The following is a 57,671-nucleotide window of genomic DNA, read 5'->3' as shown; positions in this document are numbered from 1 at the left end:
AGGCTCGAACGGCGCGGCATGCCGCCCCTTCCGCTGCGGGAGGTCGGATCCACTGAGGATACGCAACCCCGGTGACCGGGCGCTGTCGGACATTCACCCGCTGGCAGCACCCGGGGTGGTCAGTAGCCGATCCGGAAGGTGGCGTCCTGCCGGTCGGTGGCCGGTGAGCTGCCGGTGAGCGGGTCGATGCGCAGCAGGTAGGCGTAGTGGCGCAGGTACCGGTCGGGGAAGTTGTACGAGCGGAACGACGTCCACGAGGAGTCGGCGAGGCCGGCCGTGCGGTAGAACGTGGCGTCGCCCCGGAACGCGCTGGTGCCGTCGTTGGCCGCCAGCCGGATTGTGTAGTCGTAGTGGCGCAGGTAGCGGTCGGGGTAGTTCACCGAGCGGAACGACACCCCGGCCGGGTCGGCCAGGCCGGGCACCAGGGTCCACAGTTGGTCCTGGTACGGCTCGAACGGGTACGTGTCGATGCGTCCGACGTTGTCGGCGTGCCGCAGGTAGCGGTCCGGGAAGTTGTACGACTTGATCCGGTTCCAGGTGGGCAGCCCCCAGGCGGCGGTGAGCGCGGTGAGCTCGGCCGCGGTGACCGGGGTGATCCCGGGATGCTTGGAGTTCAACGGCTGGGTGTACGCCCGGTCGTTGAGCAGGCTCCACGTGCCACCCGCCACGTTGCCGGTCTGCCAGCAGAAGAACCGCCCGTTCGGGCTCCACGTGTCGCCCCACAGGTACCAGGTGTTCGCGGTGTGGGACTTGACGATCTGCGGGGCCTCGACGCCCCGGCCGGGGCCGATGGCGGCGGTGTGGACGCTGAAGCTGCCCGGGTCGAGGGTGGTGGAACGGGTGCCGAGCAGGGTGCTGTTGGTGTTGTTCTTGAAGTACATGTAGTTGACCCCGTTGACGCTGACGAAGCTGCCGTCGATGGCGTCGTAGCCGGGGTCGAAGAATGTCTGCGGGGCGGACGCGGTCACGAAGTCGGCGGTGTAGTTGACCATCAGCACGTTACGGCCGCCGGTGACGGCGGAGTAGACCACCGCGTACTGCCCGCGCCCGGGGTCCCAGTACGCCTCGGGCGCCCAGGCGTGGGTGGCCAGGGAGTGCACCTTGAGCAGCCGGTAGCCGGTGAAGGTGCGCAGGTCGACCGAGTCCCAGACGTGCAGGTACTGGCTCTGGTAGTTCCAGTCGGTGCCGTTGAGGTCGGTGGCGAGCACCACGAAGCCGCCGTTCTGCCTGCGCAGGACGAACGGGTCGCGCAGGCCCCGGCTGCCCAGCGTCGGGGTGGCGACGGGGCGGTTCTGGTTCAGCGGGGTCCAGTTCAGGCCGTCGGTGCTGACGGCGAGGTGCAGGCCGTAGTTGGCGGCGGTCATGTTCGGCGACTCGGTGAAGTAGGCCATGACATAGCCGTCGCCGGGGGCGGCAGACGCGGCGGTGGGGCGCAGCAGGGTCGCGCCGGCGAGGGCGGCACCGGTGGCGGACAGCAGGGTACGACGCTTCAACGGGTCACCTCGGGGTGGTGGAGGCGGGGTGGCGGTGGTCCCCGTACGGTATCGCTGACATCGATGACGTCAAGTGTCTCGGTGGGCCCGGTCCCCCCTGCCCCGCAGGTCGGACGCATCGCGCCCCGGGCCGGTCGACTCCCGCTCAGCCGTCCAGGGCGCGCAACAGGTTGCCGCCGAACACGTCGGCCGTCTCGGCGGCGGAGAGCCCGTCGAGGCCGACCGGGTGCAGGGTCTGGGCGAACGACACGTGGTCGAGGCTGGGGGCGAAGTCGGAACCCCAGTAGAGCCGGCGCGTGCCGAAGTGGTGCAGCAGCGTCGCGACGAAGGGTCGGGCGGCGGGGTGCGGGTAGCCCTCGGCGGGGTCGCTGACGGCGTACAGGCCGGAGACCTTGACCCCGACGTGGGGCAGCCGGGCCAGGTCGGTCAGCGGGGCGAGCCGGTCGGCGGCGGCCGGGAGGTCCGGGACGGCCGACTGCCGGCCGGGCAGGCCGAGGTGGCTGAACAGCACCGGGCAGCCGTCGAGGGCGGCCAGCGCCCGGCCGAGGCGTCCGGCGGCCTCGGGTGGGGCGTTGAAGCTGAGGACCGTTGCCGCGTCGGTGAGCGCCCCGGCGACCTGCGTCAGCCACCCGGCGAAGGCGTCGGCGGCGGCCGGGTCCGGCAGGTACGCGGCGAGGCCGGCGAACCCCGCCGACCGGAGGCGGTCCAGTCCGGCCGGGTCGACGCCGGTGACCGGAACGTACGCCAGCGGGGCGATCCAGGCGTGCACGGCGGCGAGCCGGGCGAGGTGCCGGTTGTTGCCGGTGAACTCCGGGCCGCCCTCGTAGCCGACCACGAGGGCCCGGGAGATGCCGTGTTCGTGGCGCAACGTCCGGTAGACGGCGAGTTCGTCACCCCCGGCCGGTGACCTTCCGTACCGGCCGGGATAACCGTCGGCGAACAGGTGCAGGTGGGCGTCGGCGCGTTCCATGGGGCGGACCCTAACCGATTCTGAGCTGCCCATTGACGCGGGAGGACCCCTCGCTTAGGTTCTTGTCTCAATTAGGTCCGGATTATCGGACGTAGGCGAGGAGTGAACCGCGTGGTGCAGGCGCACGAGGACGTTGACGATCTGGTACGGCTGCGTCGGCAGCTTCACCAGCACCCCGAGCTGCGGTTCACTGAACAGCAGACCGCCACCGTGCTCGCCGGGCGGCTCGCGCCGATCGCCCGGGTGCGCACCGGCGTCGCCGGCACCGGCCTGCTCGCGGAGATCGAAGGACATGCCGAAGGACCGTCGGTGTTACTTCGGGCCGATATGGACGCCTATCCGGTGCAGGACGCCAAGCAGGTGGGATGGGCGTCGACCAACCCGGGGGTCTGTCACGCCTGCGGGCACGACGTGCACATGACCGTGATGGCCGGCGTCGCCGCCCGGCTCGCCGCCGACCCGCCCGCCCGGGGTTCGGTGACCGTGCTGTTCCAGCCGGCCGAGGAGATCCCGTTCGGCGCGACCTCCGGCGCCGCCGCGGTGCTCGCCGACGAGGCCCTGCGCGACCGGCGCTTCGACGCCGTCCTCGGCCTGCACTGCTGGCCGGACCTGCCGGTGGGGACGATCGGGGTGGACCGGGTGACCGCGATGGCGGCCAAGGACGCGTTCCGGTTCGAGGTGACCGGCCGGGCCGCGCACGCCGCCACCCCGGCCCTGGGCCGCGACGCGATCCTCGGTCTCGCCGGCATCGTCAACCTGCTGCACGCCGGGGTGGCCCGCTCCCGCAACCCGCATGAGCTGGTGGCGTTCAACATCGGCACGATCGCCGGCGGGGCCAGCCAGAGCCAGGTCGCCGAACGGGCCGAGGCCACCGGCACGCTGCGCACCCACGACGAGGCCGTCCGCGCCCGGCTCAAGGAGGTCATCGAACGGATCGCCAGGCAGCAGGCCGCGGCGCTCGACCTCGGGCTGCGGTTCACCTGGGCCAACGAGATGCCCCCGGTCCGCAACGCGGCGGCCCTGGTGGCGCTCGCCCGCGCCGAGCTGCCCGGGGTGGTCGAGGTCGCCGACCTGACCGAACCCCCACTGACCACCGACGACTTCGCGCTGCTCGCCGCGCTCGGCCCCAGCCTGTACGTCAAGCTCGGCGTCACCGGCGAGCAGGGCGGCGCGCCGCTGCACTCCGGCGCGTTCGACGTCGACGAACGCTGCCTGCACGTCGGGGTGACCGCCCTGGAGCGGCTCACCCGGGCGGTGCTCGACGGCCGGCTGGCCGCTCCCGACGGTCACGGGGACGCCGGGGCCGGCCGGCCCGGCCCGGGTGACCGGGCCGACGCCGTCGAGGCGGTCCGGGCGTGAGCCGCCCGTCGGTGGCCGTGATCGGGGCCGGGGCGTTCGGGGTCCGGCACCTGGCCGCGTACCGGTCGCTCGGCGTGCCGGTGACCGCCCTGGTCGAGCCGGACCCCACGACCCGCGCCCGGGTGGCCGCCCAGTACCAGGTGCCGCAGGCGTACGCCGACGTCGCCGCCCTGCTCGCCGACGCGACGCCGGACGCCGCCTCGGTCTGCGTGCCCGGCCCGGCGCACCGGACGGTGGCCGTGGCGCTGCTCGACGCCGGGGTGCCGGTGCTGGTGGAGAAGCCGCTCGCCACCACCGTCACCGACGCCGCCGCCATCGTCGCCACCGCCGGCCGCACCGGCGTGCTCTGCCAGCCGGGGCACATTCTGCGGCACAGCCCGCCGCACCGGGCCCTGCACGACGCGATCCGCGCCGGCCGGCTGGGCGACGTGCTCGCCGTGTCGTCCCGCCGCGACCGGCCCCGCACCCTGAGCCGGCTCTTCCCGCGCGAACACCCCGCGCTGCTCACCGCCGTCCACGACATCGACCTGGCCCTCTGGTACGCCGGAGCGCCGGTGGTCGAGGTCCGCGCGGCGGCCCGGACCCGACCCGGATCGGCCACCCCGGTCCTGGTGTGGGCGGAGCTGCGACACGCCAACGACGTCGTGTCGTCGATCCGCAACAGCTACCTGCTTCCCGAGAACACTCCCCACCACACCTCGGACCTGGTCGAGGTGTACGGCACCGACGGGGTCGCCCACGTCGACCTCGGCCACCCCACGCTGCTCGTCCAGGGCGAGCCGACCGAGGCGCCGGACTGGCTGTTGTCCCCGGTCGACGGCGGCGGCGCGCTCGCCGCCGAGCTGCGGCACTTCCTGAGCCGGATCGACGGCACCGCACCGACGGCGGTCGTCCCGCTCGCCGACGGACTGCACGTGGTGCAGGTCGCCGAGGCCGTGGCCGGCAGCGCCGACAGCGGCGGCGCGGTCCGCCGACTCCCCTGAGCCCCCCACTTGTGACAGGAGCTAACCGATGTTTCGACGGAGATTGGCCGGCGCCCTCGCCGCCGGCATGGCCGCCGCCGCCCTGCTGACCGGATGCGGTGGCGACGACGCCGCCGACGGCCCGGTCACCCTCAAGGTGCTGACCTGGGAGCCGGGTGGGGCCGAGTACTGGAAGCAGGTCAAGACCAGCTTCGAGGGCAGCCACCCGGACATCAGGCTGGAGATGCAGTCCGTCCCGTTCGACAAGTACCCCGAGGTGCAGGGCCCGTACATCACCTCGCAGTCGGGGCCGGACGTGATGGCCAACAACGCCGGGCTGGAGCTGTTCGACAGGCGTGGCGCGTACGTGCCGCTGGGCGACAAGGCCGCCGAGATCACCAAGGACCTGGTCACCTACAGCGGGGCCTGCGAGGGCTTCGACACGAGCAAGACCTGCTACGGGGTGCCGTTCTCCTACCAGGGCAACGTCCTGTACTACAACAAGGCCGTCCTGACCGCCGCCGGGTTGAACCCGGAGCAGCCGCCGGCCACCTGGGACGAGTTCGGGGCCGCCTGCGAGGCGGTGAAGAAGGCCGGCAAGACCTGCCTGGCGCTGGGACTGTCCGGCACCTTCCCCGCGTACTGGGACTTCCCGGAGATCGCCCGCAACTACCTGACCGAGGACGACATCCGGGCGCTGCTCGCCGGGAAGCTGTCCTGGAAGGACCCGAAGCTGGTGTCGGTGCTCGGCAAGCTGGCCGAGATCACCACCAAGGGCTGGGCCAACAAGAACGCCCCGTCGATCACGATGCTGCCCGACGGCGCGGACATCTTCCAGCGCGGTGACGCCGCGTTCGCCGGGACCATCATCTCCGACGCGGTGAACTGGGAGGCGTTCGGCAAGGCGTTGGGCGACGACAAGCTCGGCGTCACCCGCTGGCCGGCGATCGACCCGGCCGCGCCGCTGGCCGGCAAGTTCTCCGGCATCGAGGGTGCGGTCTACGGGGTCACCCAGTGGAGCGAGAAGAAGCAGGCCGGGCTGGAGTTCATCAGCTGGCTCGCCGGTAAGGAGAACGGCGAGCTCTGGGTGAAGTACGGCAAGGGCCAGCCGCTGAACAGGACCGTCGACAAGGCGCTGCTGCCGTCGTCGCCGGCCTTCCTCAAGATCCAGGAGCTGGTCGCCCAGCCGACCCTGCACGCGGGCGTGATGCTCTCCGGCCCGGAGGCCGACGCCCTGGCCCGGGGCTGGCAGCAGGTCACCCTCGGCCAGCTCACCGTGGACAAGTGGGCCGACCAGATGCAGCAGGCGCTGGAGCGCAGTCCCACGAAGAAGCAGGGCAAGTGACCACCGGCGGGCGGGGCGACGTGGTGTCGCCCCGCCCGCCCGACCCGGGGAGAGGAACCCTGATGACGATCTCCACCGCGCCGGTGTCGGACCCGGTGGCCGCCGACGGCCGACCCGCGCCGACCCGCCGACGGCGTCCCGGGCACGCCCGGGAGTGGTGGCTGGGCGCCGCCCTGGTGCTCCCCGCCGTGGTGCTGGCCGTGCTGTTCAAGCTGGTGCCGCTGGTCCGGGGGGTGGTCACCAGCTTCGAGTCGTCAAGCGGCTTCGGTAGCAGCGAGTTCGCCGGGGCGGACAACTACACCCGGATGTTCGACGACCCGATGGTGCTCACCAGCTTCCGCAACGCGCTGCTGGTGGTGGCCACCCTGCCGGTGTGGATCGTCCTCCCGTTGATCCTGGCGCTGCTGATCCACCAACGGTCGCCCGGGTGGAAGTTCTTCCGGGCGGTGTACTTCGTGCCGTACACCATCGCGCCGATCGTGGTCGGCATCATGTTCCGGCAGATCCTCGCCCCCGACGGACCGCTGAACGCCCTGCTGCGGTTCGTCGGCCTGCAACCGCTGGCGATCGAGTGGCTCAACGGCCGCTACAGCGCGCTGTTCTCGCTGGTGGCGGTCGCCCTGTGGAGCTTCTTCGGGCTCGGCGTGATGACCTACCTCGCCGGCCTGGCCACCATCCCCGAGGAGACCCTGGAGGCGGCCTACCTGGACGGGGCCGGGTTCTTCCGGCGGCTGTGGTCGGTGGTCGTGCCGATGCTGCGCCCGACCGTGGCGTACTGGAGCGTGCTGTGCGCCTCGGGCGTGCTGATCTGGCTGTTCCCGCTGATCTACGCGCTGACCCAGGGTGGGCCGGGCGACGCCACCATGCTCCCCGAGTACCTGGTCTTCCTCACCACCTTCCAGTTCCTGGACCGCGGCTACGGCTCGGCCATCGGCATCGCCCTGTTCGTCTTCGTCGCCGTGCTGTCGATCTTCAGCGTCCGGCACATGTTCACCGAGGGGACGCGTAAGCCGCGATGAACCCGCGACACTTCGCCCGGATCGGGCGCTACCTGTTGACCTTCGCGCTGGTCGTCGTCGCCGTCGCGGCGATCTACCCGCTGCTGTTCACCGTGGTCAGCTCGGTGAAGACGCAGTCCGGTTTCGCCGACGACCCGCTGGGCCTGCCGGCCGGGATCACCTTCGAGAACTACCTGGAGGCGTTCCGCCGGATGGACATGCCCCGGCTGCTGCTCAACTCGCTGGTCACCACGCTCGGCGGGTTGGTGCTGTCGGTGCTCGCCGCCCTGCTGGTCGCGTACGCGGTGACCAAGCTGCGGTTCCGGGGCGGCAAGGTGGTCTTCCTGCTGATCATCGTGACGCTGACCATCCCCAGCCAGGCGATCATCTACCCGCTGTACCAGACGGTGCTCGACCTGGGCATGTCCGGCCAGTACCAGGGCCTGATCCTGGCGTACGCGGCGTTCGGGCTGCCGCTGGGCACCTACCAGCTCGCCGGCTACTTCCAGCAGGTGCCCGACGAGCTGATCGAGGCGGCCCGGGTCGACGGCGCGGGGCACCTGACCATCCTGTTCCGGCTGCTCGCCCCGATCGCCACCCCGGCCATCGCGGCGCTGGCCATCTTCAACTTCGTCTGGATGTGGAACGACCTGCTGCTGCCGCTGGTCATCATGGGCGGCTCGGACAGCAAGACGCTGATGGTCGGAGTCTCCCTGCTCAGCGGCCAGTACGACGTGTCGGTGCCGCTGGTCAGCGCCGGCCTGATCGTGGCGCTGCTGCCGGTGCTGATCGTCTACCTGGTCTTCCAGCGGCAACTCGTCTCCGGCGCGCTCGCCGGCTCCGGCAAGTGACGCCGACGGCCGGGCCGGGTGGGCAGGTGTGCCACCTGTACCGGCTGCGCCCCGGCGCGCAGGCCGAGTACGAGCGGCGGCATGCCCGGTTGTGGCCGGAGCTGTCCGCGCTGCTCGACGAGGCGGGCGTCTACGACTACCACATCTACCGGCACGACCTGCTGCTGATCTGCGTGCTGCGGACCCGTCACGGGTTCGCGCACGCCCGCGCGGTGACCGCCGCCTCGCCGGTGCAGGCCCGCTGGACGGCGTCGCTGTCCGAGCTGTTCGCCGAGATCGCCGACGCCGACGGCGAGCCGCTGTGGGCGTACCCGGTGTTCCACCACCCGGGGCAGCCGCCGCCGTGAGCGGCGCGACCACGTCACGACGGCCCGGCGGGGAGATCCCGGCCGGGCCGTCGCGGTGCCCGCCGTCAGACCGCGTACGCCACCGAACCGTCGGCGCGCAGCGGGATGCGGGTCAGCGGCCGACCGGTCAGGTCCAGCGGGCGGGTGTCGGTCAGGTCGAGGGTCACGCCCAGGCCGGGTTCCTGCGGCACCGGCAGGAACCCGCCCTCACGGCGGACGCAGGCCCGCGCCGGGCCGTCGGCGAGCTGGTCGTCCAGCGGCGAGTACTCCTGGGTGACGAAGTTCGGGATGACCGTGTCGAGCTGCACCGAGGCCATGGTGAGCAGCGGACCCAGGCAGTTGTGGGTGACCACTGCCGCGTGGTGCGCCTCGGCCAGCGCGGCGATCTTGCGGGCGTGGCTGAGCCCACCGGCCAGCCCGACGTCGGGCCGGACGTACTGGGCACCGGCCTGGGCCAGCAGCTCCTTGAACTCCCAGATGGTGTGCAGCCGTTCCCCGTTGGCCATCGGCACGCCCGACGCCCGCCGGCCCACCTCGGCCTGGCTGCTCACGCTGTCGATCTGGATCGGGTCCTCGACCAGCAGCGGCAGGTGCCGGGCCAGCGCCGGCACCACCGCCTGCGCCTGCAACGGGGTGAGCTTGCGGTGCAGCTCGATGAGCAGGTCGACGTCCGGGCCGACGGTGTCGCGGACGGCGGCGGTGGTGGCCTCGGTCTCGGCCACCAGCCGGGCTTGCGACAGGTCGCCGTAGGCGGCCGGCAGCGGGTCGAACTTCACGGCGGTGAAGCCGTCGGCGACCGCGGCGGCGGCCTGTTCGGCCAGCGCCTGCGCGCCGGTGCCGGGCAGCAGCAGGTGCAGCCGGATGCGGTCGCGGACCCGGCCGCCGAGCAACTGCCACACCGGCACCCCGAGCCGCTTGCCCAGCAGGTCCCACAGCGCCAGGTCGACGGCGGAGACGGCGGCGGTGAGCACCGAGCCGCGGAACGGGCCCATCCGGTAGAGGTGGTGCCAGTGGTGCTCGATCGGGTCCGGGTCGGCCCCGAGCAGGTACGGCCGGAACGTCTGCACCACGGCGTGCACCGCGTCGGGGTATCCCCAGCACGCGGACTGGCCCACCCCGGTCCGCCCGTCGGACGTGCGTACCTGGACGAAGTGCGCGTCTCCGCGTACCGCCGACTCCACCTCGACGATCTCCATGCCGACTCCCCCAATTAGAGACCAATAACGGCCACAAACTTGCTTGTGCACTCTTCCATAGCCCTGGACTGCTGGTCTAGGCTCCTCAACCAACGAGCCGGAATAGGGCTCAATTATCTCTGGGGGTGTGATGGGGCAGCTCGACGACTATCGGCTGATGGCCCGGATCCGCCGGTTCGAGGAGCGGCTGACCGCCCTCAAGGACGCCGGTGAGATCCCGGGCTCGATCCACCTGTGCAACGGCCAGGAGGCCATCCCGGTCGGCGCGTGCCGGGCGCTGCGCGACGGCGACCACGTCACCGCCACCTACCGCGGCCACGGCTGGGCGATCGCCCGCGGCGTCGACCTCGCCGGCCTGTTCGCCGAGATGATGGGACGCGACTCGGCCCTGTGCGGCGGACGGGCGGCCTCGCCGTACCTGTCCGACCCGGGACGCTGGTTCGTCGGCGAGAACTCCATCGTCGGCGCGGGCGTGCCGATCGCCACCGGCGCGGCGCTCACCGCCCAGCGCACCGGCAGCGGGGCGGTCAGCGTGGTCAGCATCGGCGACGGCGCGATGAACCAGGGCAACGTGCACGAGGCGCTCAACCTCGCCGCCGTGCTCGACCTGCCGCTGGTGCTGGTGCTGGAGAACAACGTCTACTCCGAGATGTCCCGGATCTCCGACATGGTGCGGGTGAAGCAGCTCGCCGAACGGGCCGCCGGCTACGGCCTGCCCGGCCGGGTCGTCGACGGCAACGACCCCGACGCCGTCGCCGAGGCGGTCACCGAGGCCGTCGACCGGGCCCGGGAGGGCTCCGGCCCGTCCATCGTGGAGGCGATGACCGAACGCCTCGTCGGCCACTACAGCGGCGACGTGCAGCACTACCGCCCGGCCGGCGAGATCGCCGCCGCCCGGCAACGCGAACCCCTGGCCCGCATCCGCCAGGCCGCCGACGCCGACCTGACCGCCCGGCTCGACGCCATCGACGCCGAGGTGTCCGCCGAGATCGAAGCCGCCGTCACCGCCGCCCGCGCCGTCCCCCACCCGGACCCGGCGACCGCCGAGGAGCACGTCTATGTCTGAGTCGCTGCGCTACATCCAGGCCGTCAACGCCGCCCTCACCTGGGCCCTGGACAGCCGGACCGACACCATCTATTTCGGCGAGGACGTCGCGCTACCCGGCGGCCCCTTCGGCGCGACCAAGGGACTGCACAAGCGGTTCGGCTCCGAACGGATCTTCGACACCCCGATCTCCGAGACCGGCTTCCTCGGCATGGCCCTCGGCGCGGCCATGACCGGACTGCGCCCCATCGCCGAGATCATGTACGCCGACTTCTCGTTCGTCGCGATGGACCAGATCGTCAACCAGATCGCCACCATCCACTACTCCAGCGCCGGCCGATGGAAGGCCCCGCTGGTGATCCGGATGCAGCAGGGCTACTCCCCCGGGGCGTGCGCCCAGCACTCGCACTCGCCGGAGGCGTACTTCGCGCACACCCCGGGCCTGCGGGTCGCCCTGCCGGCCACCCCCGACGACGCGTACCAGATGCTGCGCACCGCCGTGGTCAGCGACGACCCGGTGGTGGTCGCCGAGGCCCGGATGCTCTACCCGACCCGGGGCCCGGTACGCACCGACGCCCCGGTCGAGCCCGTCGGCGGGGCCCGGGTGGTCCGCCCCGGCACCGACGTCACCGTCGTGGCCTGGTCCCGGATGGTCTCGGCGGCCCTCGACGCCGCCGGCGCCCTGGCCGAGGAGGGCATCGACGTCGAGGTGGTCGACCTGCGCTGGCTCAACCCGCTCGACTTCGACACCGTCGCCGCGTCGGTGGCCCGCACCGGCCGGCTGGTCGTCGCCCACGAGGCCAACCTGACCGGCGGCTTCGGCGCGGAGATCGCCGCCCGCGCCGCCACCGAGTGCTTCACCGACCTGCGCGCCCCGATCGCCCGGGTCGCCGCACCGGACGTGCCGATGCCCGCCGCGCCCGCCCTCCAGGCCGTCGTGGTGCCCGAGGCGGCCACCGTCGCCGACGCCGTCCGTCGGACGGTCCGGGCGTGAACGACGCCGTCCCGCCCGCTGCCGCGGGCGCACCCGACGCACACCGGCCGGCCGGCGCGGACCCGCACGACGGCACCCCGCCGGCCGGCGTCGGCACCCCCGGCACCGCACCCGCCGGTCTGCTCGCCGGCCGGCGGGTGGTGGTCGTCGGCGGCGCGTCCGGCATCGGCCGGGCCACCGTCGCCGCCGCCGCGGCGGCCGGCGCGGCCGTCGCCGTGCTCGACGCCGACGCGGCCGGCGCGGACACCGCCGCCGCGCAGGTCCGCGACGGCGGCGGCCGGGCCTGCGCGCACCGGGTGGACGTCAGCGTCGAGACCGAGGTCGCCGAGGCGCTCGACGCCGCCGCCGCCGACCTCGGCGGGATCGACGCCGTGCTGCACGTCGCCGGGGTGATGCGCGGGCAGGGCCTCGACGTCCGGGACGTGCCGGTCGCGCTCTGGGCCCAGGTCATCGCCGTCAACCTCACCGGTCCGTTCCTGGTCGCCAAGCACGCCGCCCGGCACCTGCTCCCCCACGGCGGGGTGCTCGTGCTGGTCGGCTCCAAGGCGGGCGTGCAGACCGGCTCCGGCTCGGTACCCTACGGCGCGAGCAAGGGAGGGTTGCACGGTCTGGCGCTCACACTGGCCCGCCAGCTCGGTCCACAGGGGATCCGGGTGCACACGCTCTGCCCCGGCGACATCGACACGCCACTGATGCGGCGGTCGCTGTCCGAGGCACGGGCCAACGGCGCCGACGGCGGACGGATCGCCGCCGTCGAGGCCACGCTGGGCCGCCCCGAGGACGTCGCCTCGGCGCTGGTCCTGCTGGCGTCGTCGGCGAGCGCCGGCCTCACCGGCACGGTCTGTACCGGCTGAGCACCCCACCCACCAGGGCAGCGGCACACCACGTGGAGGCATTGTGATCGGCATCATCGGCCCGGAGGACTCGATCCGGCTCGTCCGGGAGGTCGCGGCCGGGGAGGGCCGCGCGGAGTCGATCACCACCCGCGCGTACACCCGGCCGGAGCAGGCCCCCGAGCTGGCCCGCGAACTCGACGAGATGTGCCAGGTGCTGCTGTTCACCGGACGCATCCCGTACACCTTCGCCACCGCCACCGGGGAACTGCGCGCCGAGATCGACTACGTCCGGCACGCCGGCATCGACCTCTACCGCACGCTGTCGCGGATGCTGCTGGCCACCGGCGGGCGGCTGCCCCGGGTCAGCGTCGACACCATCGAGGCGGAGACCGTCCGGGAGACGTACCACGACATCGAGGTCGAGCCGCCCACCGAGATCCTGCCCATCGCCGACTCGTCCGGGCTGCTCTTCTCCGGCCTCGACGAGATCACCGCCTACCACCGGGAACGGTACGCCTCCGGCGCGGTCGAGGCGTGCCTGACCTGCCTCGGCGCGGTGCACCGGGACCTCGCCGACAGCGGGGTGCCGGTGTGGCGCGTCGAGCACACCCGGGCGTCGGTCCGTGACGCGCTGCGCCGGGCCTGGCTCGCCGCCGAGGTACGCCAGTCCCGGGCCACCCAGATCGCGGTGATGATGGTCGACCTGGGCGCCCCCACCCAGCGGGCACAGGACCCGTACCAGGCCGAGCGGCAGCGGCTACGGGTCCGCGAGGCGCTGCTGGAGCACGCCGAACGGATGCGCGGCCGACTCGCCACCGTCGACGACCGGACGATGATCATCACCACCACCCGGGGAACCGTGGAGAGCGCCCTGGCCCGGCACCGCGACGGGCACGCCTCGCTGCTCACCCTGCGCGGCATCGACGTCGAGCACGCCGTCGGCTTCGGCGCCGGCACCACCATCGCCGCCGCCGAGGACAACGCCCGCAAGGCCCTGGCGCTGGGCCGGCACAGCGGCGACACCCACGTGGTCTTCCCCGACGGGGAGGTCCACTCCAGCCGGCAGACCGCCGTGCGTCCCCGGCTGCGCGAGACCGGCCCGGGCATGCTGCGCGTCTCCGAGCAGCTGCGGATCGGACCGCTGTCCACCCGACGGCTGCTGGAGGCGCTGCACCAGATGGACCCCGACCAGATCACCGCCCGGGGCCTCGCCGACGCGTACGGGGTGGAGGCCCGCTCGGCCCGCCGGCTGCTCAACGCGCTGCGCGCGGCCGGCTTCGCCGAGGAGGTCGGGGTGCACGTCAGCACCGGCGCGGGCCGCCCGCAGACCGTCTACCGGGTCGCCATGCAGCGGCTGCTCGGCGCGATCGGAGCCGACAGGTGAGCCGCCCCGCCACCGGGGAGCTGCGCTTCGTACCGACCTACCTGGTCACCGCCACCTTCGCCGCCGACGCCGCGCTCCGGCGGGACCCGCACCGGGCCGCGCACCTGGCGCACATGCGCGACCTGCTCGCCGACGGCACCGCCCTCGTCGTGGGGGCCCGCGCCGACCTGCGCGCCTCGGTGCTGGTGCTACGGTCCGCCGACGCGCCCGCCGCCCGCGCCCACCTCGAACAGGACCCCTACTGGCGGCACGGGGTGTGGACCGCGATCGACGTGGTCGACTACCTGGCCGCCACCGCACCGACCATCGGGAGGTCATGATGTCGTCGTTCCGAAAGCTTTCCGGGGTCCGGGTGCTCGGGGCCGAACACGCCCCGTTCGCCGCCGACCTGCTCCGCGCGGCGTGGGGCGAGGGCGGCGTCGACGCGGTGCCGGTCCGGCTCGTCGCCGACCCGGCGCTGCCCGAGGGCGGCCACCGCGTCGACGTGCCGGAACAGGGTGAGATCCGGCTCGTCGGCGACCCGTTCGCCGGCCTGGTGTACGCCGCCCGCGCCCTGCTCGCCGCCGCCACCCCCGCCGGACTGCCGGTGGGCAGCACGGTGAGCGCCCCCGGACTGCCGCTGCGCACCCTGTGGACCTGGGACCACTCCACCAACTGGGACACCCGGCAGCTCGGTCAGCAGGAGATCGGCGCGCTCAACCCGTACGCGAAGTCGGCCGACGCGTTCGGCGCGGACTACCGCCGCCTGGTCGACTTCTGCTCCCGGGAACGCATCGGCGGCATCGTCGTGTACGGGCTGCTGCGCGACGCCCACGGCGGCGTCACCGCGGCCCGTGACCTGTGCGAGTACGCCAACGCCCGGGGCGTGCGGATCATCGCCGGGGTGGGGATCAACGCCTACGGCGGGATCTACTTCGACGGCCGGCACCGCTACAACCTGGCCACCTGGCTGCGGCAGCGCCCCGACCTCGCCGCCGAACTGCCGAAGAAGGTCGGCTTCGACATCGACGAGTTCGGTGACCTGCACTTCCCGGCCAGCGAGTACATGATGGCGGCCTGCCCGTCCCAGCCGGACAACCTGGCCTGGCACCGCGACGCCATCGACTGGCTGCTCGACACCCTGCCGGTGGGCGGGATCAACTTCGAGACCGGCGACTACGGCAGTTGCGCCTGTGCCCGGTGCTCCGCCCGCACCGGCGGCGAGCGCACCTCCTGGTCGTACGAGGCGATGCGGTCGGTCTACCCGACGCTGCTGGCGACGGCCCGGCGGCCCGGCCCGGCCGGGGTGCCGCTGCGCCACCTCGTCGAGGTGTACTGGGACAACATCTTCGACCTCGACGCCCAGAAGCCCCTGGCCGACCTGCCCGACGACGTCGCCTACCAGTACTGCGTGAACCGGGCCTTCTGGTACGACCAGCGGGACCGGTTGACCGCCGCGCACGTCGAGCGGCTCCCGCACACCACGAACGTGCTGCGCACCCACGCCGGTTCGCAGTGGAACCGGCAGCGCCACTCCTGGGTGCCCGAGATGTACGCCGACATGGCAGCCCGGTCCGGTTCGGCCGGGATGCGCGGGTTGACCATCTTCGCCGAACCGTCCGCCTACCACCCGACCAACGAGATCAGCTACCTGGCGTACGCCCGGTTCTCCTGGAACCCGGGGCTGGCCTGGGCGGACTTCTGGAGCGACGAGGTCGCGCCCCGGTTCGGCGGTGCGGCCGAGGCGGAGGCGTTCCGCGACGGGGCGGCGCTGCTCGACGACCCGGCGGCGAGCGGTACGGCGCTGGCCGCCGTGTCCGCCGACGCGCTGGGCATGGTCGCGGCCACCAGCGGCGAGGTGCGGCGGCGGTGGCTCTGGCTCGCCGAGCGCACCTCGCGGTACGCCTACGCCGCCGGCTGACGCCGGCACGGGCCCACCGGGGGTGGGCCCGCACCGGACGGGGTCAGTCCTCGATCCAACCGTGGGAACGGGCGAACTGGGTGAGGTGCTGCCGGATCTGGCTGATCTGGGCACCGGTGAGCGTCGGCACCTGCTCCACCAGCAGTTCCGTGATGTTGGACCGGAAGGTGAAGGCGGTCAGGACGTCGCACTCGTCGTCGTCGCCCCGGTCGGTCACCGGTAGCCGGGTCACCGTCGGCGCGGCGGACGCCGACGGGCGCGACGCGACCGGGGCCCCCGGGTTGAGCAGGCGCGCGTAGAGCGCCTTGATCCCGCGGTTGCCCTCCACCGACTCGAACTCCACCCGCATCCCGGGCGCGACCGACGGTCGCTGGTCGCCGAAGTCGTTCGCGTGCACGAAGACGTCCTCACCACCGCCCTCCGGGCTGATGAAGCCGTACCCCTTCACGTCGTCGAAGCTGAGAATCGTACCGACCGCCACCGCGACCACCACCCCACGAACAAGAGCCACCAGAACAGAAGAACCACCGCAACGGGAACCCAGCTTAGGGGCACCGTCATCGGCGCGGTACCCATGGTAAGGGAGGCCCGGTCCCCCACCGCACCGGTCGCGCAGCCACCGCCCGCCGAACACCACCGGTCAGTCGATGACCTCGCAGATGACGCCGTCGGCCGGCAGCACCGCGCCCACCTCGACCTGCATGTTCTTGACCACACCGGCCCGGTGGGCCAGCACCGGCTGTTCCATCTTCATCGCCTCCAGCACGACCAGGAGCTGGCCGGCCTCCACCGGTTCGTCCTCGACCACCGCGATCCTGACCACGGTGCCCTGCATCGGCGCGGTCACCATGCTGCCCGACACCGCCGGACGGGCCTGCGCGACGCTGCGCCGACGGGGCCGCGCCGGCGGGGCCGACCCAGCGGGCGTCGCCGCGAGGGCGGCCGGCAGCGACACCTCCATCCGCCGGCCGTTGACCTCCACCACCACCTGCCGGCGGGCGGGCTCCTCCGTCCCGGCGGCGGTCGGCCGGTCGTGGGGCTCCAGCCGGTTGTCGAAGTCCCGCTCGATCCACTCGGTGTGGACCAGCAGCGCGGGTCCGGCGAAGGCCGGGTCCTCGACGACCGCACGGTGGAACGGCAACGTGGTGGCCAGGCCCTCCACCGTGAACTCGGCCAGGGCGCGGCGGGCCCGTTGCAGGGCCTGGTCCCGGGTGGCGCCGGTGACCACCAGTTTGGCCAGCAGCGAGTCCCAGGACGGTCCCACGGTGCTGCCGCTGCGTACCCCGGTGTCGACCCGGACGCCGGGCCCCGAGGGGGGTACGTAGGCGGTGACCGTGCCCGGGGTCGGCAGGAACCCGCGCCCCGGGTCCTCGCAGTTGATCCGGAACTCGATCGAGTGGCCCCGGGCCGGCGGGTCGTCGTACCCGATCGGCGCACCGTCGGCCAGCCGGAACATCTCCCGGACGAGATCGATGCCGGCCACCTCCTCGCTGACCGGGTGCTCGACCTGGAGCCGGGTGTTGACCTCAAGGAACGAGATGCTGCCGTCGCTGTCGACCAGGAACTCGCAGGTCCCGGCACCGACGTAGCCGACCTCGGCGAGGACCGCCCGCGACGCCCGCCGCAGCTCGGCGTCCTGCTGCGGGGTCAGGAACGGCGCGGGCGCCTCCTCGACCAGCTTCTGGTGCCGGCGTTGCAGGGTGCAGTCGCGGGTGGAGACCACCACGACCGTGCCGTAGCGGTCGGCGAGACACTGGGTCTCCACATGCCGGGGACGGTCGAGGAAACGCTCCACGAAGCACTCCCCCCGCCCGAACGCGGCAACGGACTCGCGGACGGCCGACTCGAACAGCGCGGGGATCTCATCGAGGGTACGGGCGACCTTCAACCCCCGACCGCCCCCACCGTGCACCGCCTTGACCGCGACCGGCAACCCGTGTTTCCGGGCGAACGCCAGCACCTCGTCGGCGGAGTCGACAGGCCCCGGCGTACCAGGCGTCAGCGGGGCGCCCACCCGGCGGGCGATCGCCCGCGCGGCGACCTTGTCGCCCAGCGCACGGATGGCCGCGGGCGGCGGCCCGATCCAGGTCAGGCCCGCCGCGAGCACGGCCTCGGCGAAGTCGGCGTTCTCGGACAGGAAGCCGTACCCCGGGTGCACCGCGTCCGCGCCGGCCAGGGCGGCGGCCCGCAGGATGCGGTCCGGGTCGAGATAGCTGGTCGTCGGGGTGTCCCCGCCGAGCGCGTAGGCCTCGTCGGCCAGGGCGACGTGCAGGGCGTCCCGGTCCGGGTCGGCGTAGACCGCCACGCTCGCCAGCCCCTCGTCACGGCACGCCCGGGCCACCCGTACGGCGATCTCGCCCCGATTGGCGATCAGTACCTTGCGCACGCCTGCTCCCCTCGTCGATGTCCTCACCGGGCACCCCGGCGCCAGGCGGTCGCGCTGCGGTCCACCGGCAGGGACCGGCGCAGCACGGCGACCCGGGCCGCCCGTACCCGCTGCGGGGGCCGGTCGGCGGGCGGCGCGGCCAGTGTCTGTACCGCCACGAGGACCGCCACGATCTCCTCAGGCGTCGCGTCGGCCCTTACCGTCAGGTCCGCCCGGTCCCCGGCGGGCCGGTCCGGCCGCCCCGGACCGTGCCCGGGCCGTGCCCCCTGCGGGTACCGCCCGCCACGGAGGTCCCGCCCGGTCACAGCGGGATGTTCCCGTGCTTGCGGGGCAGCCGGTCGACCCGCTTGTCGCGCAGCGCGCGGAGGGCCTCGACCACCTGGGTACGGGTCTCCCTGGGCAGGATCACCGCGTCGATGTAGCCCCGCTCGGCGGCCACGTAGGGGTTGCACAACGTCCGCTCGTACTCCGCGCGCAGCCGTTCCCGCTCGGCCCGGGGGTCGGCGGCGTCCCGCAGGGTCCGCCGGTGCAGGACGCTGACCGCCCCTTCCCCACCCATCACGGCGATCTCGGCGGTGGGCCAGGCCAGGTTGATGTCGGTGCCGAGATGCTTGGAGCCCATCACCCCGTACCCCCCGCCGTAGGCCTTGCGGGTGACCACGGTGACCATCGGCACGGTGGCCTCCGCGTAGGCGTAGATCAGCTTCGCGCCCCGCCGGATGATGCCGCCCTGCTCCTGCTCCAGGCTGGGCATGAAGCCGGGGACGTCGACGAAGGTCAGCACCGGGATGTGGAACGCGTCGCAGGTGCGGATGAAACGGGCCGCCTTCTCGCTGGCGTCGATGTCGAGCACCCCCGCGAGTTGCATCGGCTGGTTGGCCACCACGCCGACGCTGTGCCCGTCGACCCGGCCGAACCCACAGACGATGTTGCGGGCGAACAGCGGCTGGACCTCCAGCAGCTCACCGTCGTCCAGGACCGCCCGCACCACCTGCGTCATGTCGTACGGCCGGTTGCGGTCGTCGGGGATGAGCGTGTCCAGGGCGGCGTCGGTTTCGGCGGCGTCCGCGCGCTCCGACACGGCGAACACCGGCGGGTCGGTCATGTTGTTCGACGGCAGGTGCCCGAGCAGCAGCCGGACGTACTCGAACGCGTCCTTCTCGTCGGCGGCGAGGTGGTGGGCGTTTCCCGAGATGGTGTTGTGGCTGTGCGCACCGCCCAGCAGTTCCCGGTCCACCTCCTGCCCGGTGACCGTACGCAGCACCTCGGGGCCGGTGACGAACATGTGCGAGATGCCGTCCACCATCACGACGAAGTCGGTGATGGCCGGCGCGTACACCGCACCACCCGCGCACGGGCCGGTCATCAGGGAGATCTGCGGAATCACCCCGGATGCCTGGACGTGCCGCTTGACCAGCTCGGCGTAGTAGGCCAGCGACACCACCCCCTCCTGGATGCGGGCACCACCCGAGTCGTTGATGCCGATGATCGGTGTGCCGGTCCGCAGCGCGAGGTCCATCACCTTGATGATCTTCTCGCCGTACACCTCACCGAGGCTGCCGCCGAAGACCGTGAAGTCCTGGGCGAACAGGTACACCCGGCGACCGTCGATGGTGCCGTGACCGGTCACCACCCCGTCGCCGTACGGGCGCTCCCGCTCCATCCCGAAGCTGTGGCAGCGGTGTCGGGCCAACGCGTCCAGCTCCACGAAGGAGTCCGGATCGAGGAGCGCCTCGATCCGCTCCCGGGCCGTCAGCTTGCCCTTGTCGTGCTGCCGTCGCACGGCCCGTCCGTCGTCCGGGTGGTGGGCCGACTCGCGGCGGCGGACCAGCTCCGCGAGCCGCCCGGCGGTGGTGGTCGAGCCGTCGTCCGTGCCCAGGGCGTCGGAGGACCGCCCGGTCGCGGTCGGCCCGGTCGACGTCGGGTCCGGCGCGGTGCGTCCCGCGCCCGGCTGTGGTGTCGCGTTCACGGCAGCGTCACCACCTGGGCGGCGTAGGTGAGCCCGGCGCCGAAGCCGACCAGCAGGGCCGACTCCCCCGCCGCGACCGCCCCCCGGGACAGCAGGTCGTCCATGGCCAGCGGAATGGACGCCGCCGAGGTGTTGCCGGCGTGCACCACGTCCCGGGCCACCACGGTGCGCGGACCGAGCCCCAGGGCGCGCGCGGCAGCCTCGACGATCCGCAGGTTGGCCTGGTGCGGGATGAACGCCCCGAGGTCGTCCGCCCGTACACCGGCGGCGGCCAGCGCCCGGGTCGCCGTCTCGGGGACCAGCCGGGTGGCCCAACGGAAGACCTCCGGCCCGGCCATCCTCATGTAGGGCCAGGCCCCGCCGTGCCGCCACGCCCCGTCGTGGGCGATCATCTCGTGGCGTTCCCCGTCGGACCCCCAGACGACCGGCCCGATCCCCCGGTTCTCCGCCGGCCCCACGACCACCGCGCCGGCCCCGTCGCCGAAGAGGAAGGCGGTGCCCCGGTCGTCGGGATCGACGATGTCGCTCATCCGCTCGGAACCCACCACCACGACCCGGTCGACCTGACCCGAGCGCACCATCGAGTCGGCGACCGCCAGGCCGTAGCAGAAGCCCGAACAGGCGGCGTTCAGATCCAGCCCGGCGGCGTTACGGGCCCCGATCAGGGTGGCCACCCTCGGGGCGGACGGTGGTGACTGTTCGAGGATCGACATGGACGCCAGCACGACCGCGTCCACGTCCCGGGGATGCGTCCCGGACTGCGCCACCGCCTTGCGGGTCGCCTCCGCCGCCATCCCGACGATAGTCTCCCCGTCGTCGGCGAAGCGCCGCGAGACGATGCCGGACCGCTTGCGGATCCACTCGTCCGAGGAGTCGATCCGGGCGCAGATCTCGTCGTTGCCGACCACCCGGCTCGGCCGGTACGCACCGACACCGAGGATCGCCGACCCCCGGAGCCCGCTCACCTGTGGGCTCCCGTCGTCGGCACGGCGTTGACCGGCAGCGCGACCAGTGTGCCCTCCTCGTAGCGCCGACGGCAGGCGCGCCGCTGCACCTTGCCGCTGGAGGTCTTCGACAACGCGCCCCGGCGCAGCATCAGGATCTCGTCGGCCTCCAACCGGTGCTTCTCCCAGATCGCCGCCCGCACCAGTTCCCGGGCCGCCGCGAGGCCGGGCGAGCGCAGCACCCGCCCGTCCACCTCGATGAGCACCACCAGCCGCTCGGAGGTGCCGTCGTCGACGGAGAACGCGGCGGCGCAGTTCGGATGCAGCCCGGGGACCGCCTGCTCCGCCGACTCCTCGATGTCCTGCGGGTAGTGGTTGCGCCCCTTGCGGATGATGACGTCCTTGAGCCGGCCGGTGACGTACAACTCGCCGTCGTGCAGGAAGCCGAGGTCGCCGGTACGCAGGTGCGGGGTGTCCGGATCGTCGAGCAGGCGGGCCCGGAAGGACTCCTCCGACAGTTCCTGACGCCCCCAGTAGCCGCCGGCCACACAGGGGCCACTGACCCAGATCTCGCCGACCCGGCCGGGCGGGCACTGCACGCGCGAGGTGGGGTCCACGATGCGTACCGTGGTGGACGGCACCGTCGCCCCGCAGCTCACCGCAGGGACCGGGTCGACCCGCGGTCCGTCGGCGAGGGTGACCACCCCGTCGGCCAGCGCGCCCGGATCGACCCAGAGGACCTTCGGGGGGCGGTGCTGGCTGCTGCCGGTGACCTTCAGGGTGTTCTCGGCCAGGCCGTAGCCGGGACACATCGCCTCGGCGGAGAATCCGTGCGGGGTGAACGCCTCGACGAACGAGGTGAGCGTCCCCCAGCGGACCGGCTCCGCCCCGTTCGCGGCGACCCGCCAGCGGGACAGGTCGCCAACCGCACCCGTGCCGCCCTCGGCGGCGGCGCGCACGCACAGCTCGTAGGCGAAACTGGGGGCCGCGGAGTGGGTGCCGCCGAACCGGGCGATGGCTTCGAGCCAGCGTGCGGGCCGGCGGATGAAGGACTCGGGCGCCATCAGGAACGACGGCACCCCGGCCCACAGCGGCAGCACCACACCGAAGAGCATCCCCATGTCGTGGAACAGGGGCAGCCAGTTGACCACCTTCCCGTCGGGGGCGAAGGGCCACAGTTCGTCGGTCTCCCGGGCGTTGTGCATGAAGTGCCGGTGGGTCACCACGACGCCCTTGGGGTCGCCCGTCGAACCCGACGTGTACTGGAGCAACGCGATGTCGTCAGGTCCGGGCGCGACCGCGCCCCAGTCGGGCGGCGGCGGCGCGGACAGGGCGTCGTCCGTGGCGACGAGGGCGAGTCCGGCCAGTTCGGGTGCGTCGCCGAAGCGCGACTCAAGGTCGGTCTTCACCGCCAGCGTGGTCAGGACCGTGGTGGTACGCGCGTCGTCGGCGATGCGGCGCAGCCGGGCCAGCCCGTCACGGCGGCGGGGCACCTGCATCGGGGCGCTGGCCACCCGCGCGGACATGCAGCCGAGCAGGGTGCGGATGAACTCCAGGCCGGAGGGGTAGAGCAGGACCGCCCGCTGGCCGGTCAGCCCGAGGGCCGCGAACCGGGCCGCCCGGGCCGTCGCCGCGTCGTGGAGCTGCCGGAAGGTCAGGGTCTCCTCGGGTTCCTCGCCGTCCCGCAGGAACACGTACGCGGTCGTGTCCGGCTCCGTGGCATCACGGAGTCGCAACACGTCCGGCAGGGTCCGGGTCTCCGGACCGGAGGGGTGGAGCAGGCTGCTAGCCATCGTCTGCGTCTCCTTGTCGCGCCGGGACCGTCACGCACTGCCACGGCCACGGATCAAACGGAATCGCCATCGCTTCGGGCGACGGGCTGTCCACACGAGCGAATGCCTTCCGCGACCGCGGTAACGTCGAAGTCACCGAGAATTCTCCGTAGGCCACCTGCGGAAGCGGCCCGGCCCCGGACGGACCACCTCCGGCGCCGGGCCACCCGTGAATTCTCAGGAATGATCTTCGGACGGCACCGGACGGTCCACGGCCAGTCGCCAGTCGCCTTCCTCATTGCGTACGAGCACATCCGTGCAGGTCCCGTTGATGTGCGTCATCTCACCGTCCGGCCCGGGGATGTCCAGGCTGTAGTCGACGATCAGAAGGGACGTGTCGGAGGTGGTGTAGGTCTGCAGGACCTTCGAACGAATCCTCGGTCCGGTGGCGAGGAAGTCGACGAAGAAATCCGTTCGGGCCTTGCCCGACAGCGGTGCGCCGGAGATGTTCGAGACCGCATCCTCCGTGTACATGGAGTCATAGAGCGCGCCGTTTCCGGAGTTGAACACCTTGACGAACAGATCGTTCTGCAGGTCGGGGTCGTCGGGAATGGTGGAGTCGACGAGGTTGTCCACGGTTTTCCTCCTGGGCTTGTCGGTGGCCGCTGCGCGGGGCGTCAGAGCAGCGGGGTTTGCGGGTCAAGGCCGAGGATGACCCGGCCCTGTACCTCCAGATTGGTGCTGAGCAGAATCCAGCCGTGCAGCGCGAGGCCCTGAATGTCGTGGTGGAACCGCTGCAACGGCACCGCCCGCTTGATCACCGACGCGCCGCTGGCGTTGTAGAGGATCTCCACCGCCTCCTTGGCCTGCTGCGCCGCGTAGGCGCTGTGGCCACGGATGGCGGCCCGCTCGGCAAGCGTCAGTTCCTCGTACCGGTCGGCCCGGTCCTGGAGGAGGCCGTACATCTGCTGGCACAGCGCCTCGGCGGCCGCGATCCGGCTGGCGGCGGCACCGAGCTGGATGTGGGTGAGCGGATGCTGGCTCTGGTCGGTCCACTGGGTCTGGCTGATGCCGCGCCCGGGCAGCCGCTCCAGGAAGATGTCCAGCGCACCCCGGGCGATGCCGATGAACGTGGCCACCGACTGGGCGAACAGGAAGCTGTAGAGCCCGTACCCGCGCCCGGGTGGCGGCGGCGGCAGTTCGATTCCGGCGGCCATCGCGGCCTCCGCCTCGGCCGGGATGACGACGTGGTGGGCCGGCACGAAGACGTCGGTGGCGGTCGTGGTGGAGCTGCCTGTCGCCGTCAGGGAGGACGCGACCCAGTCGTCGGCGATGGCGAACCGGTCCATCGGCACCAGCGCGATGGCCTCGTCGGTGGTGCCGTCCGGACGCTGGACGATCGCCAGCATCATGTTCCAGTCCGCGCCGCGGCAGCCGGAGTTGAAGCCCCACGTCCCGTTGAGCACGTACCCGTCGCCGCTGGGCACGAGCGTGCCGGTCGGGCTGAATCCGCCGGAGATCCGGACCCCGGGCCGGGTGAAGATGTCGTCCTGCAGTTCCTCGGGGAACAGGGTCACCATCCAGGCACTCGACGCCCAGACCATGGAAACCCAGCTGGACGAGGGGCAGCCACGGGCGATCTCGGCGAGCACCTCCGCCTGTTCGGCCAGCGACAGGTCGAGCCCGCCGTACCGTTGCGGAGTGGCCATCGCGAAGACACCCGCCTTCTCCAGCAGGGCGAGGTTCTCCTCGGGCAGCCAGCGCCGCTGCTCCGCCTCCAGGCCGTTCTCCCGCAGCTTGGGTACGATGTCGCGTACGGCGGCGAGCACGTCATCCTTGGCTTGTTGCATTTACATCCCTCGAATCGTTACGAGATGGTTAAACCGCAGCAGGAATCCGCATGGCGGTAGCGGGAGGCCCGCCTCAGCAAGCCTGTAGAATTATTGCAGGACAGTCCTGTACTGTCGGTAATCAATCGTTCATTCTCGATGCCGATGAGGTGCAGGTGGATGTCCGGTTACCTAAGAGTGGACGTCATCGAGAAACTGGATCCGGGCGCTCACCAGCGGCAACCACGCACACGGCGCGGTGGCGATGAGCGGGTTTCAGCCCCGCACCCGGCAACCTGTTTACTTACCTAGAAGTAAGCACTTACCTCCAGGTTGCCACTGACCTAATCTTTATGGGTGCGACTGCGGCCGAGCCGTAATGAGGGCGGGGATTGTAGCACGTCAGATTTTGGCCAACTGCTGCCTTCTCCACCAGACCTGGCCACACAGCATCGCCCCGTCGGAGCTTCGACCGAGACCGCGCCTGCTCCGACTGACGTCGGACGGCTGCCTTCACCGCAGAAACAGTCATCCGACCCACACCCGCGAGCCTTTTACATGGGGGCAATGTGCAGTTCCGCGTCCTCGGACCGCTGGAAGTGATAGATGAGGAACACTCGCTTGTCCTGGGAGGAACAAAACAACGGGCCACGCTCGGTTATCTGTTGTTGCAGGCCAATAGGTCTGTCGCCACCAGTCAACTGATCTCCGCGCTCTGGCCCGATGACGACGCGCCGGTCTCAGCGCGGAAGATTCTGCAGAACGCTGTCTGGAGCCTGCGCCGACGGGTGCTCCAACCGGCCCCGGGCAGCGACGTACCCAACCTCCTGACCAGGTCACCCGGCTACCGGCTCGTCGTCGACCCGGAGAGCGTCGACCTGCACCGGTTCCAGCGGCTCGCCGAGGCGGGGAACCGTCGGCTCAGAGCCGGCTCACCGGAGGCCGCCGCGGTCGCGCTGCGCAACGCACTGAGCCTCTGGCGGGGCCCGGCCCTGGCGGACCTCGCGGAGGCCGGCATCGTCTGGCCGGAACTGGGCAACCTCCACAATGCCCGGATGGACGCGCTCGAAGACTACTTCGACGCCGACATCTCCTGCGGTCGATACCAGGGGGTGATCAACGAACTCGGCAACGACCTCGACGGCATCGCGCTGCGCGAGCGGTCCTGCCGGCTGCTGATGCTGGCGCTGTACCGCTGCGGCCGGCAGGCTGACGCCCTGAACGTGTATGCCCGGGCCCGCACCATGCTGGCCGAGGAACTCGGCCTGGAACCCGGCCGGGAGCTGCAACTGCTGCAACAGGCGATCCTCAACCAGAGTCCCGAGCTCAACCTGGACGACACCAACCAGTTGGCGACCCACGGGCTACTGAGCGTGCCGCCCGGTCAGGTCATCGAGGTCCACCGCAGGGCCGACCCCGAGCCGATGGGCGTCCGACGCAGGGCCGCCGCGTTCGACGGCCCGGCTGCACTCGCGTCACCGGCCCGGGCCTCGGCCATCGTCGAGGAGCCGCCAGAGCCGCTGCGCAGCGAGCGGCGGAAGGTCAGCGTCATGCTGATCCGCAGCCACATCGACACCGGGACCACCAGGCTCGACGCCGCCGCCCTCGACAGGCTGCTGGAGGGCGCCAGCCAGTGGATACGGGAGACGGTGGAGCGGTTCGGCGGATCGGTCTCCACCACCATCGGCTCGGTCACCGTCGGGCTCTTCGACGCCGACGGCGCCCGGGGCGACGACGCCGAGCGGGCCGTCCTGGCCACCATGGCCATCCGCAACCGCTGGCACCCGGTGGAGACGCCGGCAGCCGGCGACGTACCACCCAACGGCCACCGGGTGTCCTTCCGCGCCACCGTCGTCACCGGCGAGGCGCTCATGCCGAACCGGCCGGACGGCCCGGCCGGAATCTGCGGGACGCTACTGGACCGTTCCCAGGCGATGCTGCTGCGCACCGGGGAGTGTGAGATCCGGGTCTGCGCCACCACCCGGACGGACACCGCGTCCATCATCGACTGTCAGCCGACCGCGGACCCCGGGGAATGGCGGGTACGCGGCTTCCGACCCACCTCCATCGGGTTGGACACGATCCCCACCGTGGAACGCGGATTCGAGCTCGACCTGCTCGGTGGGCTCCTGGACCGGGCCCGCCACCGGCGTACGCCGCACTTCGTCACCGCCCTCGGCGAGCCCGGCAGCGGCAAGACCAGATACCTGGCGGAGCTGGAGCGGATGTTCGGTCACCGGGTCCACCTCGCGCACGTCTGCGCCGACCCGGCGGAGCTGCCGGGGCGGGACGGGGTCTTCGCCGTCCAGGCCGCGCTGGTCCGCGCGCTGTGCGAGATCCGGCCGACCGACGCGCCGGAGCGGGCTATGGAACGGCTGACCCGTACGGTACGCCGGCTGGCCGACAGCGACGAGCACGCGGACCGGGTGCTGCGGTGCATCACCCCGTTCGTGGCCGACGAACCCGTACCCGGCCTCGCGGTGGACGTACGCGAGGATCTGGCACGGTGGGGCAACTTCCTGGAGGGGACACCGCTCGACCGCCCGGTGCTGCTGCTCATCGACGACCTGCACCGCAGCGACGACGGCCTGCTGCTCATGGTCGACGGTCTCGCCGACTTCATCGGAGTGCCGCTGCTGGTGGTGGCCGCGGCCACCCCGGAACTGCTGCAACGCCGCCCCGACTGGGGACGGGGCAAGCAGAACTTCACCACCATCACCCTGGAGGCGTTGTCCGACGCCGCGATCGACGAACTGGTCGACTTCGTCCACTCCAGCTCGCCACTGCAACCCCGCGAGTCCACGCACTGGTTCCGGCGCGCACTCAGCGTGATCAAGGGCGACCGTCCCGACGAACTACGCGGTTACGTCAGATCCCTGCTGGCCACCCGGTCGGCACGGCACTTCCTCAGTGGATACCCCTCCGGTGCCCGGTCGATGTGACCCCGCCCCGCCGCGGCAGCGGTCGGGTGGCGGCTGCCGACCGGGCCACCACTGTCGAGGAACCGCCACCCGGCGCGGGCCGGGCCTGTCCGCACCTGGTGGTCAGCTGTCGCGCGGCACGGGCACGGGCACGGCCCGGGCCGGCAGGTATTCCCGACCCCACGCCCCGAGCGGCTTGAGCGCGTCGTTGAGTGCCTGCCCCCGGTCGGTCAGCGAGTATTCCACCCGCATCGGCAGGTCCTCGGAGGCTTCCCGACGGACGATGCCGTCGGCCTCGAGTTCGCGCAGGTGTTGGAACAACACCTTCTCGCTCACTCCGATGAGCCTCCTCAGCTCACCGAACCGTCGATGGCTGTCACTGAGGGCCCACAGGATGACGACCTTCCACTTGCCGCTGATCACCTCGATCGCGGCATCCAGACCACAATGTGTCGGCCGCACCCTGACACTCAATTCATTCACTCCCCGACCGGCCGGCGGCACTCTCCCCGTGAGTTCCGGTGTCCGTAGAGTCTAGCGCGCGAGAGTCGTACGGTCGCGCTGTGTTGCGGTGAAAATGACGACACGTGACGATTTCGCCGCACCCCTCACCCCGCCCCACCACCCATCAGGGCCTGCTCGTCCTGGTCACGCAGGGCGACGCAGAGCGCCTCCAGGGCGACCCGGAGCCGCTCGATGTCGGCGTCGGCGAGGTTGAGCGACGGCTCGAACCGCAACGTGTTCGCCGCGCTCGCGGTGGGGAACGTGCGGATCCGGTGCACCCGCAGCAGGTAGCCCGAGATGACGTAGCCCAGCATGCCGTTGGCGGAGGCACCGGCGATGGCCGGTGCGGCGGAACCGGACTGGTCGTCGAACTCCAACCCGAGCATCAACCCCCGCCCCCGGACCTCGCGGACCACCCCGGGGAAGCGACGGCGCAGGTCGTGGAAGATCTCGGCCAGCTTCTCGCCCTTCTCCTTGGCACGCAGGTAGGCGGCACCGTTCTCCGCCTCCAGCAGTTCCAGCACCCGCGCGGTGACCGCGGTGGACAGGCCGTCGCGGGCGAACGTGGAGCTGTGCACCAGCGCGAAGTCGCGACGGTAGCGCCGCTGCGCGACCAGGGTCACCGCCGTCTTGGTGATACCGCCGCCGAGGCCCTTCGCCAGGGTCAGGTAGTCGGCCGCGAAGCCGATCTGGGAACTGGCGAAGAACGCGCCGGTACGCCCCAGACCGCTCTGGATCTCGTCGACGACGATCGGGCAGTCCAACGCCGCGCACCCCTGCCGGATGCGGTCCGCCTTGGCCGGCGTGACCACCCGGATGCCGCCCTCACCCTGGATGACCTCCATGACGAACGCCGCCACCACCGGGATCGGGCGCTCGACGACCACGGCGACGCCGTCGACGACCCGGACGTCCCGCAGGACGGTGCGGGTCTCCTCGGCGATGCGGTCGAACGCGTCGAGGTCGTCCAGGGACACGAACCGGGCGGCGGGCGCGAGGCCGGCGAACGGGGTGCGGTAACTCGGGTTGTGGGTCAACTGCACGCTGCCGACCAGCTTGCCGTGGAAGGAGCCCGCCAGGGCGACGAACACCGGCGGTCGTGCGGCGGCCTCGGCGTTGTCCCGCCGTAGTCCGGACAGGACGGTGGACAGGTCGGCCCCGGACCCGGGCGGCGGAGCCACCGTCTGCGCCTGGGCGGCCACCTCCGCGATGTGGGCCTCCACCTCGTCGAGCAGGGAGCGCACCCGCAGCACCCGGTCGAACTCCGCGTGCTTGAGCGCCACCTCGATCGACTCGGCGCCGCTGTTGGAGAAGATGGCGAAGTAGCGCTCGTCGGTGCCGAACTCACGGCCGACGATGTCGTTGAGCCGGGCGGCGATCTGGTCGACCGCCGGCTGTCGGGACGCCTGGGCGAGCACCGGACGGCGTTCGCTCAGGAAGGTCACGGCGGTGTCGACGAGCGCGGGATGGTTGTGACCGAGGACCAGGGCACCGTAGCCACCGGCATAGTCCACCACCGTCTCCGGCGTGCCGTCGGGGCCGACGTACCGCAGGGTGTCGCCCTCGGCCCGGGTGTATTCGACATTGATGCCGAGCATGTTCAGCAATTCCTGCATCGCTGGCTCGGCGAGGGTCTGCTCTGGTGTCACGGATTGCATGCCGGTTCCGGTCCTGTCGTCGGTCGATCGCACCTGGACGGCTGCCGTTTTCGCAACCGCAAACAGGTTAACGCCACCCGACGGGGCGGCCCTCAATAGGCGGTAACGCGCCGGTAACCTACGACCACACGCCGACCGGCCACCGGAATTACCATTCGATGAACCCGACGTGCGCCCGGCTGGTTAACGTGAGCCGACAGGTGCGTTGTTCGATCCGCACCGGACCGGCACGCCGTCCGGCCGACCGCGCAGACGGGAGGACGTCCATGCACCGCTCGTTGCGAGAGGTGATGGCCCGCTTCGCCACGGGGGTGACGGTTGTCACCGTCGGAGGCGACAACCTGCACGCCATGACGGCCAACGCCGTCGCCTCGGTCTCACTGGACCCACCGCAGATCCTGTGCTGCGTGGCGCACAGCGCGGTCATGCACAAGGCCATCTCCGCCGCGGAGCACTTCGCGGTCTCGGTGCTCGGCGCAGACCAGGAGCACCTGGCCCGTCACTTCGCCGACCGTCGCCGGCCCCTGGGGGCGGCCCAGTTCGAGAAACTGCCGCACCGGCCGGGACCGGCCTCCGGCGCACCCCTCATTTCGGGTGCCCTGGCCTGGCTGGAATGCCGTTTGTTCGAGGCCCACGATTCCGGCGACCACACCATCTTCGTCGGTTCGGTGATCGGCGCGGAAATCGGCCACGACGGGGCTGGTCTGCTGTTCTTCGGCGGTGCGTTCCACAGCATCGGCAGCACTTCGGCGGCGGCGACGACCGACAACCGGTCACATACTTTGCAGTAAGTACTTGAGTGCCCACATGCCGGCGTCTAGGCTCCAAAAGTGGCATCGGCGATGGCGGGCGCTTTCTGCGTGGCCAGCACCGACAGTCTTTTTGCCTTTTCAGGAACACAGAGGAGAGTGGCACTGGTGTCCGAAGAAAACCGCGTACCCGTCTCGGTGATCGGCCTCGGAATGATGGGGGCGGCACTGGCGGGCGCATATCTCAGGGCCGGCCACCGCACGACGGTGTGGAACCGCTCCGCCAACAAGGCGGACGCACTTGTTGAGCAGGGCGCGAGCCGTGCGGACACGATCGCCGACGCGGTCGCCGCGAGCGACGTCCTGGTGGCCTGCGTGGTCGACTACCAGACCCTGCACGAGATCCTTGAGCCGGTGAAGGAGTCGCTCAACGGCAAGGTCATCGTCAACCTGACCTCCGGCGTGCCGGAGGACGCCCGGGGCGCCGCGCAGTGGGCCCAGTCCCTCGGCGCGAAGTACCTCGACGGTTACATCATGACGGTGCCGCCGGCCGTCGGGCTCCCCCAGACCCTGCTGTTCTACGGCGGCTCGAAGGAGGTCTTCGACACCTACGAGTCGACCCTGAAGGTCCTCGGCGGCAACAGCATCTTCCTGAGCGAGGACCCGGGGGTCGCCGGCCTGTACGACCTCTCGCTGCTCGGCATCCTGTGGTCGTCGCTCGCCGGCGCGCTGCACGGCTTCGCGATGCTCGCCAGCGAGGGCATCCCGGCGGCGGCGCTGACGCCGTTCGCCGAGTCCTGGATCACCCACGTGGTGCTGCCCAGCATCAAGGGGGCCGCCCAGCAGGTCGACGCGGGCCAGTACGCGACCACCATCTCCACGGTGGGGCTGAACGCGGTCGGTCTGGCCAAGATGGTGGAGGCCAGCAAGGGCCAGGGACTCCGGCCGGACGTGATGATCCCGATCCGGGACATGCTCCAGGAGCGGGCCGACAGCGGACACGGCGACGAGGCGCTGGCCAGCCTGATCGAGGTCATCAAGAAGCCCTGATCCAGCTGCCGCACGGTCGTTTCTGACGCGCCGGGCCCGGGACGCCTCCGACGGACGGCCCGGGCCCGGCGCGTTCTCCCACCGGTCATCGGCGCACCAGTGCACCCAAGGAGAGCGATCGATGAACTGGGGATTACACCCTGCTCCATAGGGTCGATCCGCCCGGTCACCATCCATCGATCCATCTCGGGAGGATTGCGATGTCCGACGAACGATGCCCCTACACGATCGACCCGACCGGCACCGACCTGCACGGCGAGGCCGCCGCGCTGCGCCGCCGGGGGCCGGCGACCCAGGTGGAACTGCCCGGCGGTGTCGTCGTCTGGGCGGTCACCGACACGGCGCTCATCAAAGCGCTGCTGACCGACCCCCGCGTCTCCCGGGACACCTACCAGCATTGGCCGGCCTGGGAGAACGGCGAGGGCGAGTTGGCCCGGACCTGGCCGCTGGCGATGTGGGTCGCCGACCGAAACATGATCACCGCGTACGGCGCCGAGCACAGCCGACTGCGCCGGCTGGTGGCCAAGGCGTTCACCGCCCGCCGGACGAACGCGCTACGTCCCCGGATCGAGCAGATCGTCGCCACCCTGCTGGACTCGATCGCCGCGCAGGGCAAGGACGGGCCGGTCGACCTGCGGGCCGAGTACGCCTACGCCCTGCCCACCTGGGTGATCTCCGAACTGTTGGGCGTCCCCGACGCCATCCGGGACGAGTTGCTGGACATGATCGGCAGGTGGCTGACCGGGGCGATCTCGCCCGAGGAGGCGCCCCTGCTGGAAGAGCGCGTCTACACCGTGCTCGCCCGGTTGGTGGAGCAGCGGCGGCAGAGCCCCGGCGAGGATCTGATCAGTGGGCTGATCGCCGCCCGGGACGACCGGGACGGCCCGGGTCTGACCGAGCGGGAACTGGTCGACACCATCCTGCTGACCTTCACCGCCGGCCACGAGACGACCGCCAACCTCCTGGACCAGGCGATCTTCGCCCTGCTCAGCCACCCGGAGCAGCATGAGCTCGTCCGGTCCGGCGCGGCGAGCTGGGACGACGTCATCGAGGAGACCCTGCGCTCGGAAGCGCCCTTCGCCAACCTGCCGATGCGGTACGCCGTCGAGGACTTCGAGCTGGGCGGGGTGAAGTTCACCAAGGGCGACGCCATCATGATCTCGTTCGCCGGCTCGGGTCGGGACCCGAAGGTGCACGGCGAGGACGCCGACGTCTTCGACATCACCCGGGCGACCCGGGGTGACCACATCGGATTCGGCCACGGGGTGCACTACTGCCTGGGCGCGCCACTGGCCCGGTTGGAGGCGCGCATCGCCCTGCCGGCGCTGTTCGAGCGGTTCGCCGGGCTACGCCTGGCCCGGCCGGCGGACGAGATCCCCCGGTTGACCTCGTTCGTGTCCAACGGGCACCAGGAACTGCCGGTCCTGCTCGATCCCGTGCCGGTCGCCTGAGCGGCACGTCGGCCCCGGACCGCCGCACAACGGTGTGGCAGCGGTCCGGGGCCGACGTGCGTCAGAGCTGGCCGTAACCGGCCCAGACCGTCTTCACCTCAAGGTACGCGTCGAGGTTCGCCCGGCCCATCTCCCGGCCGATGCCGGAGGCCTTGACGCCGCCCCAGGGAGCGGCCGGATCCCCCGCCGCCCACGTGTTGACGTAGAACATGCCGGCCCTGATCCGCTCCGCGAGCCGGTGCGCCCGGCCGAGGCTGCGGGTCCAGACCCCCGCCGCCAGCCCGTACGGGGTGTCGTTGGCCAGCGCGACGACCTCGTCGATGTCGTCGAAAGGCGTCACCACCAGCACCGGTCCGAAGATCTCCTCCCGGCTGATCCGCATGTCAGGCGTCACGTCGGTGAAGATCACCGGCCGGACGTAGTAGCCGTCGGCCGGCTCGGCCGGGGGCACCTCACCGGCCACCATCGTGGCACCGGCCGCGAGACCGTCCACGAGGTAGCCGCGGACCCGGCGGTACTGCTCGGCCGAGACGAGCGGGCCGAGCTGGGTCCCCCGCTCCAGGGCCGGACCCACCGCGGCCTGCCGGGTCGCCGCGACGAGGCCGTCGAGCACCTGGTCGTGGCAGCTGCGGTGCACGTACAGCCGGGAACCTGCCACACAGCTCTGTCCGCTGTTGAAGAAGATCCCCTCGTACGAGCCGGCCACGGCGGCGGGCACGTCGGCGTCGTCCAGGATGATGTTGGGACTCTTGCCCCCGAGTTCCAGGGTGACCCGCTTGAGGTCGGCACCGGCCCGGGCGGCGATCTCCCGGCCCACCTCGGTCGATCCGGTGAACGCCACCTTCGCCACCCCCGGGTGGGCCACCAGCGCCGCGCCGGTCCGCCCGTCACCGGGCAGGACGTTGACCACGCCGGCCGGGAAACCGGCCTCGACCACCAGTTCGGCCAGCCGCAGCGCTGTCAGGGGCGTCTGCTCGGCGGGTTTCAGGACCACGGAACACCCTGCCGCGAGCGCCGGCGCCAACTTCCAGGCCGCCATCATCAGTGGGAAGTTCCACGGGATGATCTGGGCACAGACCCCCACCGGCTCCAACCGCGTGTAGCAGAGGGTGTCGGGGGCGATCACCGGGATCGTGCCCCCTTCGAGCTTGCTGGGCCAACCGCTGTAGTAGCGGAAGTGTTCGATCGCGGCCGGCACGTCGACGTACTCGTTGGCGGTCACCGGCTTGCCCGAGTTGAGCGCCTCCAGTTCCGCGAACTCCCCGGCGTGCGCCTCGACGAGGTCCGCCAAGCGGGCGAGCAGCAGACCCCGCGCGGCGGCCGGGAGGCTCCCCCACTCGCCGTCGAGCGCGTCCCGGGCGGCCGTGACCGCGCGGTCGACGTCGACCGCACCGGCGTGGGCCACGTCGACCAGGTGCCGGCCGGTGGACGGGTCCACCGTGGCCAGGACCGCGCCGTCGGCGGCGGGCACGAACCGGTTGCCGATGAACAGGTGCCGGGGCCGGCTGACGAACGCGCTGACGGCCGGGCTGAGGGTCGAGGTCAACTGGTCCACGGTTGCTGCTCCTTCGTGGGTCCGCGACGGGGTGCTGCTTCGCGGAGAGACGGCGGCCGGCATCGACGGTGTCGATGCCGGCCGGAAGGTCACCCGGGACGGGTGCCCGTCGGTTCGACGCGCACCCGTCCCGCGTTGCGGATCACATCGCGAGCGCCTGCTGTGCCGCCCGCTTGCCCGACTCGACGGCACCGTCGATGTAGCCGCTCCAGCCGTTGGCGATGTCGCTGCCGGCGAAGGCGATCCGGCCCTGCGGCTGCTGGATGCTCTGGTAGGGGCCGGTCAGCTGGCCGGGCTGCCGGCAGGACCACCCACCGAGGGAGTACGGGTCGGTCCCCCAGTTCTGCGCGGTGGTGGCGAGCACCTGCACACCCGGGGACAACTGCTGCATCAGGGACTGCATCTGGCTGACGCTGGTGCCGCTCACCGACGAGTCGGTGCTGAAGCAGAAGACGATCCGGGTGCCGTCGGGCAGTTCGGTGTGCGGCACGGTGGTGGAGATGGGGAATCCCTCGGGCGGGTGCGCGATGAAGGAACCCGCCGCGCCACCACTGATCCGCATGAAGATCTTCTTGCTCTTCGGCACGCCGATGCCCGCCAGGGACACCGACAGGTAGGCCGAGGGCAGCAGCGGCGCGAACGCGATGGTCTTCCAGAGGTTCACCGGCACGGCGACGATGACGCGCGGCGCGACGTACTCCTGGCCGGTGCTGGTGAACACCGAGACGGTGGAACCGTTGCGGATCACCGCCAGCACCGGGCTGTTGAGCTTCAGGGTCGCCTGGGAGTCCGCCAGCATGGCGTTGAGCAGGGCGATGGTGCCACCCTGCAGACCGTAGGTGTTGATGCTGACGTAGCCCTGGTAGGAGTTGCCCGCCAGCACCCAGGACTGGGCCAGCATGGTGTAGGCGCCCCGGCTGCTGGACCCACCGGAGAGGCCGGCGGTGGTCCCGTTGATCCACGCCTCGTCCGCCGGGGAGTAACCGAGCTGGTTGAGCCGGGTCCGCATGGACCACTGGTCGGCGGTGGTCAGCGCGGTGCCGGCACCGGCGAACGGGTTGAAGGCGTTCGGGAACAGGCTGGCGGCCCCGTTGAAGAACGGGGTGAACAGGGCCGAGAGCTGGGCCGACGCCTGGGCGGGCGGCAGGATGACGAAACCGTTGCCCTGGGGCATCACGAAGCTGTCGATCGAGCCGTCCGAGGTGGTGCCGATCCCGTACCGGGCGGCCTCCGCCCACACGTGCGGCTGCTTCGGGTCGATGGCCTCGCCGCCGAGCTCGATGGGTGCCCCGGCGAACGTGGAGCTCCAGGTACGACCGCCGATACGCCCACGGGCCTCCAGGATGACCGAGCTGAGGCCGGCTTCCTTGAGATCGCGGGCGGCGGTGATGCCCGCGAACCCGGCTCCGATGATGATGGCATCGGTGACGGTGCGGGGCGAGCCGGCGGTTGCCCGCGCGGCGACGGGCAGGCCGGTCGCCGCACCGAGAAGGGCCGCTCCGGCACCCTTCAGGAAGGTACGACGGCTGTTACCGGAGCCGGTCGAGCGTGTTCCTTGCACTGACGCGTGCACTTTCCCCCCGGAAAGGTCGGGCCACCGCAACCCGCCTGACACCGGGCGGTGTCGGGCGGGTTGCGGTGTGTCGGATTGATCTCCCCGCTGGACAGCGGGGGGCTCGGATGCCGGCTCGGCCGGCGGATGGGTGACCGGCCCGACGCGGCGGCGGGCCGTCCTAGAGGAACAGGGTGTCCGGATCGAGGCCGAGCAACAGTCGGCCGTGCAGTTCCAGATTCGTGTTCGGGGTCATCATCCCGTGCCGGGACAGGCCCTCCAGGTCCCGGTAGAAGCGCTGGAACGGCAGACTGCGCACCAGCGACGAGGCGCTGCTGACGTCGTGCAGGTCCTCGACGGCGTCCTTGAGCAACCGCAACGCGAAACCCCCCTGGCCGCGCACGGTGACGCTGTCCTCGACCGACGGATGCTCACCGGCGTCGGCGCGCTGCTGAAGGCGCTTGACGAACCCGGCGGCCAACGCCTGCGCCGCCGTGATCGCGTTCGCCGCCGCGGCGACCTTGAGCTGGACGAGCGGGTGTTCACGCGCGTCGGTCCAGTTGGTGTAGGCGATCGGCTTGCCCGGCAGGCGCTCCACGAACGTGTCGTACGCGCCCTGGGCGGCACCGACGTAGACGGCGATCGACAGCGCCGCCACATAGGTGATCAGCCCGTAGTTGCGACCTGTCGCGCCCACGTTCGAGCGGCCCCCGGTGGTGCCGGTGACGAGTTCCTCGGCGCTGGCGACGTACTGGCGGGGCACGTGCACGTCGGTGGCCGAGGTGGTGAAGCTGCCGGTGCCGGCGGCGGCCGAGACGTGCCAGTCGTCGGCGATCTCGAACTTGTCCATCGGCACGAGGGCGTACAGCGGCTCCATCTCACCGTCGGGCAGCTCACGGACCCCGGCCACGAAGTTCCAGTCGGCACCCCGGCAGCCGGTGTTGAAACCCCAGCTGCCGTTGAGCAGGAACCCGTCCTCGACCTCGGTGAACATCGCGGTGGGGGCGAGGCCGCCGGAGATGCGGACCGCACCGGAGGCGTAGATGTCCGCCTGTACCTCGTCCGGGTAGAGGGAGGCGACCCAGGCCCCCTCCATCCAGGCCGCCGCCACCCATCCGGTGGAGGCGCAGCCCCGGGAGATCTCGGTGACGATCGCGAACTGCTCGGCGAGTGACGCCTCGATCCCGCCGAACCGCTTGGGCACGCCGACCCGGAACACCCCTGCCTTCTCCAGCAGGGCGATGTTCTCGTCGGGTATCCAGCGCTGTTCCTCGGCCTGAGTGCCGTTGTCGCGCAGTCGCGGAACGATCGTACGAACCGCGTCACGCACGGCCGTCGACTCGGTCTCGCTGCCTGTCATGGGGTCTCCCTGGCTTCCTGCGGATCACCGCGGACACAGTGATGAAGTGTGACGAGGGGCGGTCATCGCACGGCAATCGCCGCGGGGGCGGGGTGCGATGACCGTTCGATGACCGGTTGATGAACCGACCGGTCGGCACCCGGGCGGGTGCGGTGCGGCGGCGGGTGGGTCCGGACCGGACGGTCAGGCGTCCGTGCCGAACGGGTTGTCGACGGCGAAACGCCAGTTCCCGTCGGGGCCCATCCGGAGCACGTCGAGGCCGACGCCCTCCAGGTGCTCGGTGCCGCCGTCCTCCAGGGGCACGTCGATCGCCCAGTCGACGACGAGCAACGCGGCGGTCCCGGTGACGTGCGACTCACGCAGGGTGGCGGTCATCCTCGGCCGCTGCGCGATGAACTCCGCGAGCGCCTCCCGGCGGGCGTCGCCGCTGAGCGGGTTCCCGGGCTCCCAGACCGAGATGGCGTCCTCGGTGTACATCGCGTCGATCACGGCCAGGTCGCCGCTGTTGAACGCCTCGATGTAGCGGTTCCCGTGTTCCTCGGCACTCCTGACGAGACTTTCGTGGTCGATGGCGGTGGTCATCTGGGGCCTCCCGGCGTCCTCGGCAAACGGCTTACGAGTGAAACTAGCGACGCGAATTCATCGCGCGCCCACCGTCCGTCATTACGCAGAAATCGGGTCAACGGGCATCAATGGTTACCCGCCAATGACCACCCATTGAGCAACCGACCGCAGGATGACGTTGAGAAGATCACGCCACCGCGCCCAGCCAACGCCTCCTCCGGTAAGGAAAAGCGCTTTGACGTCTATCGCTGTTATCGGAATGTCCTGCCGGCTACCGGCCGCCGCCGACCCCGGTGCTTTCTGGGCGCTGCTCCGCGCCGGTGCGAGTGGGCTGAGCACGGGGACCGACGGACGCCGCCGTGGTCGGCTCGACCAGGTCGGGGACTTCGACGCCGAGTTCTTCGCGGTCTCGCCACGCGAGGCCGCGGCGATGGACCCGCAGCAGCGGCTCGTGCTCGAACTCGCCTGGGAGGCGTTGGAGGACGCGGCGACGGCGCCGGAGACGTTGCGGGGCAGCGACACGGCCGTTTTCGTGGGCGCGCTACGCGACGACTACGCCAACCTGCTGTACCGGCAGGGGACCGGGGCCGTCACCGCCCACACGATGGCCGGCCTGAACCGCGGGGTGATCGCCAACCGCGTCTCGTACTTCCTGGACCTGCACGGGCCGAGCGTGACGGTCGACGCCGCGCAGGCCTCGTCACTCGTCGCCGTGCACCTGGCCTGCGAGAGCCTGCGCAGCGGGGAGTCCGGCATGGCCATCGCCGCCGGCGTGACCCTGGACCTGCTGGCCGAGCAGGCCGTCGTACAGGAGCGGTTCGGCGCGCTGTCCCCCGACGGGGAGAGTTACGCCTTCGACGCGCGGGCCAACGGCTTCGTGCCCGGCGAGGGCGGCGCGGTGGTCGTCCTCAAACCGCTGGACCGCGCCGTGGCCGACGGCGACCGGATCTACGGGGTGATCCGCGGCAGCGCCGTCAACCACGGCGGAGCCGCCCCCTCCCTCACCGTGCCCGACGCCCACGCCCAGGCCGAGGTGTTGCGGGAGGCGTACCGCCGGGCCGGTGTCGAGCCCGGCGAAGTCCAGTACGTCGAGGCGCACGGCACGGGCACCCCGCTCGGCGACCCGATCGAGGCCACCGCGCTCGGCGACGCGCTGGGGCGGGGCCGGCCGGCGGCGCAGACCCTGCGCATCGGGTCGGCGAAGACGAACGTCGGGCACCTCGAGGCCGCCGCCGGGATCGTCGGTCTACTCAAGGTGCTGCTCAGCCTGGTACACCGCGAGCTTCCGCCGCACCGCAACTTCACCAGTCCCAACCCCGCGATCCCGTTCCACGAACTCGGTATCGAGGTGCAACGGGAGCTGACCCCGTGGCCGCACCCGCAGCGCCGGCTGATCGCCGGGGTCAGCTCCTTCGGCATGGGCGGCACGAACTGCCACGTCGTCGTCGCGGCGGCCCCGCCGGCCCCGGACGTCGCCCGACCCGACGGCGACCCGGCCCCCGCACCGGTCGCCTGGGTGCTCAGCGCCCGCAACCGGGCGGCGCTGAGCGCCCAGGCCGACCGGTTGGGCTCGGCCGTCGCGGCCGACGACCCGGACATCGTGGACGTCGGCTGGACGCTGGCCACCGGCCGGGCCCGGTTCGCCCACCGGGCCGTCGTGCTCGGCGACGACAGCGGGGAACTCCGGGAGCGGCTGGCCGCGCTGGCCGCCGGCCGACCGGCGTCCGGTCTGGTGACGGCGACGGCCCGACCCGGTGCGCTCGGCATCGTGTTCACCGGTCAGGGCAGCCAGCGGGCCGGCATGGGCCGGCAGCTGTACGCCCGCTTCCCGCGTTACGCGGCGGCGTTCGACGAGGTCTGCGCACACCTGGACCGGCACCTGGACCGTCCGCTCGCCGAGGTGATCGCCTCGGGCGAGGATCTCGACGAGACCGGCTTCACCCAACCCGCCCTGTTCGCGGTGGAGGTGGCGCTGTACCGGCTCGTCGAGTCCTGGGGGGTCCGGCCGGCCCGGCTCGTCGGCCACTCCATCGGCGAGCTGGCGGCGGCGCACGTGGCGGGCGTGCTGTCGGTGGCCGACGCCTCGACCCTGGTCGCCGCACGGGGCAGGTTGATGCAGGCGCTACCCGCCGGGGGCGCGATGGTCGCCGTCCAGGCCGGTGAGCAGGAGGTCACGGCCCTGCTCGAACCGTACCGGGACGTCGCCGGGATAGCGGCGGTGAACGGTCCCGAGGCCGTCGTGGTCTCCGGCACCGCGCAGGCCGTGGACGCGGTCAGCGCCGAACTGGCCGGCCTGGGGCGTCGTAGTCGTCGCCTCACCGTCTCCCACGCCTTCCACTCGCCGCTGATGCAACCGATGCTCGCGGACTTCCGGGCGGTCGTCGCCACCCTGGAGCTACGGCCACCACGGATACCCGTGGTCTCCACGGTGCTGGGTCGGCCGCTGGACGCGGCGGAGGCGACCGACCCGGGGTACTGGGTCGACCAGGTGCGACGTCCGGTCCGTTTCCTCGACGCGGTACGTGCGGTGGAGGCCGACGGCGTCACGACGTACCTCGAACTGGGTCCCGACGCGGTCTGCGCGGCCCTGGTCGACGCCGCCGTGGTCGACCGGACGGGCTCCACCGCGGTCGCCGCGCTGCGCGCCGGCCGGGACGAGACGCGGACCCTGCTCGACGCCGTGGCCCGGGTGTTCGTCACCGGCGCGGCCGAGGTGGACTGGGCCGCCGTGCACGGCCGGCACGACGCGCGGCGGATCGCCCTGCCGACCTACCCGTTCCAACGGGAACGGCACTGGCTGCGCGACGGCGACTCCCCCGCGCCGGCCGACGCCGCACCGGCCACCGCCGCCCGGCAGCCGACCGCACCGGCACCGGCGCTCGCGGCGTCGACCGTCGGGCGCGTGCCGCCGGCCGACCCGGCGGCGCTGACCGAGCTGGTCCAGACCCACGTCAACGCGGTCCTGGGGGCCGACGCCGGACGTCACCTCGCCCTGGAGCAGACCTTCCGGGAACTCGGCTTCGACTCGCTGATGGCGGTCGAGCTGCGCGACGCCCTGTCCGCAGCGACCGGCCTGGCACTGCCCAGCGGACTGCTCTTCGACCGGCCCACCCCGGGTGAGCTGATCGACCATCTGCTCACCCGGCTCGACCCCGCCGGTGAGCCGACCGTCGACGTTCCGCAGGCCCCCACCGACCCGGTCGAACCGATCGCCGTCATCGGCATGGCCTGCCGCTACCCCGGCGGGGTCAGCTCCCCCGAGGAGCTCTGGCAACTGGTCGCCGACGGCACCGACGCCGTCGCGGGATTCCCCACCGACCGGGGGTGGCCCGAGCACCTCTGCGCCGACCCGGACGGCACCCCACCCGGCACCGTCGACCAGGGCGGATTCCTGTACGACGCCGCGCTGTTCGACGCCGACTTCTTCGGCATCTCCCCCCGCGAGGCGCTGGCGATGGACCCCCAGCAGCGGCTGCTGCTGGAGACCGCATGGGAGGCCCTGGAACGGGCCGGTCTGGACCCGCGATCGGTGCGGGGCAGCCGGACCGGGGTGTTCGTCGGCGGCACCACCCTGGACTACGGACCCCGGATGCACCACGCGGCCGACGAGGTCGCCGGTCACGTGTTGACCGGCTCGACCAGCAGCCTGATGTCGGGCCGCATCGCCTACCAGCTCGGCCTGCTCGGGCCGGCCCTCACCATCGACACCGCCTGCTCCTCGTCGTTGGTCGCCCTGCACACGGCGGTGCGTTCGCTGCGCTCCGGCGAATCGTCCATGGCGCTCGCCGGCGGCGCGGCGGTCATGTCCGGCCCCGGGATGTTCGCCGAGTTCTCCCGCCAGGGGGGCCTCGCCCCGGACGGGCGCAGCAAGCCGTTCGCCGCCGCCGCGGACGGGACCTCGTGGGCCGAGGGGGTGGGGATGCTGGTGGTGGAACGGCTCTCCGACGCCCGCCGCCACGGTCACCCGGTGCTGGCCGTCATCCGGGGCACGGCGGTCAACTCCGACGGCCCCTCCAACGGGCTCACCGCACCCCACGGACCGTCCCAGGAACGGGTCATCCGCGCCGCGCTCGCCGACGCCCGGCTGACACCGGCCGACATCGACGCGGTCGAGGCACACGGCACCGGCACCCGGCTCGGCGACCCGATCGAGGCGGAGGCGCTGCTGGCCACCTACGGCCGGGACCGGGACGGCACCGGCCCGGTGCTGTTGGGGTCACTCAAGTCGAACATCGGCCACACCCAGGCGGCGGCCGGGGTGGGCGGGCTGATCAAGATGGTGCAGGCGATGCGGCACGGCACCCTGCCCCGTACCCTGCACGTCGACTGGCCGACACCGCACGTGGACTGGTCGGCCGGCACGGTGGAGCTGCTGACCACCGCGCGCCCGTGGCCACGCACCGGGCGTCCCCGCCGGGCGGCGGTGTCCTCGTTCGGCATCAGCGGTACGAACGCCCATGTCGTGATCGAGGAGGGCGAGCCGTGGCCCGAGCCCCCGCCGCAGGCACCCGGGCCGTTCCCCGTGCCCTGGGCGGTCTCGGGCCGGGACCGGGCGGCGCTGACCGACCAGGCCCGTCGCCTGCGTGCCCGGGTGGCCGGGACGCCCGAGGTGGACCCCGCCTCGGTCGCCCGCTCACTGGCCACCACGCGCACGGCCTTCGAGGAGCGGGCCGTGGTGCTCGGCACCGGCCGGACCGAACTCCTCGCCGGCCTCGACGCCCTGATCGAGGGACGGCCACACCGGTCGGTGCTCGTCGGGACCGCCAGGCGGGCGGACCGGACCGCGTTCGTCTTCACCGGCCAGGGCGCCCAGCGCCTCGGCATGGGACGCGAGCTGCACACCGCCGCGCCGGTCTTCGCGGCGGCGTTCGACGCCGTGTGCGCCGCGTTCGCGCCCCACCTCGACCGGCCGTTGCGGGACGTCGTCTTCGCCGCGCCCGGCACGGCGGACGCCGACCGGCTGCACCACACCGCGTACACCCAGCCGGCCCTGTTCGCGGTCGAGGTCGCCCTCACCCGACTGCTCGAACACCACGGGCTGGTGCCGGACCTGGTCGCCGGACACTCCATCGGGGAGCTCGCCGCCGCCCACGTCGCCGGGGTGTGGTCGCTTGACGACGCGGCGCGGCTGGTCGCCGCCCGGGGACGGGCGATGCAGGCGGCGCGGACCGGCGGCGCGATGGCCGCGATCGAGGCCGGTGAGGCCGAACTCCGACCCGACCTGGCCGGGTGGGACGACGCGGTGAGCATCGCGGCGGTCAACGGGCCACGGGCCGTGGTCATCTCCGGTGACGGCGAGGCGGTCGCGGACGTCACCACGCGCTGGGCGGCGCAGGGCCGCCGGACCCGGACGTTGGCGGTCAGCCACGCCTTCCACTCGGCACACATGGACGCGGTGCTCGACGAGTTCCGGGTCACCGCCAGGCGGGTCACCTACCACCCGCCGCGCATCCCGTTCGTGTCCACGGTCACCGGCGGGCTCGTCACCGACGGCGACCTCGCCGCCGCCGACTACTGGGTCGGGCAGATCCGCGACACGGTCCGGTTCGCCGACGCGACCCGCGCCCTGCGCGACGCGGGGGCCGGACTGTTCGTCGAGGTCGGACCGGACGCGGCGCTGACCCCGCTGGTGCACGACTGCCTCCCCGACGAGCCGGTGGCCGTCGTGCCGGTGCTCCGCCGTGACCTCGCCGAGGCCGGCACGTTCGTCGCCGCGTTGGGGCAGGCCCACGTGGCCGGCGCGACGGTCGACCTGTCGGCGCTGACGCCTGACGCCGGCACCGTCGAACTCCCCACGTACGCGTTCCAACGCACCCGGTTCTGGCTGGCCGGCGACCCGACGCCGGATCCGCGCGGCCTCGGCCTCGACCGGGGTGGTCACCCGCTGCTCGGGGCCGGGACGACCGTCGCCGGCCGCGACGAACTGGTGCTCGTCGGCAGGTTGAGCCTGGCCGAGCAGCCCTGGCTGGCCGGGCACGTGGTCGGCGGCGCGGTGCTGCTGCCGGCCGCGGCGCTGGTGGAACTCGCCGTCGCCGCCGGGCTGCGGTGTGGCGTACCGCAGCTCGACGAGCTGACCCTGGAGGTGCCGCTGCGGCTCGACCGTCCCGTCCGGGTGCAGGTCGTGGTCGCGGCACCCGGCCCCGACGGCACCCGCGACGTCGGGATCTACGCCGCCGACGAGACGACCGGGCCGGCGGGGACGGACTGGACCCGGCATGCGTCAGGTGCGCTGAGCCCCGCCGGGGAGGCCCCGCCGATGCCGGTGGCCTGGCCGCCGGCCGGGGCGGTGGCCGAGGCCGGCGACGACGCGTACCCGGAACTGGCCGCCCTCGGCTACGACTACGGCCCGGCCTTCCGTGGCCTGCGTGCCCGGTGGCGGCACGGCGCGGACCGGTACGCCGAGATCAGCCTGCCCGCCGAGCTGCGCGACGAGGCGGCCCGGTACGCCCTGCACCCGGCCCTGCTCGACGCCGCCCTGCACGCCCTGGTCCTGGACCGTGCGCCAGGGGACGCCGGTCACCTGATCAACCTGCCGTTCGTCTGGGCCGGTGTCCAGGTGCACGCGACCGGGGCGACGGACGTCCGGGTCCGGATCACCGACGCCGACGGCGACGCGGCCACGGTGGAACTGGCCGAGGTCACCGGCCGGCCGGTGGCCACCGTCCGGGTCCTCACCCTGCGCGCGGCGCCGGCCGACCGGCTCGCCGCTGACCCGGGGGGCCGGTTGCACGTCCTGGAGTGGCCCGCCGTGGCGGCTCCGGCCGGGGACGTCCCCTCGTGGGTGGAGATCACCGACGATCCCGGGCCGGCCCGGAACACGCCGTTCGCCGTGGTGCGCCTCGGCGGCGACGACCCCGGTCCGCGGGAGCCGTACGCGACCACGGCCCGGGTGCTGCGGCTCGTGCAGGACTGGTTGGCCGATCCGGAACTGCTCGACACCCGACTGGCCGTCGTCACCCGGCACGCCGTGTCCACCGGCCCCGGTGAGGGCGTCGGGGACCTGGACGCCGCGCCCGTCTGGGGTCTGCTGCGCTCCGCCCAGGCCGAGCATCCCGGCCGGTTCGTCCTGGTGGACCTCGACGACCGGGGCGACGACCTGCTGGGCGTCGCGCTCGCGACCGGGGAGCCGCAGGTCGCGGTCCGGGCCGGGCAGCTGCGGGTGCCCCGGTTGACGCCGCTCGCCGACCCCGGGCCGACCCCACCCGTGCCGTTTCCCGGGGCCGACGGCACGGTGTGGATCGTCGGTGGCACCGGAGGGCTCGGCGCGTTGCTGGCCCGTCATCTCGTTGCGACGCACGGGGTGCGCAGGCTGGTGTTGAGCAGCAGGCGCGGACCGGACAGCCCCGGTGCCGCCGAGCTGTCGGCGGCACTCACCGACGCCGGCGCCGAGGTGCGGATCGTCGCCGCGGACGCCACCGACCGCGACCACCTCCTGCGCGTACGCGACGACATTCCGGCCGACCATCCGCTGACGACGATCGTGCACACGGCGGGTGTGCTGGCCGACGCGACGGTGCAGGCCCTCACCCCGGAGCAGATCGACACGGTGCTGCGGCCGAAGGTGACCGCCGCCCGGCACCTGCACGAGCTGACCCGCGGGCAACCCGTCACCCTCGTGTTGTTCTCCTCGGTCTCGGGTCTGCTGGGCACGCCGGGGCAGGCGAACTACGCGGCGGCCAACGCGTACCTCGACGCGCTCGCCGCGTACCGGCGGGCGGCCGGGTCACCGGCGGTGTCACTGGCGTGGGGACTGTGGGACGCCTCGGCCGGGATGGGCGCGCGACTCACCGACGCGGACGTCGGCCGGTGGCACCGGGCCGGGGTCACGCCGTTGTCGCCGCAGGCCGGTCTGGCGCTGTTCGACGCGGCGGTGGCGCGTACCGACCACGCGCTGCTGGTGCCGGCGGGGATCGTCACCCGCGCCCACGGCTCGGCCGACGACACCGTGGCCGCCGTCCTGCGGGGCCGGACCCGGCCCGGGCAACCCGCACGGCCGGCGGCGACGGCGGGCCGGGTGGCGGGCGGGGCGGTGCAGGGCCTCGCCGCCGAGATCACCGCCCTGGCCGAGGAGGACCGCCAGCCACGGGTACGGGAACTGGTGCGGCAGCTGACGGCGAGGGCCCTGGGGCACCCCGACGGGAGCAGGATCGACCCGGACCGTCCGTTCAAGGATCTGGGGCTGGACTCGTTGGGCAGCGTCGAGCTGCGCAATCAGCTCGGCGAAGTCACGCAGCTGCGGCTACCCGCCACCGTCGTGTTCGACCATCCGTCGGTGGGGGCGTTGACCCGCTACCTGCTCGACCGCCTCACCAACACCACCAACACCACCACCGCCGTCACCCGCACCACCACCCACACCACCGACGAACCCATCGCCATCATCGGCATGGGCTGCCACTACCCCGGCAACGCCAACACCCCCGACGAACTCTGGCACCTCATCACCACCACCACCGACGCCATCACCACATTCCCCACCAACCGAGGCTGGCACCTCGACACCCTCTACCACCCCGACCCCGACCACCCCGGCACCACCTACACCCAACACGGCGGCTTCCTCCACAACGCCGACCAATTCGACGCCGAATTCTTCAACATGTCACCCCGCGAAGCCACCGCCACCGACCCCCAACAACGACTCCTCCTCCACACCGCCTGGGAAACCCTCGAACACGCAGGCATCAACCCCACCACCCTCCACGGCACCAACACCGGAGTCTTCATCGGCACCATGTACGACGACTACGCGACGGGGCGACCGAACCCGCCGAAGGACCACGAGGGTTTCCTGCTCGCCGGCAACCTGTCCAGTGTGGCGTCGGGGCGGATCGCGTACACCCTCGGCCTCCAAGGCCCCGCCATCACCATCGACACCGCCTGCTCATCCTCACTCGTCGCACTCCACCTCGCCGCCACCGCACTCCGCAACCACGAATGCGACCTCGCCCTCACCGGCGGCGCCACCATCATGACCCAACCCCACACCTTCACCGAATTCGCCCGCCAACGCGGACTCGCCCCCGACGGACGCTGCAAACCCTTCTCCACCCACGCCGACGGCACCGGCTGGTCCGAAGGCGCCGGACTCCTCCTCCTCCAACGCCTCACCGACGCCCAACAACAAGGCCACCACATCCACGCCATCATCCGCGGCAGCGCCATCAACCAAGACGGCGCCTCCAACGGACTCACCGCACCCAACGGACCCGCCCAACAACGCGTCATCCACCAAGCCCTCCACAACGCCGGACTCCAACCCCACGACATCACCCTCATCGAAGCCCACGGCACCGGCACCCGACTCGGCGACCCCATCGAAGCCCAAGCCCTCCTCGCCACCTACGGACAACACCGCGACCAACCACTCTGGCTCGGCTCCCTCAAATCCAACCTCGGCCACACCCAGGCCGCCGCCGGCGTCGGCGGCATCATCAAAGTGATCGAAGCCATCCGCCACGCCACCCTCCCCCCCACCCTCCACGCCGACGAACCCACCCCCCACGTCGACTGGACCACCGGCAACATCAAACTCCTCACCCACGCCCGACCCTGGCCGGACACCGACCGACCCCGCCGCGCCGCCGTCAGCAGCTTCGGCATCAGCGGCACCAACGCCCACGTCATCCTCGAACAACCACCCACCCCACCCACCCCACCACCACCCACCACCAACCCCCCACCCCACCAACCCCTCATCATCTCCGCCCACAACCACCACACCCTCACCCAACAAGCCACCCGACTCCACCACCACCTCACCAACCACCCCCACCTCAACCCCACCGACGTCGGTTTCTCACTGGACACCACGCGGGCGGTGCTGCCGTGGCGGGCCGCCGTGGTCGGCGGCGACCGGACGGAACTCCTGACCCGGTTGGCCGCCCTGGCCGCCGGGGAATCCGGTCCCGGCGTGCTGCACGGCCGGCTCGCCGGCCCGGACCGCAGACGGGTGGCGTTCCTGTTCACCGGCCAGGGCAGCCAGCGGCTGGGCATGGGCCGCGAGCTGTACGCGCAGCACCAGGTGTTCGCCGAGAGCCTCGACGCGGTCTGCGCCCACCTCGACCCCGAACTGCCCCGCCCGTTGCGGACCGTGCTGTTCGCCGAACCCGGCACCGCCGACTCCGCCCTGCTGGACCAGACCAGGTACACCCAGGCCGCCCTCTTCGCCGTCGAGGTGGCGCTGTACCGGACGGTCGAGCGGTACGGGATCAGGGCGGACTACCTGTTGGGGCACTCGATCGGTGAGGTCACCGCCGCCCACCTGGCCGGCGTCTGGGACCTGCGCGACGCCTGCACGGTGGTGGCCGCCCGTGGCCGGCTCATGCAGTCCGCCCGGGAGGACGGCGCGATGCTGGCGGTGCAGGCCGGCGAGGACGAGGTGCGCTGCGCGATAGCCGAGTTGCCGGCACCGGCCGGGGTGGCCGTCGCGGCGCTCAACGCACCGGCGGCGACAGTCGTCTCGGGGGACCGCGCCGCGGTGGACACCCTCGCCGCGACGCTGCGGGCCCGGGGCACCCGGACACACCGGTTGCCGGTCAGTCACGCCTTCCACTCCGCGCACATGGACGAGGTGCTCGACGCGTTCCGTACCGTGCTGGCCGGGCTGACCTTCCACGAGCCGTCGATCCCGATCGTGTCGAACCTCACCGGCGCCCTCGCCGATCCCGCCGAACTGGTCACGCCTGACTACTGGGCCCGGCAGATCCGCGGCACCGTCCACTTCCACCAGGGCGTCCTGTCGCTCGACTCGCTCGGGGTCGGCGGCTACCTGGAGATCGGTCCGGCCGGCGTGCTCACCGCGCTGGCCCGGGAGTGCCTGCCCGACGCCGACCCCGACCTCGTCCTCACCCCGCTGCTCGATGCCAGGACGTCCGAGTCGTCCGCCGTCACCACCGCGCTCACCCGGCTCCGGCTCGCCGGCACCCCGTGGGACGCCACGGCGGTGTTCCCGGGCGGCCGCCGGACCACCCTGCCGACGTACGCGTTCCACACCCGACGGTACTGGTTGCCGACGCCGGCCGCCGACGGTGGCAGCCTGGGCCATCCGCTGCTGCACACCGCCGTGGAGCTGGCCGGACGCGCCGCCCACGTGTTCAGCGGTCAGGTCGACCTGGCCACCGCGCCGTGGCTCGCCGACCACCGCATCCAGGGGGTGGTGCTGCTGCCCGGCACCGCCCTGCTGGAACTGGTGCTCCGGGCCGGCGAGGAGATCGGCTGCGCACAGGTGGCGGAGCTGTCGGTGCTCCGGCCGCTGGTGGTGCCCGACCACGGACCCCTGCACCTGCAACTGCTCGTGACCGAACCGGACGCGCACGGCGCGCGCGGGGTGGAACTGCACGCCCGTGCCGACGGGCAGCAGCCGTGGACGTCCCACGCCACCGGCACCGTCGCCCCGGCGCAGGACGCCGGTGCCGCGGAGCTGCTGGCCTGGCCACCGCCGGACGCCGTGGAGGTGGACCTCGACGGCGGTTACGACCGGCTCGCGGAACAGGGCCACGAGTACGGCCCGGCGTTCCGTGGCCTGCGCCGGATGTGGCGTGCCGACGCGGTGCACTACGCCGAGGTGGCGCTGGACGAGGCGGACCGTGCCGCCGCCGGAGGCTTCGTCGTCCACCCGGCGCTGCTGGACGCCGCACTGCACCCGCTGCTGCCGATCGCCGCCGGAGACGACGGACGCTCCCTCGTGCCGTTCGCCTGGTCGCAGGTGCGGGTCGTGGCGGCGGGCGCGACGACCCTGCGGGTCAGGCTCGTGGAGACCGGCCCGGACACCGTGGCGCTGACCGTCACCGACGGCGGCGGCGCCCTCGTCGCCCGGATCGGGTCGCTGACCCTGCGCCCACCCGTCGCACAGCCGGGGCGCGACGTCGTCGCGGACGCGCTGCTACGGGTCGACTGGGTGCCGGCGCCGGCGGGGCCGCCCGCCCGGCCGACGGCCCAGTGGTGGACCGACGACCTCGCCGTCACCGGGGACGCGGTGCCCCCGTTGGTGGTGGTGCCCGTGCCGGCGACGGACGCCGATCCGGGTGCGGTGGTCCGGCACGCCCTCGACGTCGTACAGCGCTGGCTGGCCGACGACCGGTTCGCCGACGGCCGGCTCGTCCTGCTGACCCGGGGGGCGGCCGGGCCGGGCCCACCGACCCGCGCGGGCCTGGCGCAGGCCGGGGTATGGGGCCTGGTCCGCTCCGCGCAGACCGAGCAACCGGGAAGGATCGTCCTGGTCGACGCGGACGAGCCCGACGAGGCGGTGGTGGGCGCGGCCGTGGCCCTCGGCGAGCCGCAGGTGGCGGTCCGCGCCGGGCAGATGTTCGTACCCCGGTTGGCCCGCGCCACCGGCGGACCCCGGTCCGAGGGGCCGCGCTGGGACGCGGGCACCGTCCTCGTCACCGGTGCGACCGGCTCACTGGGCCGGGTCCTGGTCCGGCACCTGGTGCACGAGCACGGCGTCCGGGACCTGCTCCTGGTCAGTCGGCAGGGGGCGGACGCCCCGCACGCGGCGGAGCTGGCCGAGGAACTGGCCGGGTCGGGGACCCGGGTCCGGTTCGCCGCCTGCGACGTCGCCGACCGGGCGGCGCTGGCCGCCGTCCTCGCCGAGCATCCCGTGCACGCCGTCGTGCACACGGCGGGGGTGCTGGACGACGGCGTGGTGACCGCGCTGACCGACGACCAGCTGGCCGGGGTGTTGCGCCCCAAGGTGACGGCGGCGGCGAACCTGCACGAGCTCACCCTCGGCCTGGATCTCGCGGCGTTCGTGCTGTACTCGTCGGTGGCCGGGGTGCTGGGCACCGCCGGGCAGGCCAACTACGCGGCCGGCAACACCTACCTCGACGCGCTCGCCGCCCACCGACGCGCCGAGGGGTTGCCCGGCACCTCCCTGGCCTGGGGTCTGTGGGAGCAGGCGAGCGAGCTGACCGGCCACCTGACCGACGGCGACCGCCAACGGCTCAGCCGGTCCGGTCTGCGACCGCTGGCCAGCGACGAGGCGATGGTCCTCTTCGACGCCGCGGTGTCCGGCGACGATCCGGCGTACGCGCTGACCCGGCTCGACCTGGCCACGCTGCGGGCCGGTGACGAGGTGCCCCCGATGCTGCGCGGACTGGTTCCCGCCCCCGCGCGCCCCCGGTCCGCCGCGCCGGCCACCGGTGCGCCCGCAGGTCCGCGACTGGCTGACCTGCCACCCGCGCAGCGCCGGCACGTCCTCACCGACCTGGTCCGTAACCAGGTGGCGGCGGTCCTCGGCCACGGCGACCCGACCGGACTCGACGGCGCCCGGGCCCTACAGGACCTGGGCCTGGACTCGCTGACCGCCGTGGAGCTGCGCAACCGGCTCGGCCACGCGGTCGGCGTACGGTTGCCCGCCGCCGTGGTCTTCGACCATCCCACGGTCGACGCCCTCGCCGCCTTCATCGACGACCTCGTCGGACCCGCCGAGGGGGCCGAAGCCGAGGCGCTGCTGACCGACCTGGACCGCCTCGGTCAGACCCTGCGGGCGGCGGTCGAGGGCGGTGTCCTGGGCGAGGCACACGATCCGATCACGGCGCGGCTGCGCGACCTGCTCCGGGTCGTCACGACCGACACCGACGCCGACGCCGACCTGGACGTGGCAAGTGACGAGGAGCTGTTCGCGCTGATCGACGAGGGCGACTGACCGGCCGCCCGCACCTGGCCCTGACGCAACGAACCCGGAGAGTTGGGAAGACGTGGCTGACGAGGACAAACTCCGCGAATATCTGAAGCGGGCCGTCGCGGACGTGCGGGAGGCGCGACGCCGCCTCCAGGAGGTCGAGGACCGGCAGCAGGAGCCCATCGCCATCATCGGCATGGGCTGCCACTACCCCGGCAACGCCAACACCCCCGACGAACTCTGGCACCTCATCACCACCACCACCGACGCCATCACCACATTCCCCACCAACCGAGGCTGGCACCTCGACACCCTCTACCACCCCGACCCCGACCACCCCGGCACCACCTACACCCAACACGGCGGCTTCCTCCACAACGCCGACCAATTCGACGCCGAATTCTTCAACATGTCACCCCGCGAAGCCACCGCCACCGACCCCCAACAACGACTCCTCCTCCACACCGCCTGGGAAACCCTCGAACACGCAGGCATCAACCCCACCACCCTCCACGGCACCAACACCGGAGTCTTCACCGGCGCCATGTACAGCGACTACGGCTCCCGGCCCGACCTGCCGCCGGACGGCTTCCAGGGTCACCTGTTCAGCGGGAGCGCCGGAAGCATCGCCTCGGGCCGGTTGGCGTACACCCTCGGGTTGGGGGGCCCGGTGGTGACCGTGGACACGGCCTGCTCGTCGTCGCTGGTCGCCCTGCACCTGGCGGCGACCGCGCTGCGGCGGGGCGAATGCGACCTGGCGCTGGCCGGTGGGGTCGCCGTCATGTCGACGCCCGTGGCGTTCGTCGAGTTCTCCCGCCTGCGCGGCCTCGCCGACGACGGGCGGTGCAAGTCGTTCTCCGCGCACGCCGACGGCACCGGCTGGTCCGAAGGGGTCGGCCTGCTGCTCGTCGAGCGCCTCACCGACGCGCTGCGCCACGGCCACCGGGTGCTGGCCGTCGTGCGGGGCAGCGCCGTCAACTCCGACGGGGCCTCCAACGGCCTCACCGCGCCCAGCGGCCCCGCCCAGGAACGCGTCATCCGGCGCGCGCTCGACGCCGCCGGGCTCCGCCCCGCCGACGTCGATCTCATCGAGGCCCACGGCACGGGCACCCGCCTCGGCGACCCCATCGAGGCGGAGGCCCTCGCGGCCACCTACGGGCAGGACCACTCCCCCGACCGGCCTGCCTGGCTCGGCTCGTTGAAGTCCAACATCGGGCACACCCAGGCCGCCGCCGGGGTCGGCGGCATCATCAAGGTCGTCCAGGCCATCCGGCACGGCCTGCTGCCGCCCACCCTGCACGCCGACGAGCCCACCCCGCACGTCGACTGGGCCACCAGCGGGCTCGCGCTGTTGACCGAGGCCCGACCCTGGCCCGAGCGCGAGGGGCCGCGCCGGGCGGCCGTGTCGTCGTTCGGTTTCGGCGGCACGAACGCCCACGTCGTCCTGGAGCAGGCGCCCGAGCAGCCACCGGCGACCGGCGGGCCGCTGCCGGTGACGCCGTGGCTGGTCTCGGCCCGGACCGCCGACGGCCTGCGGGCCCAGGTGGACCGCCTGACGGAGTTCCTCCGGGAGCAGCCGGACGTCGAGGCCGGCGACGTCGCCCTGTCGTTGGCGCACCGGGGTTCGCTGCCCGTGCGGGCGGTGGCCACCGGCACCGACCGGGCGGCCCTGCTGGCGGCGCTGGCGACCGCGACGCCGACCACCGCCGCCGCCGGAGGTCGCACCGCCTTCCTGTTCACCGGTCAGGGCGCGCAGCACGCCGGCATGGGACGCGAACTACGGGAGGCCTTCCCCGTGTTCCGCGCCGCCTTCGACGAGGTGTGCGCCGCACTGGACCCCCTGCTGCCCCGGCCCCTACGCGAGGTCGTCGACTCCGGCGACGGCCTCGACGACACCGGTTACACCCAGCCGGCCCTGTTCGCCTTCGAAACCGCCCTCTACCGGCTCCTGACCTCGTGGGGCATCACCGCCGACCTGGTCGCCGGACACTCCGTCGGCGAACTCACCGCCGCGTACGTCAGCGGGACACTCACCCTGCACGACGCCGCGACCCTCGTCGCCGCCCGGGCCCGACTGATGCAGGCCCTACCGCCCGGCGGCGCCATGCTCGCCGTCGAGGCCGACGAGCAGGAACTGCTCGGGTGGCTGCCGGAGGGGCTGGACGTGGCCGCGGTGAACGGGCCGCGCGCGGTGGTGCTCGCGGGCGACGAGGACGGCATCGAACGCGCCCGCGTCGAGTGGGCCGGCCGGGGACGCCGGGTCCGCAGCCTGACGGTCTCGCACGCCTTCCACTCGGCGTTGATGGACCCGATGCTGCCCGCCCTACGCCAGACGGCCGCCACCCTCAGCTACGCGGTGCCGGAGATCCCCGCCGTGTCGACGGTGACCGGGGCGCTGGTGACCGGGGAATGGGGCGACCCGGGGTACTGGGCGGGACAGGTCCGGGCGACCGTGCGGTTCGCCGACGCGGTGGCGACGCTGCGCGCCCAGGGGGCGACCACCCTGCTGGAGGTGGGGCCGGACGCGGTGCTGTCGGTGCTGGCCGAGGGCGCGGTGCCGACCTGCCGGCGGGACCGGCCGGAGCCGCAGGCGGTGGTGGCCGCCGCCGGCGCGCTGTGGACACGCGGCGTGTCGGTGGACTGGCCGGCGTACTTCGCCGACGCCGCCGTCAACCGGGTCGACCTGCCCCCGTACGCGTTCGACAACCGCCGTTACTGGCTCGATCCCCGGCCGGCCGCCGCCGACTCCGCCGGGCTGGGTCTCGACCCGGCGGGCCATCCGCTGCTCGGCGCGGTGGTCCGCCGGGCCGACACCGACGAGGTGCTGCTGACCGGTCGGCTCTCGGCCGACACCCAACCCTGGCTGGCCGACCATCTCCTGCACGGCCGGGTGGTCGTGCCGGGGACCGCCCTGCTGGAGATGGCGGTCCGCGCGGCCGACGAGACGGGGCTCACCACGGTCGGGGAGCTGACCCTGCTCGCCCCGCTCGTCGTGCCCGACGAAGGGGCGGCGCAGGTGCAGGTGGTGGTGGGCCCGACCGGCGACGACGGGAGCCGCCGCGTCGACATCCACGCCCGGACCGTCGACACCGACTGGTACCCGGTCGCCACCGGTCTGCTCACCTTGGACGGGACGTCCACACCGGAGGGCCTGCCCCACTGGCCGCCGGCCGGCGCGGACGAGGTCGACCTGACCGGGGCGTACGACCGCCTGGTCGCGGCCGGTTACACCTACGGGCCCGCCTTCCGGGGCCTGCGTCGGTTGTGGCGGCAGGGCGACGTACGGTACGCGGAGGTGACTGTCGACGACCCGGACCGGTTCACGATCCATCCGGCCCTGCTCGACGCCGCGCTGCACCCGCTCCTGCCCGGGGTCGTCGACGACCTGCCGGCCCGGATGCCCTTCGCCTGGGCGGGGGTCCGGGTCCGGGCCGCCGGCGCGACGACCCTGCGGGTGCGGCTGACCCCGGTCAGCGGGGACACCGTGGCGGTGCTGGTCGCCGACGGGGCCGGTGGGCCCGTCGCCACCGTCGACGCCCTGTCGTTGCGACCGTTGGCCGTCGCCGCCGATGACGACGGACCGGGCCGCCCGGGTCAGCTGTGGAGCCTGCGGTGGCAGCCGGCCGACCCGGTGGACCCCGGGGCCGGGCGACGCTGGGCGTTGCTCGGCACCGGGCCCGAGGTGGCCTCGCTGGCGTACGCCGACCCCGGGGGAACCTGGCCGGTGCACGCCGAGCTGACCGAGCTGGCGCAGCCGCCGGACGTCCTGATCGCCGTGACACCGTCGGACGTCGCCGACGACGTGGTGGCCGGGACGCACGCCACGGTCAGCTGGGCGCTCGGGGTGTCCCGACGCTTTCTGGCCGACGACCGCTACGCCGACAGCAGGCTGGTGGTGGTGACGAGAGGCGCGGTGGCGGCCCGGCCCGGGGACTCCCCCACGCTGACCCACGCCGCCCTGTGGGGGCTGCTGCGCTCCGCGCAGACCGAACAGCCCGGCCGGCTGACCATCGTGGACCTCGACGACGACGCCACCGCCGCGCAGCTCGCCGGGGCGGTGGCCGGCGGCGAGCCGCAGGTGGCGATCCGCGACGGCCAGCTGCTGGTGCCCCGGCTCGGCCCCGCGGACGGCGTCGGCGTCGGCCGGCGGGAGGACGGCGCGACGGCCGCGCAGGCCCGCCCGCCCCGGTTCGACGAGGGCACGGTGCTGGTCACCGGGGGCACCGGCGTGCTCGGTGCGATGGTCGCGCGGCACCTGGTGACCGCCCACGGCGCCCGTCGACTGCTGCTGGTCAGTCGGGCCGGTGACCGCGCCGAGGGCGTCGCCGCGCTGCGGGACGAGCTGACGGCGCTGGGCGCGGAGGTCTCCTTCGCCGGCTGCGACGTCGCCGACCGGGACGCGCTGGCCGAGGTGCTCCGTGCGGTGCCGTCCGACCGGCCGCTGCGGGCGGTCGTACACACCGCAGGTGTCACCGACGACGGCGTCCTCACCGCGCTCACCGCCGAGCAGGTCGACGCGGTGCTGCGACCCAAGGTCGACGCGGCCTGGCACCTGCACCAGCTCACCCTCGACCGGGAGTTGTCGGCGTTCGTGCTGTACTCCTCGCTCGCCGGTCTGGTGGGGACCGCCGGTCAGGCGAACTACGCGGCCGGTAACGCCTTCCTCGACGCGCTCGCCGCCCACCGGCGGGCCGCCGGCCTGCCGGCGGTCTCCCTGGCCTGGGGGCTGTGGGAGCAGTCGAGCGGACTCACCGGGCGGTTGGCGGAGGCGGACCTGCGCCGGTTGGCCCGCAGCGGGCTGCGTCCGCTCTCCTCCGCCGCCGGACTGGCCCTGTTCGACCAGGCCCTGTCCGGTGGTGCGGCCCTGTACGCCGCCACCGCCCTGGATCTCGGACAGCTGCGGCGTAGCGCCGAGCCACCGGTGCTGCTGCGTGGTCTCGTACCGGCGGGGCGTCCGTCGGCGCGGGCGTCGGCGTCCCCCGGACAGGGCCTCGGCACGCAGCTCGCGGCGCTGTCCGTGACCGAACGCGACCGGGTGGTGGCGGACCTGGTCCGGACCCGGTTGGCGGGTGTCCTGGGCCATGCCGACGCCGTGGCGTTGGTGGCCGAGCGTCCGCTACAGGAACTGGGGCTGGATTCGTTGACGGCGGTCGAGTTGCGCAACCAGCTCGCCGCCGCCACCGGGCTGACGCTGCCGACCACGCTGGCCTTCGACCATCCGTCGGTGGGGGCGTTGACCCGCTACCTGCTCGACCGCCTCACCAACACCACCAACACCACCACCGCCGTCACCCGCACCACCACCCACACCACCGACGAACCCATCGCCATCATCGGCATGGGCTGCCACTACCCCGGCAACGCCAACACCCCCGACGAACTCTGGCACCTCATCACCACCACCACCGACGCCATCACCACATTCCCCACCAACCGAGGCTGGCACCTCGACACCCTCTACCACCCCGACCCCGACCACCCCGGCACCACCTACACCCAACACGGCGGCTTCCTCCACAACGCCGACCAATTCGACGCCGAATTCTTCAACATGTCACCCCGCGAAGCCACCGCCACCGACCCCCAACAACGACTCCTCCTCCACACCGCCTGGGAAACCCTCGAACACGCAGGCATCAACCCCACCACCCTCCACGGCACCAACACCGGAGTCTTCATCGGCACCATGTACAGCGACTACGGCTCCCGCCTGGAGCAGTTGCCGCAGGAGCTACAGGGATATCTGGCGGGCGGTAGCGCGGCAAGTGTGGCGTCGGGGCGGATCGCGTACACCCTCGGCCTCCAAGGCCCCGCCATCACCATCGACACCGCCTGCTCATCCTCACTCGTCGCACTCCACCTCGCCGCCACCGCACTCCGCAACCACGAATGCGACCTCGCCCTCACCGGCGGCGCCACCATCATGACCCAACCCCACACCTTCACCGAATTCGCCCGCCAACGCGGACTCGCCCCCGACGGACGCTGCAAACCCTTCTCCACCCACGCCGACGGCACCGGCTGGTCCGAAGGCGCCGGACTCCTCCTCCTCCAACGCCTCACCGACGCCCAACAACAAGGCCACCACATCCACGCCATCATC

At 72.5% G+C, this 57,671-nt stretch carries 36 protein-coding genes (2 of these 36 cut by a window edge); 18 read left to right on the top strand and 18 right to left on the bottom strand.

Annotated elements, in window-relative coordinates; translation table 11 throughout:
- The 3 genes from ACWCHM_RS07880 to ACWCHM_RS07870 form a co-directional block, all read right to left on the bottom strand.
- Positions 1 to 20, bottom strand: partial view of an NACHT domain-containing protein gene (locus ACWCHM_RS07880; protein ID WP_454221885.1) — the 5' end (the start) only. It extends 3,403 nt beyond the left edge of the window; 20 of the gene's 3,423 nt are visible here — the first part of the coding sequence; the start codon lies at positions 18 to 20; its stop codon lies beyond the left edge, outside the window.
- 99 nt (positions 21 to 119) lie between these two features.
- Entirely contained in the window at positions 120 to 1,493 is a 1,374-nt protein-coding gene (locus ACWCHM_RS07875) for a glycoside hydrolase family 43 protein (RefSeq protein ID WP_281896316.1), read from the bottom strand.
- Between the two features lie 145 nt (positions 1,494 to 1,638).
- Positions 1,639 to 2,463 (bottom strand): amidohydrolase family protein, encoded by an 825-nt coding sequence (locus ACWCHM_RS07870; RefSeq protein ID WP_454221884.1) that lies wholly within the window; start codon positions 2,461 to 2,463, stop codon positions 1,639 to 1,641.
- 111 nt (positions 2,464 to 2,574) lie between these two features.
- Between ACWCHM_RS07870 and ACWCHM_RS07865 the strand changes: the two genes are divergently transcribed.
- The 6 genes from ACWCHM_RS07865 to ACWCHM_RS07840 all read left to right on the top strand — a co-directional run bounded on the left by ACWCHM_RS07865 (position 2,575) and on the right by ACWCHM_RS07840 (position 8,325).
- A complete protein-coding gene (locus tag ACWCHM_RS07865; RefSeq protein WP_454221883.1) occupies positions 2,575 to 3,822 on the top strand; it encodes a M20 metallopeptidase family protein in 1,248 nt (415 codons plus the stop codon).
- Complete coding sequence (locus ACWCHM_RS07860; protein WP_454221882.1) at positions 3,819 to 4,805, top strand: Gfo/Idh/MocA family protein; 987 nt, start codon at positions 3,819 to 3,821, stop codon at positions 4,803 to 4,805. Before ACWCHM_RS07865 ends, ACWCHM_RS07860 begins: the two co-directional genes overlap by 4 nt.
- A gap of 28 nt (positions 4,806 to 4,833) precedes the next feature.
- Positions 4,834 to 6,129 (top strand): ABC transporter substrate-binding protein, encoded by a 1,296-nt coding sequence (locus ACWCHM_RS07855; protein WP_422755672.1) that lies wholly within the window; start codon positions 4,834 to 4,836, stop codon positions 6,127 to 6,129.
- 62 nt (positions 6,130 to 6,191) lie between these two features.
- Positions 6,192 to 7,148 (top strand): carbohydrate ABC transporter permease, encoded by a 957-nt coding sequence (locus tag ACWCHM_RS07850; RefSeq protein WP_454221881.1) that lies wholly within the window; start codon positions 6,192 to 6,194, stop codon positions 7,146 to 7,148.
- The gene (locus ACWCHM_RS07845) at positions 7,145 to 7,978 is read left to right on the top strand and encodes a carbohydrate ABC transporter permease (RefSeq protein WP_088644292.1); all 834 of its coding nucleotides are present in this window, start codon (positions 7,145 to 7,147) and stop codon (positions 7,976 to 7,978) included. The genes ACWCHM_RS07850 and ACWCHM_RS07845 overlap by 4 nt, the downstream gene beginning before the upstream one ends.
- 26 nt (positions 7,979 to 8,004) lie before the next feature.
- Positions 8,005 to 8,325 (top strand): L-rhamnose mutarotase, encoded by a 321-nt coding sequence (locus ACWCHM_RS07840; protein ID WP_454221880.1) that lies wholly within the window; start codon positions 8,005 to 8,007, stop codon positions 8,323 to 8,325.
- 65 nt (positions 8,326 to 8,390) lie between these two features.
- Here the strand turns inward: ACWCHM_RS07840 and ACWCHM_RS07835 are convergent, their stop codons facing one another.
- On the bottom strand, positions 8,391 to 9,521 hold the full coding sequence (locus ACWCHM_RS07835; protein ID WP_454221879.1) for a mandelate racemase/muconate lactonizing enzyme family protein: 1,131 nt from the start codon (positions 9,519 to 9,521) through the stop codon (positions 8,391 to 8,393).
- A gap of 130 nt (positions 9,522 to 9,651) precedes the next feature.
- On the opposite strand from ACWCHM_RS07835, the gene ACWCHM_RS07830 reads away from it, so the two are divergent.
- The 6 genes from ACWCHM_RS07830 to ACWCHM_RS07805 are packed head-to-tail and all read left to right on the top strand — an operon-like array spanning position 9,652 to position 15,680.
- A complete protein-coding gene (locus ACWCHM_RS07830) occupies positions 9,652 to 10,587 on the top strand; it encodes a thiamine pyrophosphate-dependent dehydrogenase E1 component subunit alpha (RefSeq protein ID WP_204961492.1) in 936 nt (311 codons plus the stop codon).
- Positions 10,580 to 11,560 (top strand): alpha-ketoacid dehydrogenase subunit beta, encoded by a 981-nt coding sequence (locus tag ACWCHM_RS07825; RefSeq protein ID WP_204961491.1) that lies wholly within the window; start codon positions 10,580 to 10,582, stop codon positions 11,558 to 11,560. The genes ACWCHM_RS07830 and ACWCHM_RS07825 overlap by 8 nt, the downstream gene beginning before the upstream one ends.
- Entirely contained in the window at positions 11,557 to 12,414 is an 858-nt protein-coding gene (locus tag ACWCHM_RS07820; RefSeq protein WP_281896298.1) for an SDR family NAD(P)-dependent oxidoreductase, read from the top strand. The genes ACWCHM_RS07825 and ACWCHM_RS07820 overlap by 4 nt, the downstream gene beginning before the upstream one ends.
- 43 nt (positions 12,415 to 12,457) lie before the next feature.
- Positions 12,458 to 13,780 (top strand): helix-turn-helix domain-containing protein, encoded by a 1,323-nt coding sequence (locus ACWCHM_RS07815; protein ID WP_204961489.1) that lies wholly within the window; start codon positions 12,458 to 12,460, stop codon positions 13,778 to 13,780.
- Positions 13,777 to 14,100 (top strand): YciI family protein, encoded by a 324-nt coding sequence (locus ACWCHM_RS07810; RefSeq protein WP_454221878.1) that lies wholly within the window; start codon positions 13,777 to 13,779, stop codon positions 14,098 to 14,100. The genes ACWCHM_RS07815 and ACWCHM_RS07810 overlap by 4 nt, the downstream gene beginning before the upstream one ends.
- Positions 14,100 to 15,680: a hypothetical protein gene (locus ACWCHM_RS07805; RefSeq protein WP_454221877.1), complete on the top strand. Its 1,581-nt coding sequence runs from the start codon at positions 14,100 to 14,102 to the stop codon at positions 15,678 to 15,680. Before ACWCHM_RS07810 ends, ACWCHM_RS07805 begins: the two co-directional genes overlap by 1 nt.
- Positions 15,681 to 15,723: 43 nt before the next feature.
- On the opposite strand, the gene ACWCHM_RS07800 is transcribed toward ACWCHM_RS07805, so the two are convergent.
- The 8 genes from ACWCHM_RS07800 to ACWCHM_RS07765 all read right to left on the bottom strand — a co-directional run bounded on the left by ACWCHM_RS07800 (position 15,724) and on the right by ACWCHM_RS07765 (position 24,601).
- Positions 15,724 to 16,161: a cold-shock protein gene (locus ACWCHM_RS07800; RefSeq protein ID WP_204961631.1), complete on the bottom strand. Its 438-nt coding sequence runs from the start codon at positions 16,159 to 16,161 to the stop codon at positions 15,724 to 15,726.
- A gap of 159 nt (positions 16,162 to 16,320) precedes the next feature.
- Entirely contained in the window at positions 16,321 to 18,066 is a 1,746-nt protein-coding gene (locus ACWCHM_RS07795) for an acetyl/propionyl/methylcrotonyl-CoA carboxylase subunit alpha (protein WP_204961486.1), read from the bottom strand.
- A gap of 23 nt (positions 18,067 to 18,089) precedes the next feature.
- Positions 18,090 to 18,224, bottom strand: a complete 135-nt coding sequence (locus ACWCHM_RS07790) for a hypothetical protein (RefSeq protein ID WP_454221876.1) — start codon at positions 18,222 to 18,224, stop codon at positions 18,090 to 18,092.
- Positions 18,225 to 18,367: 143 nt separating this feature from the next.
- Positions 18,368 to 19,945 (bottom strand): acyl-CoA carboxylase subunit beta, encoded by a 1,578-nt coding sequence (locus tag ACWCHM_RS07785; protein WP_204961630.1) that lies wholly within the window; start codon positions 19,943 to 19,945, stop codon positions 18,368 to 18,370.
- A gap of 86 nt (positions 19,946 to 20,031) precedes the next feature.
- Entirely contained in the window at positions 20,032 to 21,000 is a 969-nt protein-coding gene (locus tag ACWCHM_RS07780; protein ID WP_204961484.1) for a beta-ketoacyl-ACP synthase III, read from the bottom strand.
- On the bottom strand, positions 20,997 to 22,772 hold the full coding sequence (locus ACWCHM_RS07775; protein WP_281896288.1) for a fatty acyl-AMP ligase: 1,776 nt from the start codon (positions 22,770 to 22,772) through the stop codon (positions 20,997 to 20,999). Before ACWCHM_RS07775 ends, ACWCHM_RS07780 begins: the two co-directional genes overlap by 4 nt.
- A 216-nt stretch (positions 22,773 to 22,988) precedes the next feature.
- Positions 22,989 to 23,387: a YybH family protein gene (locus ACWCHM_RS07770; RefSeq protein ID WP_281896287.1), complete on the bottom strand. Its 399-nt coding sequence runs from the start codon at positions 23,385 to 23,387 to the stop codon at positions 22,989 to 22,991.
- A 41-nt stretch (positions 23,388 to 23,428) separates the two neighbouring features.
- Positions 23,429 to 24,601 carry an acyl-CoA dehydrogenase family protein gene (locus tag ACWCHM_RS07765; RefSeq protein ID WP_204961482.1) on the bottom strand — a complete coding sequence of 391 codons (1,173 nt, stop codon included), beginning with the start codon at positions 24,599 to 24,601 and terminating at the stop codon, positions 23,429 to 23,431.
- 767 nt (positions 24,602 to 25,368) lie between these two features.
- On the opposite strand from ACWCHM_RS07765, the gene ACWCHM_RS07760 reads away from it, so the two are divergent.
- Positions 25,369 to 27,522 carry a BTAD domain-containing putative transcriptional regulator gene (locus ACWCHM_RS07760; RefSeq protein WP_454221875.1) on the top strand — a complete coding sequence of 718 codons (2,154 nt, stop codon included), beginning with the start codon at positions 25,369 to 25,371 and terminating at the stop codon, positions 27,520 to 27,522.
- Positions 27,523 to 27,624: 102 nt separating this feature from the next.
- Here ACWCHM_RS07760 and ACWCHM_RS07755 read toward each other — a convergent pair whose 3' ends face one another.
- Both ACWCHM_RS07755 and ACWCHM_RS07750 read right to left on the bottom strand, forming a co-directional pair.
- Positions 27,625 to 27,963 carry a winged helix-turn-helix transcriptional regulator gene (locus ACWCHM_RS07755; RefSeq protein ID WP_454221874.1) on the bottom strand — a complete coding sequence of 113 codons (339 nt, stop codon included), beginning with the start codon at positions 27,961 to 27,963 and terminating at the stop codon, positions 27,625 to 27,627.
- A 146-nt stretch (positions 27,964 to 28,109) separates the two neighbouring features.
- Positions 28,110 to 29,654, bottom strand: a complete 1,545-nt coding sequence (locus tag ACWCHM_RS07750; protein ID WP_454221873.1) for an aspartate aminotransferase family protein — start codon at positions 29,652 to 29,654, stop codon at positions 28,110 to 28,112.
- Between the two features lie 299 nt (positions 29,655 to 29,953).
- On the opposite strand from ACWCHM_RS07750, the gene ACWCHM_RS07745 reads away from it, so the two are divergent.
- The 3 genes from ACWCHM_RS07745 to ACWCHM_RS07735 all read left to right on the top strand — a co-directional run bounded on the left by ACWCHM_RS07745 (position 29,954) and on the right by ACWCHM_RS07735 (position 32,913).
- On the top strand, positions 29,954 to 30,454 hold the full coding sequence (locus ACWCHM_RS07745) for a flavin reductase family protein (protein WP_281896275.1): 501 nt from the start codon (positions 29,954 to 29,956) through the stop codon (positions 30,452 to 30,454).
- A gap of 126 nt (positions 30,455 to 30,580) precedes the next feature.
- The gene (locus tag ACWCHM_RS07740) at positions 30,581 to 31,462 is read left to right on the top strand and encodes an NAD(P)-dependent oxidoreductase (RefSeq protein ID WP_204961478.1); all 882 of its coding nucleotides are present in this window, start codon (positions 30,581 to 30,583) and stop codon (positions 31,460 to 31,462) included.
- 200 nt (positions 31,463 to 31,662) lie between these two features.
- A complete protein-coding gene (locus ACWCHM_RS07735) occupies positions 31,663 to 32,913 on the top strand; it encodes a cytochrome P450 family protein (protein ID WP_454221872.1) in 1,251 nt (416 codons plus the stop codon).
- Positions 32,914 to 32,974: 61 nt separating this feature from the next.
- Here the strand turns inward: ACWCHM_RS07735 and ACWCHM_RS07730 are convergent, their stop codons facing one another.
- From ACWCHM_RS07730 to ACWCHM_RS07715, 4 genes are all read right to left on the bottom strand, one after another.
- Positions 32,975 to 34,468 carry an aldehyde dehydrogenase family protein gene (locus ACWCHM_RS07730; RefSeq protein WP_281896271.1) on the bottom strand — a complete coding sequence of 498 codons (1,494 nt, stop codon included), beginning with the start codon at positions 34,466 to 34,468 and terminating at the stop codon, positions 32,975 to 32,977.
- A gap of 142 nt (positions 34,469 to 34,610) precedes the next feature.
- Positions 34,611 to 36,029, bottom strand: coding sequence for a flavin monoamine oxidase family protein (locus ACWCHM_RS07725; protein ID WP_204961475.1), 1,419 nt, complete (start codon positions 36,027 to 36,029; stop codon positions 34,611 to 34,613).
- Between the two features lie 172 nt (positions 36,030 to 36,201).
- Entirely contained in the window at positions 36,202 to 37,380 is a 1,179-nt protein-coding gene (locus ACWCHM_RS07720) for an acyl-CoA dehydrogenase family protein (protein WP_204961474.1), read from the bottom strand.
- A 183-nt stretch (positions 37,381 to 37,563) separates the two neighbouring features.
- Complete coding sequence (locus tag ACWCHM_RS07715) at positions 37,564 to 37,962, bottom strand: YybH family protein (protein ID WP_204961473.1); 399 nt, start codon at positions 37,960 to 37,962, stop codon at positions 37,564 to 37,566.
- 217 nt (positions 37,963 to 38,179) lie between these two features.
- On the opposite strand from ACWCHM_RS07715, the gene ACWCHM_RS07710 reads away from it, so the two are divergent.
- Both ACWCHM_RS07710 and ACWCHM_RS07705 read left to right on the top strand, forming a co-directional pair.
- The gene (locus ACWCHM_RS07710) at positions 38,180 to 51,592 is read left to right on the top strand and encodes an SDR family NAD(P)-dependent oxidoreductase (RefSeq protein WP_454221871.1); all 13,413 of its coding nucleotides are present in this window, start codon (positions 38,180 to 38,182) and stop codon (positions 51,590 to 51,592) included.
- Positions 51,593 to 51,644: 52 nt separating this feature from the next.
- Positions 51,645 to 57,671, top strand: partial view of an SDR family NAD(P)-dependent oxidoreductase gene (locus ACWCHM_RS07705; RefSeq protein ID WP_454221870.1) — the 5' portion only. The gene runs 4,032 nt beyond the window's last position; 6,027 of the gene's 10,059 nt are visible here — the first part of the coding sequence; the start codon lies at positions 51,645 to 51,647; the stop codon falls past the right edge of the window.

It is taken from the genome of Micromonospora sp. SCSIO 07396 (assembly GCF_053667945.1).
Note: the sequence above shows the minus strand (reverse complement) of the source record. Positions and strands in the feature narration are given on the sequence as shown.

Bases quoted from the DNA above. Each gene is read 5' to 3' on its own strand.
- ACWCHM_RS07720 (WP_204961474.1), bottom strand. From the start codon at position 37,380: ATGACAGGCAGCGAGACCGAGTCGACGGCCGTGCGTGACGCGGTTCGT.
- ACWCHM_RS07765 (WP_204961482.1), bottom strand. From the start codon at position 24,601: ATGCAACAAGCCAAGGATGACGTGCTCGCCGCCGTACGCGACATCGTA.
- ACWCHM_RS07850 (WP_454221881.1), top strand. From the start codon at position 6,192: ATGACGATCTCCACCGCGCCGGTGTCGGACCCGGTGGCCGCCGACGGC.
- ACWCHM_RS07805 (WP_454221877.1), top strand. From the start codon at position 14,100: ATGTCGTCGTTCCGAAAGCTTTCCGGGGTCCGGGTGCTCGGGGCCGAA.
- ACWCHM_RS07825 (WP_204961491.1), top strand. From the start codon at position 10,580: ATGTCTGAGTCGCTGCGCTACATCCAGGCCGTCAACGCCGCCCTCACC.
- ACWCHM_RS07735 (WP_454221872.1), top strand. From the start codon at position 31,663: ATGTCCGACGAACGATGCCCCTACACGATCGACCCGACCGGCACCGAC.
- ACWCHM_RS07835 (WP_454221879.1), bottom strand. From the start codon at position 9,521: ATGGAGATCGTCGAGGTGGAGTCGGCGGTACGCGGAGACGCGCACTTC.
- ACWCHM_RS07845 (WP_088644292.1), top strand. From the start codon at position 7,145: ATGAACCCGCGACACTTCGCCCGGATCGGGCGCTACCTGTTGACCTTC.
- ACWCHM_RS07870 (WP_454221884.1), bottom strand. From the start codon at position 2,463: ATGGAACGCGCCGACGCCCACCTGCACCTGTTCGCCGACGGTTATCCC.
- ACWCHM_RS07745 (WP_281896275.1), top strand. From the start codon at position 29,954: ATGGCCCGCTTCGCCACGGGGGTGACGGTTGTCACCGTCGGAGGCGAC.
- ACWCHM_RS07830 (WP_204961492.1), top strand. From the start codon at position 9,652: ATGGGGCAGCTCGACGACTATCGGCTGATGGCCCGGATCCGCCGGTTC.
- ACWCHM_RS07715 (WP_204961473.1), bottom strand. From the start codon at position 37,962: ATGACCACCGCCATCGACCACGAAAGTCTCGTCAGGAGTGCCGAGGAA.
- ACWCHM_RS07855 (WP_422755672.1), top strand. From the start codon at position 4,834: ATGTTTCGACGGAGATTGGCCGGCGCCCTCGCCGCCGGCATGGCCGCC.
- ACWCHM_RS07775 (WP_281896288.1), bottom strand. From the start codon at position 22,772: ATGGCTAGCAGCCTGCTCCACCCCTCCGGTCCGGAGACCCGGACCCTG.